This is a genomic window from Xanthomonas sp. BRIP62411, assembly GCF_003993525.1.
In the GTDB taxonomy this organism is placed as follows: domain Bacteria; phylum Pseudomonadota; class Gammaproteobacteria; order Xanthomonadales; family Xanthomonadaceae; genus Xanthomonas; species Xanthomonas euroxanthea.
This window is the reverse complement of the sequence record NZ_QEZI01000020.1, coordinates 1-43,240: the sequence shown is the minus strand read 5'-3', so window position 1 is coordinate 43,240 and position 43,240 is coordinate 1. Positions and strand designations below refer to the sequence as shown.

Here is a 43,240-nt window from a genome sequence, read left to right as displayed (position 1 = left end):
CAGGCTTTTCATCTTCGTCAACCCCTCGTGAAGAGGAAGTTGCCGCCGCTGCACCTCAATCTGCCGAAGCATCTTTCCGTGTAGCGAGCCGCCCATCATAGCCGGCTTTTTCGTTTCGTCAACACCTCAAATCAAGGCATTTTCGAACCCTTCCGCTCTGGTTCCGCATCTGCGGGGCCGTTGCGTCGGGGGAGGCGAACTATAGGCCCAACCGGGACGTTTGGGAAGGGGTTTGTGAAAAATTTTTCACGATCCCGCTGCCATCTATACCCGCGCGTCCTTCGTTGTTGCTGCAGCAAGCCGCTGATCCTGCGTCAGCCGTCCGATGCCTCTATATAAAGGTCATCCCGGCGCCGACATCGCTGCCATGCAGCAACCCTCCGCCAGCTCAGGCGCTGACCAGCGCAACGCGGGCGAAATTACGCTTCCCCACCTGGATGACACCCTCGAAGCCCGGCCCAAACTGACGTGCCGGATCTTCGACCACTTCACCATCGATCTTGACCGCACGTTCCTTGAGCTTGCGCGTGGCCTCCGAATTGCTGGGCGTCAGGCCGGCGGCGGTGAGCAGACTTGCGATCCGCAGACCTTCGGCCGGCACGGCCACCTCCTGCAGCGGCAACAGGCTGGTGTCGCCCTGCCCCGTCACCACGGCGTGCCAGCCGGCGATGGCCTGCTCTGCAGTGGCGGCATCGTGGAAGCGCGCGGTGAGTTCGCGCGCCAGACGCAACTTGACCTCGCGCGGGTGCAGGTCACCCGAGGCGACCTGTTCTTTCAGGCGCGCGGCCTCGGCAACACCGATGTCGAAGGACAGCAGATCGATCCAGCGCCAGGTCAGTTCGTCGCCGATCTTCATGGTCTTGGTGACGATGTCGATGGCCGGCTCGTTGATGCCGATGTAGTTGCCCAGCGACTTGGACATCTTGGCCACCCCGTCCAGGCCTTCCAGCAGCGGCATGGTCAGCACGACCTGCGGGGCCTGGCCGTAGTGCTCCTGCAGGCCGCGACCCATCAGCAGGTTGAACTTCTGGTCGGTCCCGCCCAGTTCGACGTCCGCCTTCAAGGCGACCGAGTCGTAGCCCTGGACCAGCGGATACAGGAACTCGTGGATGGCGATCGGTTGCTGGCCGTTGAAGCGCTTGGCGAAATCGTCGCGCTCGAGCATGCGTGCCACGGTGTGCTGCGCGGACAGCTTGATCATGTCCGCCGCGCTCATCTGGCCGAACCACTCGGAGTTGAAGCGCACCTCGGTGCGCTCACGGTCCAGGATCTTGAAGACCTGCTCCTCATAGGTGCGCGCGTTGGCCAGCACATCGTCGCGGCTCAGCGGCTTGCGGGTGACGTTCTTGCCGCTCGGGTCACCGATCATTCCGGTGAAGTCGCCGATCAGGAAGATCACCTGATGCCCGAGCTGCTGGAACTGCCGCATCTTGTTGAGCAGCACGGTGTGGCCCAGATGCAGATCCGGCGCGGTGGGATCGAACCCGGCCTTGACCCGCAACGGCACACCGGATTTCAGGCGCGCTTCGAGCTGATCGAGCTTGAGGATCTCCTCGGCGCCGCGGCCGATGAGTGCGAGGGATTCTTCGATAGTGGCCAACCAAGACTCCAGCGGCGTTTGCCGTCAAAAACGTGAACGATGTTAAACGCGGGTTAATTCCGCGCCAAATGAAAATGTTGAACAGGCTCAATGGTTTGACGCGCTGTTACAGGCTGTCTATGGTACCGGCGATTGGGCTCGCACTTCGAGCCAGCGAGGAATTTGAACGATGCAGAACTCAGAGCAGGGCCGTGCACGCAAGCGGCGCTTTCACGAACGCCTCCACGTCCTCCACGACACTGCCCTGCATCGCAAGCTCAAGGCGCATCTTCCGGCGGCATTCAACGACCAATGGACGCGCCGGCACTGGATCCACGCCAGCCTGTTCGCGACCATCGGTGCGCTGGTGGCCACGATCGTGCCGGGCTTTTCCAATGCCATCGATGCGCCGCTGTCCAGCCATTCCACGCTGGCCCTGCCGTTGCCGCCGTTGGTGCCGGCCCGCAAGCAGCTGGCACCGAGCACCGATTGGGAAATCCTGCAGGTCAAATCGGGGCAGACGCTGAGCACCTTGTTCGGCGAATTGGGAATCCCGACCGCGGTGATGTACCAGGTACTGGCGCATCCGGGCACCAAGGAGGCACTGACCAAGCTGCGTCCGGGCGCCGAGATCGCCTTCGACATGCCGACGCCGGGCGAGCTGCGCGCATTGCGCTTCGACCGCGACGACAGCCACCGCGTGGAGCTGCGCCTGATGGGCGACAGCGTGCGCGAGAACGTCACCGAGCGCGCCACGACCACGCGCACGGTGGTGGCAAGCGGCGAAATCAGCAGCTCGCTGTACGCCTCGGCCGGCAAGTCGGGGCTGTCGCCGGCGGCGGTGGCGATCATGACCGACGAGATCTTCAAGTACGACATCGACTTCGACAAGGATCTGCAGCCGGGCGATCGCTTCAGCGTGGTGATGGACGAGACCTGGCGCGAGGGCGAGCGCATCAACACCGGCGACATCCTGGCGGCGACCTTCACCACCGGCGGCAAGACCTACACCGGTTTCCGCTTCGAGCGTGCCGGCAAGCCGGCCGAGTATTTCGACATCAACGGCCGGCCATTGAAGAAGAGCTTCATCCGCATGCCGGTGGCCTATAGCCGCATCAGCTCGACCTTTGGCGCGCGCAAGCATCCGGTGCTGGGCACGATGCGCATGCACAAGGGCGTGGACTACGCGGCAGCATCGGGGACGCCGATCATGGCCGCTGGCGATGCACGGGTGGTGTTCGTCGGCACCCAGCGCGGCTACGGTAATGTGGTGATCCTGGACCACGGCAGGAACTTCAGCACGCTGTACGGGCACATGTCGCGCTTCGGCAAGATCAAGGCCGGCCAGCGCATCAACCAGGGCACGGTGATCGGCTATGTCGGCATGACCGGCCTGGCGACCGGCCCGCATCTGCATTACGAATTCCGCGTCGCCGGGCAGCAGCGCAACCCGATGTCGGTGACGATGCCGCCGCCGGAGCCGTTGCAGGGCGCCGAGCTGGCCGCCTTCCGCGCGCAGACGGCGCCGGCACTGGCGCGTATCGAAGGCATGGAGAAGTTGATCTACGCCGACGCCGGCAAGCCCGCCAAGGGCGAGCCGCGCGGTTGAGTGGGCGCGGCTGGTTTCCCAGCCGCCGCGCTGGCAACCGCCGATCGCACGACTGCGCCTCCGTTCGGGGGCTCTGGCTCACGCGACGCCGCAGCCGGCATCGGGTTGCTGCCAGCGACAAGTGGACACCATGGCGCCGACGCGACAGTCGGCACTACATTTAGAGTGATTGGCTGGCGAGCGCATCGCCCCTGCTTCCACCGCGATGCGCGCAAGGCCGGTTGACTCTCCCATCCCGGCTGCACAAGCTGCACGACCACCGTGCAACTGGCCCTGGCATGTCTGCTCCGGAACATCTTGAATCCCCGCTCTATCTGGGCCTGATGTCGGGCACCAGCGCCGACGGCATCGATGCGGCGCTGGTGCGCTTCACCGACGAGGGCCATCGCCGCTGCGAACTGGTCGCAGGCACCACGGTGGCCTGGGAGCCACAGCTGCGCGAAACGCTGGTGACGTTGGGCCAGGGCGCCGAGGTCATCGCCATCGATGCGCTTGGACACCTGGATGCGCAGGTGGGGCTGGCGTTTGCGGCCGCGGCCAATCAGCTGATCCGCGACAGCGGCATTGCGCGTGGGCGCATTCGCGCGATCGGCTCGCACGGGCAGACCATTCGACATCGCCCCAAGGCCGATCCGGCCTTCACCTGGCAGATCGGCGATGCGAGCCGGATTGCCGAGCACACCGGCATCACCACGGTGGCCGATTTCCGCCGGCGCGATGTGGCTGCCGGCGGCCAGGGCGCACCGCTGATGCCGGCCTTCCATCTGGCCATGCTGGGTGCCGCCGACGAGGACCGTGCGGTGCTGAACCTGGGCGGCATCGGTAACCTGACCTTGATCCCGCGCAGTGGCGCGGTGCTGGGCTTCGATACCGGCCCGGCCAATGCGTTGCTGGACAGCTGGTGCCAGCAGCACCGCGGCACGGCGTTCGATGCCGACGGTGCGTTTGCCGCCAGCGGGCGCGTCGATACGGCGCTGCTGCAGGCGCTGTTGGCCGACCCGTGGTTCGCACTGGCACCGCCCAAGAGTACCGGACGCGAGCAGTTCCATCTTGACTGGGCGATGCAGGCGATGCGGTCGCCGGGCAACGCGGCGCCGTCCGCGGCCGATATACAGGCGACCCTGCTCGAACTCACCGCCGCCAGCGTCGCCGACGCGTTGCTGCGGCTGCAGCCCGATACCCGCCGGGTGCTGGTGTGCGGTGGTGGGGTGCGCAATCCGGTGTTGATGGCGCGCCTGGCGGCGCGACTGCCGGGCGTGGTGGTGGAATCCAGCGCGCGGCATGGGCTGGATCCTGATTATCTGGAGGCAATGGGGTTTGCGTGGTTGGCCGCGGAGCTGCTCGCAGGCCGCGCGGCCAATCTGCCGTCGGTGACCGGGGCGGCGGGGCCGCGGCTGCTGGGGGCGATCCATCCGGCATGAGTGGCCTGGATCGGCGCGCGCTGGATGCCACTACCTCGCTTCCTGATGGTGCCCCGCCCCGAATTCTGCGACGCGACCAGCGCTCAATTGATGAGGGGTAGCGGTGACGTGTTCGGTGAAGCTAGCTTGCTGATGATGCCCGCCTCGTCTGCAACCGACTAGCACGCAATTGAGCAGAGGCTGGCGGGAACGTGCGCAGTTGAGCCGGCGAATGACAGCAATCTCGGCCCTTCTCGGCAGCATGCAAGGGCTTCTGACCGAGCCATCCGCATTCGCACGCCGTACTCGCACCGAGTGAACTTGCGCACCAGGCAGCACTGCCTGGCCTTTTGCAGCGCTAGGGAGTATTCCCCGCCGGCAGCGCCTTGAGCGCGGCGATCGCCTCGGCCAGCACATCGACTTCCGGATGCTGCAGGCCGCCGCTGACGTCGTACTCGCTGGCGAACAGGCCCTGTTCGAGCAGATGCATCACCGTCTGGTGCTGGGTCCAGCCGCGTGCGACGGAGATGCGACGGATCCTGTCCACCAGCAATGGATCGATGTCACGCAGTACCAGATCGGTCATGCCCTTCCTCGTGCGATGCAGTGCCGCGTCGGCATCATCGGCAACCCTGGCGGACGTTTCAATCCGGGCGCCCGTCGCGGGCATCCAGCCGCGGCCACAGCCAGGCCAGCAGGGCCAGCGTGGGAACCACGGTGAGGGCGCTGAGGATGAAGAAGGTGCTGTAGGAGGTGGCCTCGACCAGGAACCCGGATACACCGCCGGCGAACTTGCCCGGCAAATTGGCCAGTGACACCAGCAAGGCGTACTGGGTGGCGGTGAAGTTGCGATTGGTCAGCGATGACATGAAGGCCACCAGCACGGTACCGGCGAACCCCTGGAACAGATTGTCGGCACTGAGTGCGGCATAGAACGCCCACAATTTGCCGGGGTTCTGCGCCATCAGCAAAAATGCCAGGTTGGACAGCGCCACGCCCAGGGCGGCGACCAGCAGCATGCGCCGGAAGCCGAACGCAGCCACCGCCGCACCGCCGGCAAACGCGCCGACGATGCCCATCCACACGCCGAACAGCTTGGACACCGTGGCGATGTCGGCCTTGGTGTAGCCCGAATCCAGATAGAACGGCCCGGCCATCACGCCGATCACCTGGTCCGGGAACTTGAACAGGCCGACAAATGCCAGCAGGACGATGCCCAGCGCCAGCCCGTTGCCGGAAAAGAAACTGGAAATGGGCTGCCAGAATGCGCCGGCCACGTCGATGCGGCGCACCACCGTGAGCTGCGGCCGGTCCGGCTCGCGGCATACCAGGGTGGTGATGATCGGCAGCAGCATCAGCGCCGACATGGCCAGGTACGCCGAGGTCCAGTTGAGGTATTCGGCCAGGTACAGCGCGCCGGCGCCACCGAGGATCAGGCCGATCCGGTAGCCCAGGGTGTAGGTCGCCGCCAAGGCGGCCTGCGCCGTGTCCGGGGCGATTTCGATGCGATAGGCATCCACCACCGAATCCTGCGTGGCGCCCCAGAACGAGGCGAACAGCACCCAGGCGACCAGGCCGGTGACACTCATGTCCGGGCGCGAAAACGCCAGTGCGAACAGGCCGGCGGTGACGCCGAGTTGCGAGACCAGCAGCCAGGAACGCCGACGCCCCAACCACGCGGTGAGCGGAAACGCATAGCGGTCGAGCAGCGGCGCCCACAGGAACTTGAGCAGGTAGAAGAAGCTGGCCAGGCTGATCAGGCCGATGCTGCCCAGATCCAGCCCGACATCGCGCAGCCGGGTGGACAGGGTCTGCGAGGCGATCAGCAGGAACGGCAGGCCACTGCCAAAACCCAGCAGGGCCATGGTCGCCGCCGATGGGGTGGCGAAGGCCTGCCGGATGCCGCGCAGTCCTTTGTAGTTGGGTGCAGGCGTGGTCATGCGTATGGCCGCTGGGAATGGGGGCTGATCGATGCCGGGCGGGCAGTATCACTGGCCGTTGCGCGGAGCGACCTGCCGGAAACGCATGATTGGCTCCCGGAAGGATCCACGGCCATCTGGCTGCGGCCAGGCACGGCCTGCACGCCCTCGACGTGCATCTCCACGACGCGGCCGGAAACACAACACGGTGAGGCTTGGCCAACCGTCCCGGCGCGCGTCACCGCCGGCTGTGCACCCTTCCTCACTCCGCGTAATCCACGACATACGGCGCGTGGTCGGAAAAGCGCTGCTCGCGGTAGATGGAGCAGGCCTTGACCTTGTCGCGCAGGCCGGGAGTGACCAGTTGGTAGTCGATGCGCCAACCGACGTTGTTGCTGCGCGCCGCACCGCGGTTGCTCCACCAGGTGTAGTCCTGGCCCTGGGGATGCAGCACGCGGTAGGTATCGACCCAGCCGCGGCCGCCGGCGGCATTGGCGTCTTCCAGCGCATCGGCGCACAGGCCGTTGAGCCAGTCGCGCTCGGGCGGCAGGCAGCCGGAATTCTTCTGGTTGGACTTCCAGTTCTTGATGTCCAGCGCCGAGCGCACGATGTTCCAGTCGCCGCACAGCACGTACTGCCGGCCGCTGGCCAGCCATTCATCCAGGATCGGCCGCAGCCATTCCATCACCTGGAACTTGTAGCCCTGGCGCAACTCGCCCGAGGAGCCGGACGGAATATAGAAGGACACCACGCTGAGGTTGCCAAAGCGCGCCTCGATGTAGCGGCCCTCTTCGTCGAACTCGGGCCAGCCCAGCGCGGTGCGCACTTCATCGGGTTCGTGCCTGCTGTAGATGGCCACGCCGCTGTAGCCCTTCTTGGTGCTGGCGTCGCGGAACCAGGCCTTGTAGCCGGTGGGCAGGAATTTGGCACCGGCCAGCTGATGCTCCTGGGCCTTGGTCTCCTGCACGCACAGCACGTCGGCGTCCTGCTCGGCGAACCATTCGAAGAAACCCTTGGTGACGGCCGAGCGCAGGCCGTTGGCGTTGAAACTGATGATGCGCATAAGGGCCGGGAATGGGGAGTTGGGAATGGGGAATCGTAAAGCCTACCCCAGGCGCATGCGGAAGGCTGCCGGCGCACGATGCGTTTACCATTCTCGATTCCCTATTCCCCATTCCCGTCCAATGACCGACCACCGCACCCGTTTCCTGCAGCTGGCCCTGGGCGCCGATGCCCTGCGCTTTGGCGAGTTCACGCTCAAGTCCGGGCGGCTCAGCCCGTATTTCTTCAATGCCGGGCGCTTCGATTCGGGCGCCAAGACTGCGCAGCTGGCGCAGTGCTATGCCGATGCGATCGATGCGGCCGGGGTGGAGTTCGACCTGCTGTTCGGGCCGGCCTACAAGGGCATCCCGCTGGCGACCGCGCTGGCCTGCGCCTACGCCGGGCGCGGGCGCGACCTGCCGCTGGCGTTCAACCGCAAGGAAGCCAAGGACCATGGCGAGGGCGGCAGCCTGATCGGTGCGCCGCTTCAGGGGCGCAAGGTATTGATCGTCGACGACGTGATCACCGCCGGCACCGCGATCCGCGAGGCGCTGGGCATCATCCGTGGCGCTGGCGGCGTTCCGTCCGGGATCGTGGTGGCGCTGGACCGGCAGGAGATCGCCTCCGAGCAGGATCGCCGCTCGGCCGCGCAGGCGGTGGCGGCCGAGGCCGGCATCCCGGTGATCGCGGTGGCCAACCTGGGCGACCTGCTTGCTTTTGCGGCAGGAAACGCCGACCTTGTGGGCTTCTGGGAACCGCTGCTGGCCTATCGTGGCCGTTACGGCACCGACACCACAGGCTGACGGCAGGCGACAGGGGGCTGCGATGATGCCAAGACACACCCGTTTGGCGTTATTCGCCGCCGTTGCGGCGGCCGTGGCCGCCGCACCTGCCATCGCGCAGGACAAGCCGGCCGCGAAGACGCTGTATTGCTGGAACCAGAACGGCGCCCGGGTGTGCAGCGATACGCTGCCGCCGGAAGCGGTGAACCAGGCGCGCGACGAGTTCAACGCCAGGAGCGGCCTGCGCAGCGCCGAGGTGCAGCGCGCCATGAGCAGTGATGAGCGGGCCGCCGCCGCTGCCAGCGAGCAGCAACGCCAGGCCGATCTGGCCGCCGAGCAGATGCGCCAGCGCACCGACCAGGCGATGCTGATGTCCTACCAGAGCGAGGACGACCTGCGCCGGGTGTTCAACGAGCGCATCGCCATCGTCGACAACAACATCCACACCGCGCGCTTCAATGTGACCAGCCTGCGCGAAGGGCTGGCCAGCATGCTGCGCAGCGCCGGCGACCGCGAACTGGCTGGCCAGGCGGTGGCCGACAAGCTGGCCGCCGACATCCAGCAACGCCATCGCGAGCTGCTGGCGCAGCTGCGTCTGCAGACCAGCTTCGAGCAGCAACGGGTGGCGCTGGACGGCGAGATCGCCGACATCCTGCAGCGCTACCGGGCGATGAAGGAACCGCCGGCCGCCACTGCGCCTGCCGGCTGAACGGCCCGCCGTCATTGCCACCCGTGCGGCGCACTGCGGCAGGCGGCATTTCCCGATCCGACGCCCTGCCCGCATAATGGCCGGTCTTACTCCCTGCCCACGAGGCTCTCCCGCATGGCCCGGATCATCGCCATTGCCAACCAGAAAGGCGGCGTCGGCAAGACCACGACCGCGGTCAATCTGGCGGCCGGCCTGGCGCGCGCGCCCAAGCGTGTGTTGCTGGTGGATCTGGACTCGCAGGGCAACGCCACCATGGGCAGCGGCATCGACAAGCGCGATGTGGCCGCCTCGACGTGCGACCTGTTGCTGGGCGAAAACACCGCCGCCGAGATCCGGGTCACCGCGCCGGAAGGCTTCGACCTGCTGCCGGGCAACATCGACCTGACCGCTGCCGAGATCCAGCTGATGGATCAGGGCGAGCGCGAACAGCGGCTCAAGCGCGCACTGGCACCGATCCGCGACGAGTACGACTTCATCCTGATCGACTGCCCGCCGGCGTTGTCGCTGCTGACGCTCAATGCCTTGACCGCGGCCGACTCGATCATCGTGCCGATGCAGTGCGAGTACTACGCACTGGAAGGATTGACCGCGCTGCTGGAAACCATCGAGGCCTTGCGCGCCAACCTCAATCCGGCACTGGAAATCGAAGGCGTGCTGCGCACGATGTTCGACATCCGCAACAACCTGGCCAACGCGGTGTCGGCCGAGCTGACCGAGCATTTCGGCGACAAGGTGTTCCGCACCATCGTGCCGCGCAACGTGCGCCTGGCCGAGGCGCCCAGCCATGGCCAGAGCATCGTCGGTTACGACCGCACCTCGCGCGGTGGCGTGGCCTACCTGGGGCTGGCCAGCGAAATCCTGCGCCGCCAGAACGACCGCAACAAGGCCTACCGGCCCGTGGAGACCGTCTGATGAACAAGCCGATCCCCGCAAAGAAGCGTGGCCTGGGCCGTGGCCTGGAAGCGCTGTTGGGACCGAAGGGCGCGGCCGCCGCGGCGGCGCCGAGCGCGGCCAGCGAGGAAGCGTTACAGCCGGGCGACAGCCTGCGCCAGTTGCCGGTCAGCCAGCTGCAGCCGGGCAAGTACCAGCCGCGCAAGGAGATGGACGAGGTCAAGCTGGCCGAACTGGCGGAGTCGATCAAGGCCCAGGGGGTGATCCAGCCGATCGTGGCGCGCGAGCTGGCGCCGGGGCAGTTCGAGATCGTTGCCGGCGAACGCCGCTGGCGCGCCTCGCAGCTGGCCGGGCTGAGCGAGGTGCCGGTGGTGGTGCGCGAGCTGGACGACCGCACCGTCATCGCGATGGCGCTGATCGAGAACATCCAGCGCGAAGACCTCAACCCGCTGGAAGAAGCGCAGGCGCTGCAGCGCTTGATCGACGAATTTTCGCTGACCCACGCCGAGGCCGCCGGCGCGGTGGGCCGCTCGCGTGCGTCGGTGTCCAACCTGCTGCGGCTGCTGGAATTGCCGGTGGCCATCCGCGTGCTGCTGGAAACCCGCCGTCTGGAAATGGGCCATGCGCGTGCGCTGCTCACCCTGGCGCCGGAGCTGGCCAGCAAGCTGGCGCAGGAAGCGGCCGACCAGGGTTGGTCGGTGCGTGAGGTCGAACACCGTGCGCAGCAGTTCGCCGCCGGCAAGGTGCCCGGCGCGTTGCGCAAGGGCAAGCCGGCCGCTGCCGCGCCGCAGGCCGATATCGCCTCGCTGGAGACCGAACTGTCCGAATCGCTGGGCACCAAGGTGGTGTTCAACCACGGCCGCGGCGGCAAGGGCAAGCTGGTGATCCACTACACCGACCTGGACACGCTGGACGGCGTGCTCGAACGCCTGCGCGTGCAGCGCAGCTGAGTTCTCTGCGGACCCACCAGGAGCAGTCCCGGCAATGAATCCCGTCAAGGTCGATCGCAAGCACCTGCTGCATCTGACCGACCTGCCGAACGTGGGGCCGGCCTGCGAAAAGGATCTGCAGCGGATCGGCATCCGCGTTGCCGCGCAATTGCGCGGTCGCGATGCCTACGACATGTATGCGCAGCTGTGTCTGTGTACCGGCGTGCTGCACGACCCCTGCGTGATCGACGTGTTCCTGTCGATCACGCGCTTCATGCAGGGCGAGGCGCCGCAGCCGTGGTGGGCGTTCAGCGCCGAACGCAAGGCAACGCTGGCCAGCCAGGCACCGCTCCGGCTGGGGTGAGTGCGCGCACGCGGTCAGGCGCTGCCATCAACAGGAGCAACCCATGAGCACTGAACACGACCAGATCAGCCCGGGCGGCAGCACGATGATGCTGCACGCGCAGGAAAAGCGGTTCGCGCCCGCACACGGCGGTGACTGCATCGAGCGGATCAGCGCACATATCGAGCGGCATCTGGGACCGATCTCGGGCGTTCTGCACGAGATCATCTCCGATGCCGTGCATCTGGACGTGCATGTGGTGCCCGCCACCGAGGACGTCCCCTACCTGCGGCTGGTGACCTCGGGCATGAGCGACCTGCCGATGACGCTGCCCGAAGGGGTGGAAGCGCCGCAGTACATGGAGCTGATGCTGAGCCTGCCCGCCGATTGGCCGCTGGACCAGCGCGACTTCGAAGACCCGCGCCACTACTGGCCGATCCGCCTGCTCAAGACCCTGGCCCGGCTGCCGCACACGTTCGAGACCTGGCTGGGCTTCGGCCACACCATCCCCAATGGCCATCCGGCCGAACCCTACGCACCCGGCGTGCGCTTCGATGGCGCCATCGTGCTGCCGCCGGTGAGCACGCCCGACGAATTTGCGCGCCTGGTCATCGATGCCGACAAGACCATCGTGTTCATGACGGTGGTGCCGCTGTACCCGGAGGAGATGGCACTGAAACTGAAGGACGGCAGCGACGCGTTGCTGGATCGCTTCGATGCCAGGGGGATTGGGGACATCATTGCGCTTGATCGCGTCAACGTCGCCAAAAAGCGCTTCGGGCTGTTCTGAGCCCGCTTGCCGCTCGCCTGCCTTCGACATCTCCAGGACCATTGCAATGACCATTCTCGTCACCGGCGCCGCCGGTTTCATCGGGGCCTACACCTGCCGCGCGCTGGCTGCGCGCGGTGAGTCGGTGGTGGGCCTGGACAACTACAACAGCTATTACGACCCGCAGCTCAAGCGCGACCGGGTGGCGGCGTTGTGCCCGGGCATGGACATCCGCACGCTGGACCTGACCGACCGCGATGGCCTAGCCGCGTTGTTCGAGCAGGTCCGGCCCACGCGCGTGGTGCATCTGGCCGCGCAGGCCGGGGTGCGTTACTCGCTGGAAAACCCCTCCGCCTACGTCGACAGCAACCTGGTCGGCTTCGTCAACATGCTCGAACTGTGCCGGCACCGCGGCGTGCAGCATCTGGTGTATGCGTCGAGCAGTTCGGTCTACGGCGATTCGGCCACCCCGCCGTTTTCCGAGGACCAGCGCGTGGACCAGCCGCGCTCGCTGTATGCGGCGACCAAGGCCGCCAACGAGCTGATGGGCTATACCTATGCGCAGCTGTACGGCCTGCGCGCGACCGGGCTGCGGTTTTTCACCGTGTACGGGCCATGGGGCCGGCCGGACATGGCGCCGTTGATCTTCAGCCGCGCGGTGTTGGCGGGGCGGCCGATCGAGGTGTTCAACCACGGCAGGATGCAGCGCGATTTCACCTTCGTCGACGACATCGTGGCCGGCGTGCTGGGCGCGCTGGACACGCCCAGCAGCGAGCCGGTGCCGCACCGGGTGTTCAACCTGGGCAACCACACCCCGGTGGAACTGGAATACTTCATTGACGTGATCGCCCAGGCCGCCGGCCGGCCGGCCGAGAAGGTCTACCGGCCGATGCAGCCGGGCGACATGATCCGCACCATGGCCGATACGCAGCGCGCGCAGGCCGCCTTCGGCTTCGAGCCGGCCACCCCGGTCGAGCGCGGCTTGCCACAGGTGGTGGAGTGGTGCCGCCATTATTTCGGCGAGCGCGCCTAGCCGGCACCACCGCGGCGCAGCCGCAATATTGGTGGTAGCGGCCAGGCGATAGCACATCGCCGCGAGTCCGCCCGTAGCGAGGCGCGCATCTGCAGAACGGCGCGCCGGACGTTGAGCTTTCGCGCCCCACCCCGCACCATCCGGGCGCGGCGCGCGGCGCCTTGCCGGCCACGCAGCCGGCGCCTTGGGGCATGCATACACGCTACAGTCCGCTTTGCGCGCGCTCCACCGCACACAACGCGCGCGTGCTTCATGCCTGACTCAGACAGTCAGGGCACAATGCGCGATCTTTTCGCTCAGCCTTCATCTGGCCACCACGAATCCATGAGCCACCCTCAGCTTTCCGTTGTCGTCCCGGTGTTCAACGAGCGCGATAACGTCGCCGCGCTGGTCGGTGAGATCGTCGCCGCCTTGCGCGGGTTGGTGGCGTTCGAGATCGTCTATGTCGACGACCACTCGCGCGATGACACGCTGGCGGTGCTGCAAGGCCTGAAGACCACCACGCCGGAACTGCGCGTGCTGCATCACGTGACCCAGAGCGGCCAGAGCACGGCGGTGCGCAATGGCGTCAAGGCCGCGCGTGCGAGCTGGATCGCCACGCTCGATGGCGACGGCCAGAACGATCCGGCCGACATTCCCAAGCTGCTGACCGCGCGCGCCAGCGCCGATGCGCAGGTGAAGCTGTTCGCCGGCTGGCGGGTCAACCGCCAGGATTCGGGGTCCAAGCGCTGGGCCAGCAAGTGGGCCAACGCGATCCGCTCGCGCATGCTGCACGACAACACGCCCGATACCGGCTGCGGCATCAAGCTGTTCGAGCGCGAGGCGTTCCTGGACCTGCCCTACTTCGATCATATGCACCGCTATCTGCCGGCGTTGATGCAGCGCGCCGGCTGGCGCACGGTGAGCGTGCCGGTGCACCACCGCCATCGCACCGCCGGCGTGTCCAAGTACAACAATCTCAATCGCGCGCTGGTCGGCATCCGCGACCTGCGCGGCGTGGCCTGGCTGATCACCCGCAGCAGGCGCACCGTGGTGCAGGAGCGCTGATGGAACTGCATTGGCTGGACCAGCCACTGACCTGGCTGTACTGGACCGGGCTGCATGTCACCGGCTGGAAGCTGATCGGCTATGTGGGCGCACTGATGTTCGGCGGCCGCTGGCTGGTGCAGTTTGTCGCTTCCAAGCGCGCCGGCAAGCCGGTGATCCCGCGCATGTTCTGGTACATGAGCGTGGTCGGCAGCCTGATGACGCTGAGCTACTTCGTGTTCTCGGCCAAGCAGGATTCGGTGGGCGTGCTGCAGAACCTGTTCCCGGCGTTCACCGCGTTCTACAGCCTGTATCTGGATGTGAAGCATCGCGGGTGGAAGCGCGACCGGGCGGTGCATTGAGCGGGGAATCGGGATTGGGGAATCGCGGTTCGCGGGTGCTGTGACCGGTTGCTGGTGATTGGTGCGCCAGGTCTCCAGGCTTTTGAGGTGGTGCCGGTGGCGCAACTGAGCTGGTGCAGCAGGCTGCATCGGCTCTGCCTTGTGGTGGATAACGCCAGGCATGCGATATCCGACAGTCAATGGGTTTCTTCGTACGCCGCGATGCGCTGGTGACCGACCGGAGATGAGGCGCGCCGCCGATGCCGCGGCTGTTTGCTCATCGGCATGCTGTGCGCATGTCCAGTGCGCTTCTTCATCGTTCCTTGTCCGGGTCGGCGCCGATTGCGGCGCACTGGCATTTGCGGCTGCACACGCATCAGCAGGTGCCATTGTTTGCCGACTGGCGCTGCGCGCGGGCCGCGGCGGCGAGCCTGGCGGCGGCCGGTCACTGGCAGGGCGCGCAGTTGCTGTGCTGGGTGCTGCTGCCCGATTGCTGGTGTGCGCTGCTGCAGGCACCGGGCAAGGCTGCACTGCTGCACATGGCTGCCGTTGCGCGGCAGGTCGCCGCCGGGGCGGTCAATCGCGCACGTGGCCGCGGTGGGACGGTGTGGCAGCCGCAGATGCAGGCGTCGGCGCTTGCCCCGCATGACGACCATCGACAGTTCGCGCGCGCGCTGGTGGCGTTGCCGTTACGCGCAGGGCTGGCCGCGCAGATCGGCGGGTATCCGTACTGGGATGCGGTCTGGCTGCTGCACGACCACGCTGCGCACGGCGTCGGGACTGCAGGTCCACGCATGCCGGGTCCGGGAGACAGGTGACCGTGATCGCGCGCGTCGGTCCGGCGCGAGCCAGACAGACTGTTGCGTGTCTTCGCCGGTCAGCATTGCGGGATCTGTGCGAGCGACGTCCGCCCGATCAACGTTGACGTCGAGCGCCGTCTGTTCGGGCGACGTCTGACGTCGGTCGCCTACGTCGGTCAAGGCGGGCTGCGCGCTGCGGTGATCGCCGACATCTGCCAGCGCCGAGCACGGTGTGATCGGCCACTGCGGCGGGTTGCGGCGCCGCGACCCGCCCTGCCGGCATGCCGGCAGGGCAGGCGCCCCCGACGCACCGGTCGGTCAAAAGTCCAGTGGATGGTCCGGCAGCAGGGCCTGCAACTGGCTGCGGAACAGCCCGCGAATCCGCTCCAATGCGGCCTCGGTGTCGGCCTCGAATCGCAGCACCAGGATCGGCGTGGTGTTGGAGGCACGCACCAGGCCCCAGCCGTCGGCGAAGTCCGCGCGCAGTCCGTCGATCGTCGACAGCCGCGCCGATTCGAACGGCGATTCCTCGCCGGCCTGGGCGCCCTCGACGAAACGCGCGACCAGTGCATGCGCATCACCGTCCACCGGCACCTTGATTTCCGGCGTGGACACGCTTTCGGGCAAGGCCTCCAGCACCTCCGACGGGGTCTGCTCACGCTGGGCCAGGATTTCCAGCAGGCGTGCGGCCGCATAGATGCCGTCGTCGAAGCCGTACCAGCGCTCCTTGAAGAAGAAGTGCCCGCTCATCTCGCCGGCCAGTTCGGCATCGGTCTCGCGCATCTTGGCCTTGATCAGCGAGTGCCCGGTCTTCCACATCAGCGGGCTGCCGCCATTGCGCAGCACGTGGTCGGACAGCTTTCCGGTGCACTTGACGTCGTAGATCACCAACGCGCCGGGATTGCGCTGCAGCACGTCGGCGGCGAACAGCATCAGCAGACGGTCCGGGAACACCATGGTGCCTTGCTTGGTGACCACGCCCAGACGATCGGCATCGCCATCGAAGGCCACGCCGATATCGGCATCGAAGCGCTGCACCATCTTCACCAGATCGTCGAGGTTGTGCGGCTCGCTCGGGTCGGGGTGATGGTTGGGGAAGGTGCCGTCGATCTCGCAGTACAACGGGATGACCTCGGCACCGATGGCTTCCAGCAGGCGCGGCGCGATCTCACCGGCCACGCCGTTGCCGGCATCCACCACGACCTTGATCGGGCGGTCCAGCTGCACGTCGTCGGCGATGCGCTGTATGTAGGCGTCGCTGATGTCGCGCTGTTCCAGCTCGCCAGGCGTTGCCGCGGTGTGCAGGCGGCCTGCGTTGATGCGCTGGTGCAGGTCGGCGATCGCCGACCCGGACAGGGTCTCGCCACCGATGACGATCTTGAAGCCGTTGTAGTCGGGCGGATTGTGGCTGCCGGTGACCGCCACGCAGCTGCCGGCGCGCAGTTCATAGGCGCCGAAATACACCACCGGGGTGGGCGCCAGACCGACATCGATCACCTGGCAGCCGGCGCGACGCAGGCCGTCGATCAGGCCATTGGCGAGCTCCGGGCCCGACAGCCGCCCATCGCGGCCGACCACCACCTCGCGCAGGCCCTGCGCCTGCATCACGCTGCCGATGGCCTGGCCGATCAAGGCGGCGACGCCCGGATTGAGGTCCTTGCCGACCACACCGCGGATGTCGTAGGCGCGGAACATCTCGGTGGCGACCTGCACGGCCGGCACCAGCGCCGGCGGCGCGGGCGGCGCATCTGCGTCCAGCGCGCGCGCCTCGCTGGCGAGGCTGGCGTCGTGCTGCAGGCTCTGGCTGAAGGTGGGTTCGTCGGCGCTCGGCTCGCTGGCCACGCGGCGACGCGGCAAGGCGACGCGGCCACGGCTGGCCAGCACCAACAGCACGGCGATGGCGAGCAGCAGCACGGCCACGATCGCGCAGCCGACGGTGCCCAGACCCAGCGGGCCCTCATCGCGTTGCGGCACCGCGGCGGCCACGCGCATGCCGCTGTCACCCAATGGCCTGGCCAGGGTCTCGGCGGCATCGGCCAGCGCCACATCGCCTTGCTGGGCGACGTTATAGCTGCCCTGGCGCAAGGCCAGATAGGCGCTGCCGGGCACTGCGATCGCATCCAGCGGGCCGGTCAGACGCAACAACGGCAGGCGCGCGTACGCCACCGCCGGCTGCGTGCCCAGTGTGACCGCCGCTGCCACACCCAGACGGACCTGCTTGGCGTCGCGCACCACGTGCACCTGGGCACGTTTGGCCACCAGCGCCGACTCGAGCAGGCTCAGCCGCGCGTAACCGAAGTCCTTGGGATTGTCGTAGGCGGCGGTCAGGTCGCCAGTCAGGACCTGCACGTCCTCGGCGCCCTTGAAGCGCTCGCGGATGGTCGAGGCCGCCGCCAGCGCGTCACCGTTGGCCAACGCGGCGATGACCTGCGGCTGCTTGAGCAGGGCGTCGAGCTGGCTGGCCTGCTGCCCCATGGCCTGGCTGACGTCCTGCACGGCGCGGTCGCGCGCCTGTTCCAGGTCCTGCGCAACCGCATCCTTGCGCCATTGCGTGTAGCTGCTCCAGCCGAACCAGGCAGCCAGCAGCAACAACACTCCCCCCAACACCGGACCACGCGTACGCACGCTGGACATCGACTGCCTGCGCTCGCTCGTCTTGCTCATGTGACGTCCCCCGTCAGCGCACGCCGGTGTGGCCGAATCCACCCGCTCCCCGCGCGCTGTCGACGAAAGTATCCACCACTTGCAAGCCCACGCGCACGATCGGCAGGATCACCAGCTGTGCGATGCGGTCACCCGGCTCGATGGTGAAGGCGGCGCGACCGCGATTCCAGGTGCTGATCAGCAACGGCCCCTGGTAATCGGCATCGATCAGCCCGGTGCCGTTGCCGAGCACGATGCCGTGGCGATGGCCCAGGCCCGAGCGCGGCAGGATCACCGCACACAGCTGCGGGTCGGCCAGATGGATCGCGATGCCGCTGGGAATCAGTGCCGCATCGCCGGGCTCCAGCGTCATCGGCGCTTCCAGCGCGGCGCGCAGGTCCATGCCCGCGCTGGCGTCGGTGGCATAGGCCGGCAGTGGCCACAGGTCGCCGAAGCGCGGGTCGAGCAGCTTCACCTGCAAGGACTGGGTCGGGGTGCTCATGCCTGCAATCTCTCCGCGATCAGGGCCAACAGCTGGTCGGCCAGTTCGGTCTTGCTGCTGCTGGGGAAGGCGCGCTCGCCGCCCTGCCAGTAGGCGGTGGCGGCGTTGTTGTCGCTTTCGAAGCCGCCGCCCTCGATCCCCACCTGGTTGGCGATGATCAGGTCCAGCCGCTTGGCGGCCAGCTTGCCACGCGCGTAATGCTCCACGTCGTGCGTCTCGGCGGCAAAACCCACCACCAGCTTCAGCGCGCCGGTCTGCGCGGCGACCTCGGCCAGGATGTCCGGGGTGCGCACCAGTTCCAGGGTCAGCGTCTCGCCGGTCTTCTTGATCTTCTGCGCGACCACCCGCTTCGGGGTGTAGTCGGCCACCGCGGCGGCGCCGATGTAGATGTCGGCCGGGAACGCGCCCAGCACCGCATCGCGCATCTGCGCAGCCGAGCGCACGTCGATCCGCCGCACGCCGGCCGGGGTGGCCTGGTGCACCGGGCCGCTGACCAGCACCACCTCGGCCCCCTGGCCGGCGGCGGCGGCGGCCAGGGCATAGCCCATCTTGCCGCTGCTGCGGTTGCCCACGTAACGCACCGGATCCAGGTCCTCGAAGGTGGGGCCGGCGCTGATCACGATGCGCAGGCCCTCCAGCTGCGCGCTGCTGGGCACGAATGCCGGCGCAGCCGCACTGCTGGAGGCCACCGGCGCGGCGCTGTCGGCGCCGGCACCGCCGGCCAGGGCGGCAATGATCGCCGCCGGCTCGGCCAGCCGGCCGGGTCCGGATTCGCCTTCGGCCAGCGGGCCGTCATCGGGACCGACCACGCGCACGCCGCGTGCGGATAGGGTCGCCACATTCGCCTGCGTGGCCGCGTGCAGCCACATGCGGTGGTTCATCGCCGGGGCCACGGTCAGCGGCGCGGTGGTGGCCAGGCACAGCGTGGTGACCAGATCGTCGGCCAGGCCATGCGCCAGCCGCGCCAGCAGGTCGGCGGTGGCCGGGGCGACGATCACCTGATCGGCCCAGCGCGCCAGTTCGATATGTCCCATCGCCTGCTCGGCAGCGCTGTCCCACAACGTGGTGCGGGTGGGCTGCCCGGACAGCGCCTGGAAGCTGAGCGGAGTGACGAATTGTTGCGCGCCGCTGGTCATGGCGACCTGTACAAGTGCGCCGGCGTCGCGCAGGCGACGGACCAGTTCGAGCGATTTGTAAGCGGCAATGCCTCCGCCGACGCACAGCAGCAAGCGCTGTCCGTCCAGGGGGCGGGCCTGAGTGGAGCCGATCACGTCGGAGTCGTCCTACGGTTACAAGGACAACTAGATTAGCCGATGCCCCCGTCCGGCCTGATAGGCGTGAGCGATGAGCACCGGCAATCTCGCCATATGCACATTCACGACTGGCCCACCCACGAACGCCCGCGCGAGAAACTTCTGGCGCGCGGGGCGACTGCCCTGTCCGATGCCGAGCTGCTGGCGATCTTTGTCGGCTCCGGCCTGCGCGGCCAGGACGCCGTCCAGACCGGGCGCAACCTGCTGCTGCGCCACGGCCCGCTGCGCGTGCTGCTGGACCACACGGCGCCCGCGCTGGCGCGGCTGCCCGGCCTGGGTCCGGCTTCGGCCTGCAAACTCAGCGCGGGGCTGGAACTGGCACACCGCCACCTGCTGAGCGCGCTGGAACGCGGCGATGCGCTCAGCGACCCGCCCAGCGCCGGCCGCTACTTTTCGCAACGGCTGCGTCCGCGCCCCTATGAGGTGTTCGCGGTGCTGTACCTGGACACCCGCCATCACGCCATCGCCTTCGAGGAAGTGTTCACCGGCACCATCGACGGGGCCGACATCCATCCGCGCGAGGTGGTGCGGCGGGCGCTACTGCACAATGCCGCGGCGGTGATCGTCGGGCACAACCACCCGTCCGGCAATCCGGAACCGTCCGAGGCCGACCGCGCGGTCACCCGGCGTCTGCTGGGCGCATTGGAGCTGGTGGATATCCGCCTGCTGGACCACTTCGTGATCGGCGACGGCCGGCCCGTATCGCTGGCCGAGCGCGGCTGGCTGGGATGACAGCGCGACGCTGACCTGAACCATCGGCCCGACCCCGGGGCGCGCGGTCGGGTAAAATCGCTGGTTTCGTTCCAAGCAGATCCCACGTGAAAGCCCAACTCCGCGCACTGATCGGCCAAGGCATCGAAGCCTTGCGCGCCAACGGCACCCTGCCTGCCGACACCCTGCCGCCGGATTTTGTGGTCGAGCGACCCAAGACGCGCGAGCACGGCGACTTCGCCACCAATGCCGCGATGCTGCTGGCCAAGCCGGCGCGCAGCAACCCGCGCGCGCTGGCCCAGGCGCTGGTCGCCGCATTGCCGGCCAGCGACGACGTGGCCAAGGTCGAGATCGCCGGGCCGGGCTTCATCAATTTCCATCTCGCCCCCACCGCCTACCAGCGCGAAGTGGCGCACGTGCTCAAGCAGGGCCACGACTACGGGCGTGGGCTGGCCGGCAACGGCCGCTCGGTGGGCGTGGAATACGTCTCGGCCAACCCGACCGGCCCGCTGCATGTCGGCCATGGCCGCGCGGCGGCGATCGGCGACAGCCTGGCGCGCGTGCTCGATGCCAACGGCTGGAACGTCAAGCGCGAGTTCTACTACAACGATGCCGGCGTGCAGATCGAGAACCTGGCCTTGTCGGTGCAGGCGCGCGCGCAAGGGCTCACCCCCGACAGCGACGGCTGGCCGGAGAATGGCTACCGCGGCGACTACATCGCCGATGTGGCCAATGCCTACTTGGCCGGCGACACCGTCGACCTGGAAGGCCATCTGGTCACCGGCGGCAAGGACCCGGCCGACTTCGACGCGATCCGCCGTTTCGCCGTGGCCTACCTGCGCAACGAGCAGAACCACGACCTGGCCGCGTTCCGCGTCGATTTCGATATCTATTTCCTTGAAAGCTCGCTGTACAAGGACGGCAAGGTCGAAGAGGCCGTGCAGAAGCTGATCGCCTCCGGCCATACCTACGAGGAAGGCGGCGCGTTGTGGTTGAAGTCCACCGACTTCGGCGACGACAAGGACCGGGTGATGCGCAAGTCCGACGGCACCTACACCTACTTCGTGCCGGACGTGGCCTACCACCTGACCAAGTGGCAGCGCGGCTACGAGCGCGCGATCACCGAACTGGGCGCGGACCACCACGGCTCGCTGACGCGCGTGCGCGCCGGACTGCAGGCGCTGGAACTGGGCATCCCGCAGGGCTGGCCGGAGTACGTGCTGCACCAGATGGTCACGGTGATGCGCGGCGGCGAGGAAGTGAAACTGTCCAAGCGTGCCGGCAGCTACGTCACCCTGCGCGACCTGATCGAGGAGACCAGCGCCGATGCGGTGCGCTGGTTCCTGATCGCGCGCAAGCCCGACTCGCAGCTCACCTTCGACATCGACCTGGCCCGCCAGCAGAGCAACGACAACCCGGTGTTCTACGTGCAGTACGCGCATGCGCGCGTGTGCAGCGTGCTGCGGCAGGCGCAGGAAAAAGGCTACAAGTACGAGCAGGCGCATGGACTGGCCGAGCTGGCGCGCCTGGACGACGAGCACTCGCTCAACGTCATGGTCGAGCTGTCGCGCTATGCGGAGGTGGTGGAAATCGCCGGCCAGGCGCTGGAGCCGTACCAGATCGCGCAATACCTGCGTGAATTGGCGCACGCCTTCCACACGTGGTATCACAACACCAAACTGCTGGTGGACGATGCCGCAGAGCGCGACGCCAAACTCACCCTCGCCGTCGCCACGCAACAGGTACTCGCCAACGGCCTGGAACTGCTTGGCGTCAGCGCCCCAGAAAAGATGTAAGTCGGGCCGCATGGCCCGTAACGACGTGATTCGGAGAAGTGGTAGATGGCAGCACGACGCGGTAAGAGTCAGGCGCGACGCAACACCAGCAATGGCACCCCCGGTTGGGTGTGGTTGGTGGCAGGCGCTGCGATTGCGGCAGTGATCTTTCTGGCCGCGCCCAACCTGTTCAAGAAGGACGGCGACGGCTTCCTGCGCGTGGGCCCGCGGGCGAACCCCGACGCCCAGCCCGAGCCGGTGGCCGATGCCGACGTAGATACGCCGGCCGAGCTCCCCAAGCCCGCGCAACCGCCCAAACCGCAAGCCAAGCCGGGCGATGCGCAAACCCAGTACGACTTCTACACCTTGCTGCCCGGCAAGGAAGTGCAGATGTCCGATGCCGAACTGGCGGCCAGTGCGCGCGCCGAGGAAGCCGCACGTGCGCGTGCGGCCCTGGAAGGCAAGCCGGTCGCGCCTGCACCGGGTGCGAGCGTGGCCGCCGCCACGCCGGCCACCAGCGTGCCGGTGCCGTTGAACGAAACGGCGGCCAGCGCGCCGAAGCCATTGGCGGAGACCGCCCCGGCACGTCCGGCCGCCACGCCAGCGCCGGCCAGCACAGCCGCGCTCGCCACGCCGGCAGCGACGGCTGCGACGGCTGCGCCGAAGCCGGCAGCTGCCACCGCGGCAACCCCCGCTGCAGTGACAGACAACACCCGCTACATCCTGCAGGCCGGCTCGTTCGGCGCCTCCGGCGACGCCGAATCGACCAAGGCCAAGCTGGCGATGATGGGCCTGGCCGCACGCGTGGAATCGGCCGATATCAGCGGCAAAACCGTTTACCGCGTGCGCATGGGGCCATATGGCAGCGCCGGCGAACTGGCCGAAGCCAAGCAGAAGCTGACCGGCAGCGGCTTGCCCGCCATTGCGATCAAGGCGCAATAGCCGCAGTGCTGCAGCGCGCCGCCGGCCTGTGGTTGTGGTGGGGACTGATCGGCGCGGCGCACGCCACCGAGCAGATTCCAGACCGTATCCGGATCGACGGGCAGGACGCGGCGCTGCTGGCCGAACCCCTGTCGCCGGTGCTGGACGACCAGGCCACCTGGCAACGTTTCGTGCCGCATGCGCGGCAGGCGCTGGGCAGTTGCAGTGCGAACTGGCGCGGTTACCGGGCTGATTGGCGCGTGGAAAACGCGCAGCTGCTGCTGGATCGCGTCGTCATCGGCGCCTGTGCCACCGCTCCGCCGGCATTGCCCCTGGATGTGCTGTTTCCCGGACGAACCGCCCCGGTCGCCGCGGACTGGATCGATGGCGAGCTGGTGATTGCTTTGCCAACCGCTGCGAGCGCCGCCGACACCGCGCCAACCGCCGCAGAGGCGCCGTACCTGCTCCTGCAGGTGCAACACGGCCGTGTCCTGGCGCGCGAACCGCTCAGTGAGGCCAGCCTGCGCGCGCGGCGCGCCCAGGCCAGCGCGCCCGGCCCTGCCACTGCCCCCTGATCCCTTGCCTGATCCCCCTCGTTCGCAGGAGTTATCCCCCATGTCCAAGACTGTCCTGATCACCGGTGCCACCTCCGGATTCGGCAGCGCTGCCGTGCGCCGGTTTGCCGCCGACGGCTGGAAGATCATCGCCACCGGCCGCCGCGCCGAGCGCCTGGATGCCCTGGCGGCCGACCTGCCCGCCGGCCAGGTGCATACCGCCGCGTTCGACATGCGCGATGCGCAGGCATTGTCGGCAGCGATCGATGCAGTGCCGGCGGAGTTTGCCGACATCGATGTGCTGGTCAACAACGCCGGGCTGGCGCTGGGCACCGCGCCCGCGCAGCAGGCCGACCTGACGCAGTGGCAGCAGATGATCGACACCAATGTCACCGCGCTGGTCACCCTCACCCACCGCCTGCTGCCGGCGTTGATCGCACGCCGTGGCGCCATCATCAACATCGCCTCGGTCGCGGCGACCTACCCCTATACCGGCGGCAACGTCTACGGCGGCACCAAGGCGTTCGTGCAGCAGTTTTCGCTGGGCCTGCGCGCGGACCTGCACGGCACCGGCGTGCGCGTGACCTCGATCGAACCGGGTATGGCCGAAACCGAATTCACCCTGGTGCGCACCGGCGGCAACCAGGCCGCCTCGGACACGCTGTACCGCGGCGCCACGCCGATGACTGCCGAGGACATCGCCGAGCAGATCTTCTACGTCGCCAGCCTGCCGGCGCACCTGAACATCAATCGGCTGGAAATCATGCCGGTCACGCAGTCGTTCGCGGGTTTCCAGGTGGCGCGCGACGCGCAGTGACGATGGCCTGCAGCGCCGATGCATCTTCCGGGTCGCGATCCGATGCTGTGTCGGCCGGCGCGTGAGCACCGCGCGCCGCATCGAGGCAGCACGACAACGCCGCGCATTGCGCGGCGTTTTGCGATGCGCGGTCAGCCGCGATCAGCGACAGGGTGCTGCGGCCGCACGCCTGGCCGCAGCACCCTGTCGCGCAGCTGCAGGAACGGGCGCTCCACCACGTAGTGCAACAGCGCACCGCCCAGCACTGCCACCAGGCCATACACCGCAAACGCCAGCACGCCACGCCCCTCCAGCGCCGGGCCGAACCAGCCCTGGGTGAGATGGAACACGGCCTTGTGGGTCAGATACAGGCTGTAGGAAATGGCCGCCAGCCACGCCGCACCAGGCACGCGCACGCCGCCAAGCACACCGCGGGTGGCGGTGCCGGCGAGCACCAGCAAGGCCAGTCCCAGTGACAGCACCGGCCAACCCAGCGCATTGCCGACCAGACCGGTGCGCTCGCGAAACAGCCACATCGCCAGCGCCAGGATCGCCACGCCTGCAAGCAAAAATGCATTGCCGTGTTGCTGCAGCCGTTGCCACAGCGCAGGGCGAACGACCTTGAGCACCGCCAGCACGACACCGGCCAGTAGACCGTCCAGACGGTTCCAGGTCGGGTAATAGAGGTCTTCGATGAACCAGTTGCGCTGCAGGCCGGCGCCGGCGCTGTCCAGGGCGGTGTTGTGCCACCAGATGCCGGCACGCAACGCGATGCCTGCCACCACCACCAGCACGCAGAGCACGACGAACCGCGCGGCCGAGGGCCGCCGCATCAACAGCGTCGCCAGCAACGGAAACACCAGATAGAAATGTTCTTCCACGCAGAGCGACCAGGCGTGCGAGAACGCGGCATCACGGCCATAGTCGACCAACAGGTTCAGGGTGAAGCTGACGAACATCCACCACGGCGCCAACCCGGGCGCCTCGCGGAACTGCGGCCACGCCAAGTAGATCGCCAGCACCACCAAGAACGCCGGCAGGATGCGGAATGCGCGGCGCAGGTAGAAATCCCTGAAGTCCAGGCGCTGCCCGCGTGCCAGCGGCCTCAGCACCTGCGTGCCGATCAGGAAGCCGCTCAGCACGAAGAACAGGTCCACGCCCATCCAGCCGTAGCGCGACAACCACGCCCAATCCGGCCCCAGACCGCCGACCACGAAGGAATGGAACAGCATCACCCAGACGATAGCGATGCCACGCAGCAGATCGAGAGCGGGATAGCGCATGCGGGCGATGCAGGGCCAAGGGAGCCCGATTGTGCCGCATCCCGCCGCTGCGGCGATGCCGGCACCGGCGTTGGCCGCGCTCGCCAGCTCGCGCCGGCAACGCAGACGCGTTCTCGACGTCTGTCAGCAGTGCAGGCCTGCTGCCATCGACCAGCGAGCGGCGACAGCAACACGCCCAGCACCCCAACGGTGCAGTACCCGGACACCTTCGGTACCGCCAGCCGCATTGCCGCCGCCAAACCGCTGTCGATGCTGTGGCTTCCCCACGGCGTCATCCATCACGCGACAGCCTGCTGCTCGACGCGCGCTCCCTGCGCCAGCGTCACCGCCGGTTCCAGCAATCCCCATGCTTCCAGCTGGTCCACTGCCCGGCCGATTCCGTCCTCCTCGCGGATGCGCTGGCCCAGCGCGCGTGCCGCTGCGCGCATGCTCGGCGCGCTGGCCTGGCTGATGGCATCGGCCAGGGTCTCCGGCTGCAATCCGGCCCGTGCAAGCGCCGGCGGCGCGACGCCGCGCTGGGCCAGGCAATGCGCCCAGAACGGCTGGTCGTAGCCGAACGGCAGCACCACCGACGGAATCCCCGCAGCCAGCGCCGCACCGGTGGTGCCGGCACCGCCGTGATGCACCGCCACCGACACCCGTGGAAACAGCCAATCGTGCGGGGCCTGTTCCAGCTGGAAGAAGCGCCCGGCATCGTCGGACGCATCTTCCCCGGCCGCCAGCCCGCCCCAGCCGCTGGCCAGCAGCGCGCGCTGACCGGTCAGACGCACCGCCGCCTTGACGGTGGCGGTGAGCTGCGCCGCATCGCTGCTGATCATGCTGCCGAAACCGATGTACAGCGGCGGCGGGCCCGCCTGCAAAAATGCCTCCAGCGCGGCCGGCGGCTGCCACTGCGGCTGCGGCAACTGCCAGAAACCGCTGACCTGGGCCCGATCCGGCCAGTCCGGCGGACGTGGGCACAGATGCTCGCTGTAGCCATACACCACGCGCTGCGCACTGCGATCGGGACCGCTCCACGGATACGCCGGCAACCCCAATGCCGGGCGCACGATGCCGTTGAGCGCCGGACGCATCAGCTGCCAGCCGGCAAAGCGCACCGCATGATGCAGCGCCACACTCACCAGCCCGGGCAGACGCACGGTGGGCATCACCATCAACGGCACGTGGCGCGAGGCGGTCAGCGGCTGCAATTGCGTGAGCACCACCGGCAGCCCGTAGGCCTGGCCCAGGCTGTGCGCCAGCAGGCTCGCGCTGCCGACGCCGAGAATCAGGCCGGCATCGGCACAGGCCGCGCGGCCCTGCGCGGCCCAGTCGCGTGCCCACTCCAGCAGCTGGGCGCGCAAGGTGCCCCAGATGCCGCGCCAGCCACCGCGCATCTCGGCGACATCCGGATGGCCCTGCAACAGCTTCTGGTGGTCGCCGCTGAGCGGGAAGAACTCCAGCCCGTTGGCACGGATCAGCGATTCAAAGTTGGCGCTGGTCAGCACCCGCACCGGGTAACCGCGCTCCTGCAAGCCACGCCCCAGCGCGATGATCGGGCGCACATCGCCATGCGTGCCCAGGGTGGCGATCAGCACCGGGCGGCGTCCCGCGTTGAAGGAAGACTCAGGCATATTCGGCCACCCCGTCGCTGGCGGTGGCGATGCGGCCATCGCGTTGTACGGGTTTCGCAGTGGCCGCGTGCAGCAATGCACTGAGCGTGGCCGAATGCGTGGGCGACAGCATCGAATGGTGGTCGCTGTCGAGCGCATGCAGGTGCAGGTTGCGTACGTACGGGCGCCAGGCCTGCGGCCGGTAATCCACCCACACCGTATCGTCGCCGCCGGAGCTCATGCGCACGCTGGCTTCGACGAACACCACATCCTGGTCCAGCGGCTTGGGGCGATGGCGCCGCGCCAGCTGCAGGTGGTGCTGGGTCATGCCGCCCATGTCGTCCAGCAATGTGGGACGTTGTTCGAGCAGCTGGCGCACCGCGGGCAGGTCGTTCAACCCGTAGTGATCGCACAGCAGGCTGGCCAGTTCGGCCACCGTGGTCGGCATCGGCTGGCCATGGGCCAGATGCAGGCCCAGCGCATGCACCGATGCACGCACGTTTTCCGATTCCGGCAGCGACGCGGCCTGCTCCAGGTGCGGGTAGCTGTCGAGCATCGCCAGCAGTTCGACTTCTTCGCCCAGCGCATGCAGTTCGGCGGTGATGGCATGGGCGATCAAGCCGCCCAGCGACCAGCCAATCAACCGGTACGGCCCCTGCGGCTGCACCGTGCGCAGCCGCGCCAGATAGTCGCGTGCAATCGCCTCGATGCTTTCCGGGCGATGCTGCGGGTCGCTCAAGCCCGGCGACTGCAGGGCATATACCGGCCACTGCGGATCGAGCTGGCCGAGCAAGGTGAGATACGACCAGCCCAGACCGACCACCGGATGGATGCAGAACAGCGGCGTCGTGCCCGGGGTGCCGGCACGCAGCGGCAACAGCACGCCGAGCGGGTCGTTCGGGGTCTGTACGTTGCGCTTGATCACCTCGGCCAGGCCGGCGATGGTCGGTGCATGGAACAGGCTGCCCAACGGCAGTTCGACACCGAACGCCTGCGGGAAGCGTGCGGCCATTTCCGCCGCGCGCAGCGAGTCGCCGCCGAGCTCGAAGAAGTTGTCTTCCACACCCACCGCCTCGATCCCCAGCACGTCCTGCAGCATCGCCGCCAGCTGGCGTTCGAGCGCGTCGCGCGGCGCCACATGCGCGCGCTGCGGCAGCGCACCCGGCGACGGCAAGGCGCGGCGATCCAGCTTGCCATTGGATGTCAGCGGCAATGCCTGCAACGGCATCCACAAGGTGGGAATCATCGACGCCGGCAGGCGCTGCTGCAGATGCGCACGCAGCAGCTCGGGCGATGGCGTTGCGCCCTGCTTGCCCACCACATACGCCAGCAACTGCAGCGCATCGTGGTCGCCATCGCGATGACCGACCACCACCGCCTGCGCCACCTGCGAATGCAGCAGCAAGGCGTTTTCGATCTCGGCCGGCTCCACGCGATGGCCGCGGATCTTCAGTTGCGCGTCTGCGCGGCCGATGAATTCCAGCATGCCGTCGCGGCGCTGACGCACGCGGTCGCCGGTGCGGTACATGTTGCTGCCGTCGTTGGCGAACGGGTCACGCACGAACCGCTCGCTGGTCAGCTGGCGCTTGCCGCGATAGCCCTTGGCCACGCCCGCACCGCCGATGTACAACTCGCCGATCGCACCGGTCGGCAGCGGTTGCCGCTGCGCATCGAGCACATAGACACGCGTATTGAGCAGCGGCCGGCCGATCGGCGGAGCGGCGGCGTCGGTCAGCTGCAACGGCATGATGGTCGACCAGATCGTGGTTTCGGTCGGCCCGTACAACTGGGTCAGGCGCCCGACCCGGCTCAGCAGCTGGGTCGCCAGTTCCGGCACCAGGGCTTCACCACCGACCAGGGCGTGGATACGGTCCAGCGCCAGATCCTGGTTGGCCAGCAGGATGCGCCACAGCGATGGGGTCGCCTGCACCACGCTGATCTGCGCGTGCGCGATCAGCCGCGACAGGCTGCGTGGATCGTGGGTGATGCCGGCCGGTGCGATGACCACGCGCGCGCCCACCAGCAACGGCAGATACAGCTCCAGCCCGGCGATATCGAAGGTGATGGTGGTGACTGCCAGCACGCGGTCGCGTGGGCGCAATGCCAGCTCATGCTCCATCGCATGCAGGAAATTGAACAGATTGCGATGGCTGATTTCCACGCCCTTGGGCGCGCCGGTCGAGCCGGAGGTGTACAGCAGGTAGGCAGTCCCGTCCGGCGTGGCCAGCGGCGCGATCGCCGCCGGCAACACGGCCGGGCGCGGATCCAGCCAGACCATGCCACCGAGCAGATAGCGCTCGCACAACGCCGGCTCGCAGACCAGCGCGATGGCGCCGGAATCGTTGAGCATCTGCCGGTTGCGCGCGGCCGGGCTTTCCGGGTCCAGCGGCAGATACGCCGCCCCGCTCCACATCACCGCCAGCAGGGCCACCAGCAAGTGCTCGCTGCGCGGCAACGCGATGGCGACCACATCGCCGGGGCGGACGCCATCGGCCACCCATTGCGCGGCGATGCGCGAGGCCAGTTCGCACAGCGTGGCGTAATCCAGGGTGCGGTTGTCGTATTGCACCACCACCGCTGCCGGCATCAGCTCGGCGCGCTGCAGCATGCCGTGCAGCAACGTGGCCGGTTCCGGCAACGCCGCGGCGGTGGCGTTCCAGGTGTGCAACAGGCGGTGGCGTTCCGCATCGCCCAGCACATCGATCTGGCCCAGCGCGCACTCCGGGTCGGCCAATACCGCATCGGCCAGATGGGTCAGGCGGCGGCAATGGTCGGCCAGTTCGTCGCTGTCGTACAACGCCGGATTGGCATCCAGATCGAAGCGCAACGCGGCACCGTCGCCGCGCTCGTAGCAGAAGATGGTCAGATCATCGGCCGGGCCGTTGGAGAGGTTATGCGGCATCGCATGGGCCTGGCCAAAGCGCAGTGCGTAGTCGAAGGCTTCGATGTTCACCGCCAGGCGTGCGAACTTCTGGTCGATCCCGAACATGCCCAGATCGCGGCGCACATCCTCGAAGCGGTATTGCTGGTGGCGCAGCGCATGCCTGACCACCGAGGACACCTGCGCGAACAGGGCATGCACCGGCTGCTGCGGATCCATTTTCAGGCGCAGCGAAATCACGTTCGCCACCAGGCCTGCGGTCTGCCGGTAACGCGCATTGATGCGGCCGGTCACCGGCATGGCCAGCACCAGATCCTCGGTGCCGGTGCAGCGGTAGTAATACGCGGCGATCAGCGAAATCAGCATCTGCGGCAGGCTGGCGCCATGGTCCTTGCCCAGCGCACGCAGCCGCGCCACCTGCTGCGGCGAGAACTGCCCGGTGCCACGCAACAGCCCGGTCGACAGCTGGCTGCCCGGACGTGCCAGGGTTGCCGGCGGTGGCAGATCGGCCAGCTGCTGCATCCAGTAGCTGCGGTCGCGCTGAAAGCGATCGGAGTCGCGATACTGCTGCTCGAGTTCGATCAGCGACAGCGCGCTGCCGTATTGCGCAGGCGCCGGCTCGATGTTTTCTGCGTAGGCGTTATACAGCACCGCCATGCGCTGCATCATGATCGAGGCGCAATAGCCATCCATCACCAGATGACTGACGCATTGCACCCACATGTGGTGATCCTCGCCCAGGCGGAATACTGCGCAATGCCATAACGGCCCGTTCTGCAGGTCTTCCGGCTTGCGGATTTCTTCATCAACCCAGTGCTCGGCCGCAGTGCGCGGGGACGGATCTTCGCTGACGTCGAAGTACGGAATCGCGGCGGTGTAGTCGGGCAGGACCACCTGGTGCGGCACGCCGTCGTGCTCGACGATGCAGAGCCGCAGCGTGTCGAATTCGCGCGTCAGCTGCATGCTGGCGCGGATCAGCAGCTGCGGATCGAGCGGGCCGACCATTTCCAGGGCTTCGGACAACATCAAGGTGTTGTCGGTGTGCAACTTGTTGGCGACCCACAGGCCGCGTTGCGCTTTGGTCAGGGGAAACACGGGAGAGGCGTCAGCGTGCATGGCGTGCATCCTTCTTGTATGGCGCGCAGTCGCCCGGTGCGCCATGCCCGCAACGCGGTCACTGGGACGCCGGATCAGCACATGGCCTTGAAAACGTGAGGTAAGAGACACCGACGACCGCCGGCGCAGGCCGGCGATACACGATGGAAACGCACAATGGGAACGCACCACGAAGCGACGTGCAGCGTCGAGACAACGACGTGCACCGGCTTTCTTTAAAGCACTTGTTTCCCGACAAGTTAAACAAACACTAACAATTAGCCAACGCGATAAACCGTGCAAAAATCACGAAATCCGCGTCGCCTGCAAAAATCATGTGCTGAAGTGTGATTTCAATTAGTGTTCCAGATGCGTACGTCCACAGATGGCGTTTACCACGCGCCGCGCGCTGCGGACCAGACTGCCATGCATCACCCGGCAACGTGGCCAAGGCGTTCTTTGCCGGGAATTTGGTCCTGTTTCGCAACATGCCCGGAACCGCGCGCACCAAGACCACTGCATGCAACGGCATTGACATCAGTGCACTGCGGGCACAACCACTGCGCAGGGCACCGCACTTTTTTGAATGCCGATTGCAACCGCAGCGTCACGCGAGGGTTATCTGACTGTCATTGCCACGCCGCGTCGGCCACGCATGCACAGCCGTGGGATGCGTGGCCAGCTCCTGGCTAGAGCAGAGGGCGTGGGGTCTCGCAGGCAGTCAATGGGCGGTACGTCGCCGGCATCGCCAAGGCGCGCAGAAACCACGGCGTCCGGCGATAGCGCCGGTTCAACACCTGAGGCACGTCACATGCCGGCCGCATCGCTGTGCTGCGGCCCACCTCTCCCATGCGTTGCGCGCGGAGTGACAACAAAACGGCGCGCCACGGCATCGGCCGCAGCGCGCAGTGCATCAGCCCAACGGTTCGTCGGACAGATAGGTGTAACCGGTCAACCCTGCTTCCAGTGCATCGCTCAGTTCCTGCGCGCGCTCGGGCGATAGCTGCGCGGCGGCAATGCGCTCGGCATAGGTCGCACGCAGCGTGTCCAGCTGATACCCCACGTAGTCCAGCATCACATCGGTGGTATCGCCACGACGCTGCTGCGCGATGCGATAGCCGTCGCCGTCCACGGCCACTTCCACCGCATCGGTATCGCCGAACAGGTTATGGATGTCGCCGAGGATTTCCTGGTAGGCGCCAACCAGGAAAAAGCCGATGCGATAGCTCTCGCCTGCATTCAACGTGTGCAGCGGCATCGAGCTGTCCAGGCTTTCGTTCTCGACGTAGGTCTTGACCATGCCGTCGGAATCGCAGGTCATGTCGGCAATGATGCCGCGCCGCTGCGGCGCTTCGTTCAGGCGCTCGATCGGCACGATCGGAAACACCTGATCGATCGCCCACACATCCGGGATCGACTCGAACACGCTGAAGTTGACGAAGTACTTGTCCACCAGCCGCTCGTTGAGTTCGTCCAGCACCGGGCGATGGCTCTTTTCGTCGAAGCTCAGGCGTGCACGCACGCCGTGCGCGATCGCATAGAACAAGTCGTCGATACGCGCGCGGTGGGTCAGGTCGATCTGGCCCAGTGCATACGCACTCAAGCCTTCGGCATGGAAATGCTGTGCCTCCTGGAACAGTTCCACCGCCGGGCGCACATCGAGCTCGTCGTGGATCTCGCGCAGGTGGCGGATCGCCGCCGGTTCGTCGTCGTGGGCGTCGGGCACGCGGCCTTCCGGAGCCTGCTCCACTTCGGACACGTTGGCGATCAGCACCGCGTGGTGGGCGGTCATGGCGCGGCCGCATTCGGTGACGATGCGCGGCGGGGCCAGGCCGTGCTCTTCGCAGGCGCTGGCCAACGGCTGCACGATGTTGCTGGCGTAGGAATGCAGGCCGTAGTTGATCGAGCAATAGCTGCGCGAGCGCGTGCCTTCGTAGTCGATACCCAGGCCGCCGCCGACGTCCACGTGGCTGATCCTGGCGCCCAGCCGCGACAACTCCACGAAGTAGCGCGTGGCCTCGCGCATGCCGTTGGCGATGTCGCGCACGTTGGAGATCTGCGAGCCCATGTGGAAATGCAGCAGGTTCAGGCTGTCGGCGTACTCGGTGTCGCGCAGCGTCTTCCACAGGTCCAGCACCTGACGCGGCGACAGCCCGAACTTGGCCTTGTCGCCGCCGCTGTTCTGCCACTTGCCCGCGCCCAGCGAGGCCAGGCGCATGCGCACGCCCAGGCCCGGCTTGACGTCCAGCGCGCGCGCCTCTTCCAGCACCAGCTTCAGCTCGGAGGGCTTTTCGATGACGATGAAGGTCTGCAGGCCGAGCTTGCGGCCGATCAGCGCCAGGCGGATGTATTCGCGGTCCTTGTAGCCGTTGCAGACGATCAGCCCGCCCGGACGCGACAGCGCCAGCACCGCCATCAGCTCCGGCTTGCTGCCCGCTTCCAGGCCGAAGCCGTCACCGTGGTGGCTGGCCAGGGTGCCGGCCACGCCGCGATGCTGGTTGACCTTGATCGGGTACACCGCGGTGTAGCCGCCGGCGTAATCCCATTCGGACTGCGCCTGCGCGAACGCCGCCTGCAGCTTGCCCAGGCGCTGGCCCAGGATGTCGGGGAAACGCACCAGCAGCGGCAGCTTGGCGCCGGCCGCGCGCGCGGCGTCCACCACCTCGGGCAACGACACCGACGGACCGTCGCTGGTCGGCGTGACCACTACATGTCCGGCATCGTTCACGTCGAAATACCCGTCGGCCCAATGCGGGATCGAATAGGTCTTGCGGGCTTGGTCGAGGGACCAATCGCTCATTTCGCTGACTCGGCTGGGGCAAAAAGGGCGTGAAGTGTAACGCCTGGCACGCGCAGGGTCCGTTACAATCCGCGCCGACTTCACGCCCTGCTCCTGGTCGGAGCGGGGTTGGCAGGGGGTCGGGACGGCCGCCAGCAGCTTGCTTGCACGCGGCGGCGCCCGACCCTCATCCGGCGCTTCGCGCCATCTTCTCCCGGCGGGAGAAGCAACAGCCCCCATCTTTAGGACTTTGCATGAGCGCCAACGACAACTGGTACATCGAACACTTCCAGCCGACCGGCTCGGCCATCGGCTTCCGCATCAGCGGCAAGCTGGACGAGGTGCAGTCCCCGTTCCAGAAGATCGAGATCTACCAGACCACCGACTGGGGCAAGCTGATGCTGATCGACGGCGCGGTGATGCTGACCAGCCGCGACAATTTCTTCTACCACGAGATGATCAGCCACCCGGCGCTGTTCACCCACGCCGCGCCCAAGCGCGTGGTGATCATCGGCGGCGGCGACTGCGGCACGCTGCGCGAGGTGCTCAAGCACCCGGGCGTGGAAAGCGCCACCCAGTGCGATATCGACGAGCAGGTCACCCGCATGTCGGAGAAGTATTTCCCCGAGCTGTGCGACTCCAACCACGACGCGCGCGCCGAGCTGTTGTTCGACGACGGCGTGGCCTACATGGCCAACTGCCCGGCCGGCAGCGTGGACATCGTGATCGTCGACTCCACCGATCCGGTCGGCCCGGCCGAAGGCCTGTTCAACAAGGCCTTCTACGAGAGCTGCTTCAAGGCACTGAAGGACGACGGCATCCTGGTGCAGCAGTCCGAATCGCCGCTGGCGCTGCTGGAGCTGATCAAGGAAATGCGCACCGAAATGGGCAAGGCCGGCTTCCAGTCGTTCAAGACGCTGCCGTTCCCGCAGCCGTGCTACCCCACCGGCTGGTGGAGCGTGACCATGGCCAGCAAGCAGGCCAACGCCGATTTCGCCTTCCGCCAGGACGCCGCGCAGGCCAAGGGCTTCGAGACGCTGTACTACACCGCGCACCTGCACACCGGCGTGCTGGTCGCACCGCCGTTCGTGGCCAAGGCGCTGGGCGAGTAAGCGTAACTGTCAGCCCGTCGCGCTGCCGGCAGGTGCGGGTGGCGCAGCAGGAACCACGGTAGGCGTGGTTCCTGCCGGTTCCGGGCAACGGCCGCGCCCGCCTGGCGATCGACGCAGGCGTTTTATGGGTCCTGGCCGTGGCCACGGCCAGGTACCGTGCCGAGCGCCTACAACCGCGCCAGCACCTCGGTTTTCTTGGCGTCGAATTCCTCCTGGGTAACCAGCCCCGCATCCAGCAATTGCCTGAGCTTGCTCAGCACCTGTATCGGATCGTCCGCGGCGGCTGCCGTACTCGGCGGTGCAGACGGCATGCCGCCCTGCGCGCCGGGTGCATGCACCACCACGCCACCGGCCGAGGCGCGCAACTTGTCGAACTCCAGCTGCTGGCGCTTTTCGTAGGCCGATTCTTCCACCTGCTGCGCATAGGCGTAGACCCGCCGGGCCTGTTTCTTGGGCAGGCTGTCGATGGACAGGTAGCCGCCCTGCGTGGTGCGGCACATGATCGTCGCTCCCAGCATCTGCTCGCTCATGTGCACGTCGAGCACCTCGCGCCAGGGGACATCGCGAAACGTCATCCCGAACAGCGTGGGGTGCACCACGATGAATCTGCGAGTGGTCAGCACCACCGCGGCCGGCGACAGGTTCACCACCATTTTTTTCTGCACCGCGATGTACTCGACCTGCTCGTCCCGCGTCAGCAACTCGTTTACCTTGGGCAGGATCTTGCCCACGGCCACCGGGTCCTGCTCGTCGGCCAGGAATTGCGTAAAGACCTCCATACCTTCCTCGTCATGATCGCCTGCGCCGCAGCGTGTCCTGTATGACACCACATCCGTGCCTTCGTGGTGCCGATCAGAAATACGGCCAGCAATGCACGGCGCCGGATCGCTGAGTGCTTCAGGCAGCCCCAACCGCAACAAGGCGGATGTCGCCATTGCCTTGCTGTGGGCACCACGCTGGTTTTATCGCCGGCGCGAAAACGGACTCCGGCGCCGAAGCTCAACACCTCGGTACGATTGATCGTGATGTCTTCGTCGTCGTACTCGTCGGCATGCAGGTCGTTCGTGTGGGGCGCGCTCACACTGACATGCTGGCCGATAGCCACACCGCAGCCCGTACCCTGAGCGGCCACCGACATCGAAGCCCGCCACGCCGATGGGCACGGCACGCCCCGCGTCCAAGTCGCCGGCTGCATGCAGTGCGCCGCCCGGATACAGCGACAGGATGAGTCTTAGATGACGCGGCAAGCTGTTGATTCTTCAGACCGTTCCACTCCCGGAACATTTCATTTGTTAAACAAATGTAATTACCATACTTCCAAGTTCTAAAATTCACCGGACCGATCCCTTGCGATCATCGTGAACCTGCCAGACGCGTGATTCCTCCGCGCCGACAAGGTCCGGAGACTTGCCATGCACTACCAGCCGCTGGACACCTCCAGCCTGCAAATCGTCACGCCGGTGTTGCTCAAGCAGGGCACCCGGCTGCTCGAGCCCAACGTCTATCGCACGCATCTGGATGGACAGCTGGCGGTGGTCAAGGACTACAGCCGCTACCGCCGCACGCTGCTGGCGCCGGTCGCGCGGCTGATGGTGCGCCACGAGGCGAAGATGCTGGCCCGCCTGCACGGTTGGCGGCATGCGCCGGCCCTGCTCGGCACGTTGGGTGGCCTGGCGCTGGGCATGGAGTTCATCCCCGGCGACACCCTCAGTGCCAGTGCGGTGGTCGGCCAGGAAGTCTTTCAACAATTGCAGCAGGCACTGCGTCGCCTGCATGCGTTCGGCATCACCCATAACGATCTGCACGGCACCAACGTGGTGGTCAGTGCCGGGGTGCCGGTGTTGATCGATTTCACCTCGGCCTGGCGCTTCCCGCGCTGGTTGCGGCGCGGCACGCTGGCACGCCAGCTGCAGCGCAGCGACGTGGCCAATTTCCAGAAGATGCGCCAGCGCCTGGCCGGGATCGCACCGACCGCCGACGAGGCCGCACGCAGCGCCGAACCGCGCTGGGTGGGCACCCTTCGCGGCGGCTGGAAGCGGCTCTATCGCCGCCTCAAGCGCGGCGCGTAAACAGCTCGGAGCCGCCTGACGAGCATCCGTCAGAGAGGTGCGGACCGCGCGGGGAACCGGCGTGTAGGAGTGGTCCACGCCGCACCTGGCAGCGGCTGCACCGCCTGCCGGTGAGCACAGTCGCTGTGTCAGCGGCTCTCAGCCGCCAACAGCACCGTCAGTGCTCCACCGCCGCCGACCCGGCGGGTGCCTTGTAGGCGATCAGGCGCGGCGCGTCGGCGACGAAGCGGTCCAGCACGCCATCGGCAATCTTGACCGGGCCCCCGAAGCGCGTGGCGCCGGGAATCGAGACGATTGCTGCGGCTTCGGCCGCGATCCGCTTGGCATCGGCAAACGCAACGGACGCCTGCGCGTCACCACGATTGGCGGCATCCAGCCCGGCCGCGGTCTGCTGCAGCGCGCGGCCCCAGCCGTCCATCGCCTCCAGCCAGGGACGCGACTGTTCCGCAAAGCCCCTGTCGGCCACGCCCGTACGGATGATCTGCGGAGCAGCCGCGAACGCATCCGCCGTACGCGCCAGTTCGGCGATGGCCTGGCGGCGCGCCGCCGCATCGCCGAGCGCAATCGTCTCGCGTACATGGTCGAGCACGGCCTTCAGGCGCGGCGCCTGTTCCTGCCACGGCTGGCTGCCGAAGGTCGGCGCCAGATGCTGGGTATCGAAGAAGGTCAGCAGCGCGGAGGTCACCTGCGCGTCGCCACCGGCCAGGTCGCGCGCGACCGCGTGCCAGGTGCGCTGGGCATCGTAGCCGGTGTCGTTCCATGCGAACGCGGTCAGCCCCATCACCGCGACCCGGCTGGGCACTTCCTGATTCATCGGGTTGGAGACGATGCCGGACAACTCCGCCGACAGGCCGGCTTCGCGCCGCGCATACGGCGCCATCAGCAGGCGCCCGGCCGAGGTTTCGAAATCGTTGACCGGGTAGTTGTCCCACAGCAGCGTCTTGCGGGCGAATGCCTTGGTGGCCGCGCGTGCATCGGGAATGGAAATGGCCGGCGGCACCACGTCGGTGCCGGTCCACTGCACCACGATCTTCGGGTCCAGGTGCTTGCGCAGCGCTTCCTTGTACGGGCTTTCCTTGGCGTCGTAATACTCGGTCGGCACCATGATCAGTTCCGAAGACGCATCGTGGCGGGCCACCAGGTCGGCCTGCACCAGATTGAGCAGATAGGACTGCGCGATGCCGGCCGCCTGCGCGCCGGACGCGCCGAAGGTGGTCTTGTCGCGCTCGCAGTTCCACTTGGTGTATTCGATATCGTCCAGCGCCACGTAGAAGCTACGCACGCCCAGCGCGCGGAAGGCATCGAACTTGCGCAGCAGTGCCTTGGCATCGGCCGGATCGGAGAAGCACACCGTCGGCCCCGGCGAGATCGCATAGACGAAGTCGACGTGATTGCGCCTGGCGGTGGCCGCCAGCTTGCCGAGCGCCTTCAGCGTCGCGGCCGGATACGCCTCGCGCCAGCGGTCGCGCGCATACGGGTCGTCCTTGGGGCTGTAGATGAAGGTATTGGCCTTGCTGCGGGCGAGAAATTCGATGTGCTTGCTGCGGTCGGCCATCGACCATGGCGCGCCGTAGAAGCCTTCGATGGTGCCGCGGATCGGCATCGCCGGGTGATCCTGGATCGCCAGAGCCGCAATGGCCGGGCGCTCGACCAGCTGGCGCAGCGTCTGCGCCGCATGGAACAGGCCATCGTTGTCGTGGCCGGCCAGCGTGATCAGGCTGCCGGTGCCGAGCGTGACACTGGCCAGCGTGTAGCCCTCCGTGTGGGTGTCCTGCACCGCCTTGCTGCGCGTCAGCGCATCGCGCACCACTGCCGCCTCGCCGGTGCCGAGCACGATATGCGGGCGGTCGAGCGTGGCCGGCAGACGCGCCGCGGTGGCGATCTTGGTGACGCCGGCCGTGCCGAGGATGCGGCGCACCAACGCGACCGCCTCCGGATCTGCGCCCGGTGCCACCACCAGCACCACCGACCGACCCAGCGTGACCGTGCCGCCGTCCAGCGTGATCGCGACCGGCGTGGGGAAGATCGCCGGCTGGGTGACCGGCTGCGCCAGTGCGGGGACTGCCGCCGCTGCCAGGCCTGCTGCCAGCCACAGCGAGAGCGGGCGCAAGCCCGACGTTCCAGCGCGTCGCTTCATCCCCGAACTCCGGTATTGAAATGGTATTAGGCCCTAGAGTAGGCAAGTCCTCGCGTGGCGACAAGCAGGCGCGGCTTTTTGGCGTCCTGGCTCGATTCGGAAGCGGCAAGCAGGGTGAAGCGCCTCAGGCGGATGCCGAGGCTGGCCTGGGGTGCCGGATCCGGTCTTCGGTATTGAAATGGTATGAGAACGCTGGCTGGCAGCTTATAGCAGCCTAGCTTGAGGAGCGCCCACGCGACTGCGTCGAGGGCGACCCCGGCTCAGCATTGCGTGCCCACCTCAGCCGTCGACGGCCGCGTGCCACCTTGGAGGACGCAGTGACCGGCGATGCACTGCGCACGCCATGGCACTGCGGCGCGGCACTCAGCCGATCGTCGGTCGCCGACTGGCGCGGTGTGGTGTTCCGGCAAGCGGGCGGTTGCCCAGGCTCCAGGCGCACCGTCGCCGACGTCGCTGCCCGCCGGCGCGCTTACAGCGCGTCGCTATCCAGCTCACCGGTGCGGATCCGCACCACGCTGCCCAGGTCGTAGACGAACACCTTGCCGTCGCCGATCTTGCCGGTCCCGGCCGCGGTCACGATGGCCTCAACCACGCGCTCGGCCTGGTCGTCGGTCACCGCCACTTCGATCTTCACCTTGGGCAGGAAATCGACCACGTACTCGGCGCCGCGATACAGCTCGGTGTGCCCCTTCTGGCGCCCGAACCCCTTGACCTCGGTCACCGTGATGCCCGCCACCCCGCAGCCGGCGAGCGCTTCGCGCACATCGTCGAGCTTGAACGGTTTGACGATGGCCATGATCATTTTCATCGGTGCAGTACCAAGGGCATGACGGGGCGCGCAGCATACCGTGGACGGCCATAACACTCACCCCATGGCGTACCGCCGTCACCGCGGCCGACAGCCGAATGGGACTATCCTTACCGCCTGCCGACTGCCTTGCCGATGTTCCGCGTGTCCCGGCCTGCACTAGGCTTCCTACGGACCTGCGGAGAACACCCATGATCGATTTCAACCAGCTCGACGAGCTCGCCCGCCGCCTCAGCGACCTGGTGCCGCCGGGCCTGCGCCAATCGCGCGAAGAACTGCAAGGCACCTTCAAGGGCGCACTGCAGGCCGGCCTGGGCAAGCTGGACCTGGTCACCCGCGAAGAGTTCGACGTGCAGCGCGCGGTGCTGCTGCGCACGCGCGAGAAACTCGACGCGCTGGAACAGGCCGTGGCCGCGCTGGAAGCCCGCGCGCCCGCAACGCCACCCAGCGCTCCCTGACCAGGGCCTTCCACCATGAGTCTGGCGCTGGTGCACAGCCGCGCCCGCGTGGGGGTGCATGCACCTGAGGTTCGGGTGGAAGTGCATCTGTCCGGCGGGCTTCCCTCCACCCAGATCGTGGGCCTGCCCGAGGCTGCGGTACGCGAATCGCGCGAACGCGTGCGTGCGGCGCTGCTGTGTGCGCAGTTCGAATTTCCCGCCCGGCGCATCACCATCAACCTGGCCCCGGCCGACTTGCCGAAGGAAGGCGGCCGCTTCGACCTGCCGATCGCCCTCGGCATCCTGGCCGCCAGCGGCCAGATCGATCGCCAAACCCTGGCCGATTACGAGTTTCTCGGCGAGCTCGCGCTGACCGGCGAATTACGTGGCGTCGATGGCGTACTGCCGGCCGCCCTGGCTGCCGCGCAGGCCGGCAGACGGCTGATCGTGCCGCTGGCCAACGGCGCCGAAGCGGCCATCGCCGGGCACGTCGAAGCCTTCACCGCGCGCACGCTGCTGGAAGTCTGCGCCGCGCTCAACGGCAGCCAACGGGCGCCGGCCGCCGAGGTGGCGGTGCCGGCGCTCGGCGCGCGTGCCCTGCCCGACATGGCCGATGTGCGCGGCCAGCCGCATGCGCGTCGCGCGCTGGAGATCGCCGCCGCCGGCGGCCATCATCTGCTGCTGGTCGGCAGCCCCGGCTGCGGCAAAACCCTGCTCGCCTCGCGCCTGCCCAGCCTGTTGCCCGAATCCAGCGAAGCCGAGGCACTGGAAACCGCTGCCATTACCTCGGTCAGCGGCCGCGGGCTGGATCTTGCGCGCTGGCGGCAGCGGCCTTACCGGGCCCCTCACCACACCGCCAGCGCGGTCGCGTTGGTCGGTGGTGGCACCCATCCGCGTCCCGGCGAGATCTCGCTGGCCCATCACGGCGTGCTGTTTCTAGACGAGCTCCCGGAGTGGCAGCGGCAGACGCTGGAAGTGTTGCGCGAGCCCCTGGAATCGGGGCTGGTGACGATTTCGCGCGCAGCGCGCAGCGTGGATTTCCCGGCGCGGTTCCAGCTGGTTGCTGCCATGAACCCGTGTCCGTGCGGATGGGCCGGCGACGGCAGCGGGCGGTGCCGCTGCAGCAGCGACAGCATCCGCCGCTACCGCAGCCGCATCTCCGGTCCGTTGCTGGACCGGATCGATCTGCATGTCGACGTGCCGCGACTGCCACCGCACGCCTTGCGCAGCGGCAATCCCGGCGAAGACAGCGCCAGCGTGCGTACACGCGTGGTCGCCGCACGCGAACGGCAACTCGCGCGCGCCGGCGCACCCAACGCACAACTGGATCAGGCACAGACCGATCATCACTGCCGCCTGCAGGGCGACGATCAGGTGCTGCTGGAACGCGCCATCGAACACCTGCAGCTCTCCGCGCGCTCGATGCATCGCATCCTGCGCGTGGCTCGCACCATCGCCGATCTCGACGACAGTGCAACCATTGCCACCCGGCATCTGACCGAGGCCATCGGCTACCGCAAACTGGATCGTGCGGTGGAGACGGCGAGCGCGGCGTAGTGCGCCGACCCGGGTGCGTCGAGGCGACCGCACGCCCGCGCACCCCCCATTCCACGCCGTTGGTTAGGACGCTAAGCACTCCAGCAGCGCAGGACGGTCGACCGCTTCATCGCACCGTCGCTTGCTGCCTGTGCGCCTGCAATGAGCGTGCGCGCGCCCTTCTCTGGTGGCACGGCATTGGCCCCATACGTCCACCCGCTCTCTCCGGCGTCGCAACATCCATTTCATGGCAATGCACGTACAACGTCCGCCACACCACTGCGCAGAGGCCGCCATGAGCCGACATCCCGACCTAGTCACCATCCCATCCCTGGATCTGAATCGCTATCTGGGCACCTGGTACGAGATCGCACGGCTACCGATTCGCTTCGAGGATGCCGATTGCACCGATGTATCGGCGCACTACTCGCTGCAGGACGATGGCACGGTGCGGGTGCAGAACCGCTGCCTGACCGCCGAAGGCGAGCTGGAAGAGGCCGTCGGCGAGGCGCGCGCCATCGACGACAACAACGCGCGGCTGGAAGTCACCTTCCTGCCCGAAGGCCTGCGCTGGATTCCGTTCACCAAAGGCGATTACTGGGTGATGCGCATCGATGCGGACTACACCGCCGCGCTGGTCGGCGGTCCCGACCGCAAGTACCTGTGGCTGCTGGCAAGGCTGCCGCAGCTGGACGAAAACATCACCCAGGCCTATCTGGCGCATGCGCGCGAGCAGGGCTTCGACCTGGCTCCGTTGATCCACACCCCGCATACCGGGCGACTGACCGAGCAGCCACTTCCCTGAGTGCTGCGCACAGCTGACATCGCAGTCTGCCCGGTGCGCGTCCTCGGCCAGCGATTGCTGGTCCGCCGGGGATAGGCGCACGGATAGACCGACTGCAGAGCTGGATCAGGAGCGGCTGATCTGCGGCCTGGTTGCAGGGCCCTTGCCTACCCACCCTCGCGCCTGCCCACCCTCGCGGGACACGCCGAGACTCCGTTCCCGGAGGCTCTTCTGCGGCGTCCATGCCGCACAAGGCCCCGCGGCGGTAGGCGAACAAGGACCAATCAGGATGATCGCTGTGCATGGTGCAAGCAGGGCGGGGCTTGGGGGTGTCCGGGGTG

37 protein-coding genes are annotated in these 43,240 nt (G+C 67.4%); 22 read left to right on the top strand and 15 right to left on the bottom strand.

Translation table 11 applies throughout. The features are described 5' to 3' along the window. Positions 1-388 precede the first annotated feature (388 nt). Positions 389-1,600, bottom strand: a complete 1,212-nt coding sequence (gene tyrS, locus EO139_RS16675) for a tyrosine--tRNA ligase (RefSeq protein WP_119129762.1) — start codon at positions 1,598-1,600, stop codon at positions 389-391. A gap of 169 nt (positions 1,601-1,769) precedes the next feature. On the opposite strand from tyrS, the gene EO139_RS16670 reads away from it, so the two are divergent. Continuing rightward, on the top strand, positions 1,770-3,188 hold the full coding sequence (locus tag EO139_RS16670) for a M23 family metallopeptidase (protein ID WP_126971540.1): 1,419 nt from the start codon (positions 1,770-1,772) through the stop codon (positions 3,186-3,188). Between the two features lie 278 nt (positions 3,189-3,466). Further along, entirely contained in the window at positions 3,467-4,609 is a 1,143-nt protein-coding gene (locus EO139_RS16665) for an anhydro-N-acetylmuramic acid kinase (protein ID WP_126971538.1), read from the top strand. 337 nt (positions 4,610-4,946) lie between these two features. On the opposite strand, the gene EO139_RS16660 is transcribed toward EO139_RS16665, so the two are convergent. The 3 genes from EO139_RS16660 to EO139_RS16650 all read right to left on the bottom strand — a co-directional run bounded on the left by EO139_RS16660 (position 4,947) and on the right by EO139_RS16650 (position 7,570). Next, positions 4,947-5,174 carry a hypothetical protein gene (locus tag EO139_RS16660; RefSeq protein ID WP_104584944.1) on the bottom strand — a complete coding sequence of 76 codons (228 nt, stop codon included), beginning with the start codon at positions 5,172-5,174 and terminating at the stop codon, positions 4,947-4,949. 58 nt (positions 5,175-5,232) lie between these two features. Beyond that, positions 5,233-6,528 (bottom strand): MFS transporter, encoded by a 1,296-nt coding sequence (locus tag EO139_RS16655; protein WP_164739889.1) that lies wholly within the window; start codon positions 6,526-6,528, stop codon positions 5,233-5,235. A 241-nt stretch (positions 6,529-6,769) separates the two neighbouring features. Continuing rightward, positions 6,770-7,570, bottom strand: coding sequence for an exodeoxyribonuclease III (locus EO139_RS16650; RefSeq protein WP_119131662.1), 801 nt, complete (start codon positions 7,568-7,570; stop codon positions 6,770-6,772). A 121-nt stretch (positions 7,571-7,691) separates the two neighbouring features. Between EO139_RS16650 and pyrE the strand changes: the two genes are divergently transcribed. The 10 genes from pyrE (at position 7,692) to EO139_RS16600 (ending at position 15,189) form a co-directional block, all read left to right on the top strand. Then, positions 7,692-8,351 (top strand): orotate phosphoribosyltransferase, encoded by a 660-nt coding sequence (gene pyrE / locus EO139_RS16645; RefSeq protein WP_126971536.1) that lies wholly within the window; start codon positions 7,692-7,694, stop codon positions 8,349-8,351. A 43-nt stretch (positions 8,352-8,394) separates the two neighbouring features. Next, on the top strand, positions 8,395-9,039 hold the full coding sequence (locus EO139_RS16640; RefSeq protein ID WP_164739216.1) for a hypothetical protein: 645 nt from the start codon (positions 8,395-8,397) through the stop codon (positions 9,037-9,039). Positions 9,040-9,153: 114 nt separating this feature from the next. Further along, positions 9,154-9,951, top strand: a complete 798-nt coding sequence (locus EO139_RS16635) for an AAA family ATPase (RefSeq protein WP_104584936.1) — start codon at positions 9,154-9,156, stop codon at positions 9,949-9,951. Then, positions 9,951-10,880: a ParB/RepB/Spo0J family partition protein gene (locus tag EO139_RS16630; protein WP_104649987.1), complete on the top strand. Its 930-nt coding sequence runs from the start codon at positions 9,951-9,953 to the stop codon at positions 10,878-10,880. Before EO139_RS16635 ends, EO139_RS16630 begins: the two co-directional genes overlap by 1 nt. Before the next feature lie 34 nt (positions 10,881-10,914). Then, entirely contained in the window at positions 10,915-11,223 is a 309-nt protein-coding gene (locus EO139_RS16625) for a helix-hairpin-helix domain-containing protein (protein ID WP_104584932.1), read from the top strand. Between the two features lie 43 nt (positions 11,224-11,266). Further along, entirely contained in the window at positions 11,267-11,992 is a 726-nt protein-coding gene (locus tag EO139_RS16620; RefSeq protein WP_126971534.1) for a suppressor of fused domain protein, read from the top strand. A gap of 46 nt (positions 11,993-12,038) precedes the next feature. Continuing rightward, positions 12,039-13,004 carry an SDR family NAD(P)-dependent oxidoreductase gene (locus tag EO139_RS16615; protein ID WP_104584928.1) on the top strand — a complete coding sequence of 322 codons (966 nt, stop codon included), beginning with the start codon at positions 12,039-12,041 and terminating at the stop codon, positions 13,002-13,004. Between the two features lie 324 nt (positions 13,005-13,328). Then, positions 13,329-14,051: a glycosyltransferase family 2 protein gene (locus EO139_RS16610; protein WP_104649984.1), complete on the top strand. Its 723-nt coding sequence runs from the start codon at positions 13,329-13,331 to the stop codon at positions 14,049-14,051. Continuing rightward, a complete protein-coding gene (locus tag EO139_RS16605; protein ID WP_039816706.1) occupies positions 14,051-14,392 on the top strand; it encodes a lipid-A-disaccharide synthase N-terminal domain-containing protein in 342 nt (113 codons plus the stop codon). The genes EO139_RS16610 and EO139_RS16605 overlap by 1 nt, the downstream gene beginning before the upstream one ends. A 239-nt stretch (positions 14,393-14,631) precedes the next feature. Further along, the gene (locus EO139_RS16600; RefSeq protein ID WP_126971532.1) at positions 14,632-15,189 is read left to right on the top strand and encodes a hypothetical protein; all 558 of its coding nucleotides are present in this window, start codon (positions 14,632-14,634) and stop codon (positions 15,187-15,189) included. Between the two features lie 300 nt (positions 15,190-15,489). Here EO139_RS16600 and EO139_RS21460 read toward each other — a convergent pair whose 3' ends face one another. Genes EO139_RS21460 through coaBC form a run of 3 tightly spaced genes read right to left on the bottom strand, consistent with a single transcriptional unit; the run spans position 15,490 to position 19,587 of the window. Then, positions 15,490-17,835, bottom strand: a complete 2,346-nt coding sequence (locus EO139_RS21460; protein WP_164739888.1) for a phosphomannomutase/phosphoglucomutase — start codon at positions 17,833-17,835, stop codon at positions 15,490-15,492. Between the two features lie 13 nt (positions 17,836-17,848). Further along, positions 17,849-18,316 (bottom strand): dUTP diphosphatase, encoded by a 468-nt coding sequence (dut, locus tag EO139_RS16590; RefSeq protein WP_104535010.1) that lies wholly within the window; start codon positions 18,314-18,316, stop codon positions 17,849-17,851. After that, positions 18,313-19,587 carry a bifunctional phosphopantothenoylcysteine decarboxylase/phosphopantothenate--cysteine ligase CoaBC gene (coaBC, locus tag EO139_RS16585; RefSeq protein ID WP_126971530.1) on the bottom strand — a complete coding sequence of 425 codons (1,275 nt, stop codon included), beginning with the start codon at positions 19,585-19,587 and terminating at the stop codon, positions 18,313-18,315. Before coaBC ends, dut begins: the two co-directional genes overlap by 4 nt. 96 nt (positions 19,588-19,683) lie before the next feature. On the opposite strand from coaBC, the gene radC reads away from it, so the two are divergent. The 5 genes from radC to EO139_RS16560 all read left to right on the top strand — a co-directional run bounded on the left by radC (position 19,684) and on the right by EO139_RS16560 (position 24,407). Continuing rightward, the gene (radC, locus tag EO139_RS16580) at positions 19,684-20,361 is read left to right on the top strand and encodes a DNA repair protein RadC (protein ID WP_104584918.1); all 678 of its coding nucleotides are present in this window, start codon (positions 19,684-19,686) and stop codon (positions 20,359-20,361) included. 86 nt (positions 20,362-20,447) lie between these two features. Next, a complete protein-coding gene (gene argS / locus EO139_RS16575) occupies positions 20,448-22,136 on the top strand; it encodes an arginine--tRNA ligase (protein WP_104584916.1) in 1,689 nt (562 codons plus the stop codon). A 45-nt stretch (positions 22,137-22,181) separates the two neighbouring features. Beyond that, a complete protein-coding gene (locus EO139_RS16570) occupies positions 22,182-23,057 on the top strand; it encodes an SPOR domain-containing protein (protein WP_126971528.1) in 876 nt (291 codons plus the stop codon). Between the two features lie 5 nt (positions 23,058-23,062). After that, positions 23,063-23,611, top strand: coding sequence for a hypothetical protein (locus EO139_RS16565; protein ID WP_126971526.1), 549 nt, complete (start codon positions 23,063-23,065; stop codon positions 23,609-23,611). 40 nt (positions 23,612-23,651) lie between these two features. Next, on the top strand, positions 23,652-24,407 hold the full coding sequence (locus EO139_RS16560; RefSeq protein WP_104584909.1) for an SDR family NAD(P)-dependent oxidoreductase: 756 nt from the start codon (positions 23,652-23,654) through the stop codon (positions 24,405-24,407). A 131-nt stretch (positions 24,408-24,538) separates the two neighbouring features. Here EO139_RS16560 and EO139_RS16555 read toward each other — a convergent pair whose 3' ends face one another. The 5 genes from EO139_RS16555 to speA form a co-directional block, all read right to left on the bottom strand. Next, positions 24,539-25,669 carry an acyltransferase gene (locus tag EO139_RS16555; RefSeq protein ID WP_126971524.1) on the bottom strand — a complete coding sequence of 377 codons (1,131 nt, stop codon included), beginning with the start codon at positions 25,667-25,669 and terminating at the stop codon, positions 24,539-24,541. Between the two features lie 278 nt (positions 25,670-25,947). Then, the gene (locus tag EO139_RS16550; RefSeq protein ID WP_126971522.1) at positions 25,948-27,282 is read right to left on the bottom strand and encodes a glycosyltransferase; all 1,335 of its coding nucleotides are present in this window, start codon (positions 27,280-27,282) and stop codon (positions 25,948-25,950) included. After that, positions 27,275-31,258, bottom strand: a complete 3,984-nt coding sequence (locus EO139_RS16545; RefSeq protein WP_126971520.1) for a non-ribosomal peptide synthetase — start codon at positions 31,256-31,258, stop codon at positions 27,275-27,277. Before EO139_RS16545 ends, EO139_RS16550 begins: the two co-directional genes overlap by 8 nt. 250 nt (positions 31,259-31,508) lie before the next feature. Continuing rightward, a complete protein-coding gene (locus tag EO139_RS16540; RefSeq protein ID WP_126971518.1) occupies positions 31,509-31,775 on the bottom strand; it encodes a hypothetical protein in 267 nt (88 codons plus the stop codon). Between the two features lie 375 nt (positions 31,776-32,150). Beyond that, a complete protein-coding gene (gene speA, locus EO139_RS16535; RefSeq protein ID WP_104649974.1) occupies positions 32,151-34,037 on the bottom strand; it encodes an arginine decarboxylase in 1,887 nt (628 codons plus the stop codon). A gap of 233 nt (positions 34,038-34,270) precedes the next feature. On the opposite strand from speA, the gene speE reads away from it, so the two are divergent. Next, the gene (gene speE / locus EO139_RS16530; protein WP_024939717.1) at positions 34,271-35,128 is read left to right on the top strand and encodes a polyamine aminopropyltransferase; all 858 of its coding nucleotides are present in this window, start codon (positions 34,271-34,273) and stop codon (positions 35,126-35,128) included. 167 nt (positions 35,129-35,295) lie between these two features. On the opposite strand, the gene EO139_RS16525 is transcribed toward speE, so the two are convergent. Further along, positions 35,296-35,907, bottom strand: coding sequence for a PH domain-containing protein (locus EO139_RS16525; RefSeq protein WP_126971516.1), 612 nt, complete (start codon positions 35,905-35,907; stop codon positions 35,296-35,298). A gap of 633 nt (positions 35,908-36,540) precedes the next feature. Between EO139_RS16525 and EO139_RS16515 the strand changes: the two genes are divergently transcribed. Beyond that, positions 36,541-37,197, top strand: coding sequence for an RIO1 family regulatory kinase/ATPase (locus EO139_RS16515; RefSeq protein WP_164739214.1), 657 nt, complete (start codon positions 36,541-36,543; stop codon positions 37,195-37,197). A gap of 157 nt (positions 37,198-37,354) precedes the next feature. On the opposite strand, the gene EO139_RS16510 is transcribed toward EO139_RS16515, so the two are convergent. Together EO139_RS16510 and EO139_RS16505 are read right to left on the bottom strand one after the other, a co-directional pair. Next, a complete protein-coding gene (locus EO139_RS16510; protein WP_126971512.1) occupies positions 37,355-39,334 on the bottom strand; it encodes a beta-N-acetylglucosaminidase domain-containing protein in 1,980 nt (659 codons plus the stop codon). Between the two features lie 469 nt (positions 39,335-39,803). Beyond that, a complete protein-coding gene (locus tag EO139_RS16505; protein ID WP_016904463.1) occupies positions 39,804-40,142 on the bottom strand; it encodes a P-II family nitrogen regulator in 339 nt (112 codons plus the stop codon). A 191-nt stretch (positions 40,143-40,333) separates the two neighbouring features. Here EO139_RS16505 and EO139_RS16500 point away from each other — a divergent pair, with 191 nt between their 5' ends. The 3 genes from EO139_RS16500 (at position 40,334) to EO139_RS16490 (ending at position 42,920) form a co-directional block, all read left to right on the top strand. Further along, entirely contained in the window at positions 40,334-40,600 is a 267-nt protein-coding gene (locus EO139_RS16500) for an accessory factor UbiK family protein (RefSeq protein WP_126942351.1), read from the top strand. 15 nt (positions 40,601-40,615) lie between these two features. Then, a complete protein-coding gene (locus EO139_RS16495; RefSeq protein WP_126971510.1) occupies positions 40,616-42,136 on the top strand; it encodes a YifB family Mg chelatase-like AAA ATPase in 1,521 nt (506 codons plus the stop codon). Positions 42,137-42,410: 274 nt separating this feature from the next. Further along, positions 42,411-42,920, top strand: a complete 510-nt coding sequence (locus EO139_RS16490; RefSeq protein WP_164739887.1) for a lipocalin family protein — start codon at positions 42,411-42,413, stop codon at positions 42,918-42,920. Positions 42,921-43,240: the final 320 nt, after the last annotated feature.

Bases quoted from the DNA above. Each gene is read 5' to 3' on its own strand.
- EO139_RS16670 (WP_126971540.1), top strand. From the start codon at position 1,770: ATGCAGAACTCAGAGCAGGGCCGTGCACGCAAGCGGCGCTTTCACGAA.
- EO139_RS16665 (WP_126971538.1), top strand. From the start codon at position 3,467: ATGTCTGCTCCGGAACATCTTGAATCCCCGCTCTATCTGGGCCTGATG.
- EO139_RS16660 (WP_104584944.1), bottom strand. From the start codon at position 5,174: ATGACCGATCTGGTACTGCGTGACATCGATCCATTGCTGGTGGACAGG.
- EO139_RS16655 (WP_164739889.1), bottom strand. From the start codon at position 6,528: ATGACCACGCCTGCACCCAACTACAAAGGACTGCGCGGCATCCGGCAG.
- EO139_RS16650 (WP_119131662.1), bottom strand. From the start codon at position 7,570: ATGCGCATCATCAGTTTCAACGCCAACGGCCTGCGCTCGGCCGTCACC.
- pyrE (WP_126971536.1), top strand. From the start codon at position 7,692: ATGACCGACCACCGCACCCGTTTCCTGCAGCTGGCCCTGGGCGCCGAT.
- EO139_RS16635 (WP_104584936.1), top strand. From the start codon at position 9,154: ATGGCCCGGATCATCGCCATTGCCAACCAGAAAGGCGGCGTCGGCAAG.
- EO139_RS16630 (WP_104649987.1), top strand. From the start codon at position 9,951: ATGAACAAGCCGATCCCCGCAAAGAAGCGTGGCCTGGGCCGTGGCCTG.
- EO139_RS16625 (WP_104584932.1), top strand. From the start codon at position 10,915: ATGAATCCCGTCAAGGTCGATCGCAAGCACCTGCTGCATCTGACCGAC.
- EO139_RS16620 (WP_126971534.1), top strand. From the start codon at position 11,267: ATGAGCACTGAACACGACCAGATCAGCCCGGGCGGCAGCACGATGATG.
- EO139_RS16615 (WP_104584928.1), top strand. From the start codon at position 12,039: ATGACCATTCTCGTCACCGGCGCCGCCGGTTTCATCGGGGCCTACACC.
- EO139_RS16610 (WP_104649984.1), top strand. From the start codon at position 13,329: ATGAGCCACCCTCAGCTTTCCGTTGTCGTCCCGGTGTTCAACGAGCGC.
- EO139_RS16605 (WP_039816706.1), top strand. From the start codon at position 14,051: ATGGAACTGCATTGGCTGGACCAGCCACTGACCTGGCTGTACTGGACC.
- EO139_RS16600 (WP_126971532.1), top strand. From the start codon at position 14,632: ATGCCGCGGCTGTTTGCTCATCGGCATGCTGTGCGCATGTCCAGTGCG.
- EO139_RS21460 (WP_164739888.1), bottom strand. From the start codon at position 17,835: ATGAGCAAGACGAGCGAGCGCAGGCAGTCGATGTCCAGCGTGCGTACG.
- dut (WP_104535010.1), bottom strand. From the start codon at position 18,316: ATGAGCACCCCGACCCAGTCCTTGCAGGTGAAGCTGCTCGACCCGCGC.
- radC (WP_104584918.1), top strand. From the start codon at position 19,684: ATGCACATTCACGACTGGCCCACCCACGAACGCCCGCGCGAGAAACTT.
- EO139_RS16570 (WP_126971528.1), top strand. From the start codon at position 22,182: ATGGCAGCACGACGCGGTAAGAGTCAGGCGCGACGCAACACCAGCAAT.
- EO139_RS16560 (WP_104584909.1), top strand. From the start codon at position 23,652: ATGTCCAAGACTGTCCTGATCACCGGTGCCACCTCCGGATTCGGCAGC.
- EO139_RS16555 (WP_126971524.1), bottom strand. From the start codon at position 25,669: ATGCGCTATCCCGCTCTCGATCTGCTGCGTGGCATCGCTATCGTCTGG.
- EO139_RS16550 (WP_126971522.1), bottom strand. From the start codon at position 27,282: ATGCCTGAGTCTTCCTTCAACGCGGGACGCCGCCCGGTGCTGATCGCC.
- EO139_RS16545 (WP_126971520.1), bottom strand. From the start codon at position 31,258: ATGCACGCTGACGCCTCTCCCGTGTTTCCCCTGACCAAAGCGCAACGC.
- EO139_RS16540 (WP_126971518.1), bottom strand. From the start codon at position 31,775: ATGTCAATGCCGTTGCATGCAGTGGTCTTGGTGCGCGCGGTTCCGGGC.
- speA (WP_104649974.1), bottom strand. From the start codon at position 34,037: ATGAGCGATTGGTCCCTCGACCAAGCCCGCAAGACCTATTCGATCCCG.
- speE (WP_024939717.1), top strand. From the start codon at position 34,271: ATGAGCGCCAACGACAACTGGTACATCGAACACTTCCAGCCGACCGGC.
- EO139_RS16525 (WP_126971516.1), bottom strand. From the start codon at position 35,907: ATGGAGGTCTTTACGCAATTCCTGGCCGACGAGCAGGACCCGGTGGCC.
- EO139_RS16515 (WP_164739214.1), top strand. From the start codon at position 36,541: ATGCACTACCAGCCGCTGGACACCTCCAGCCTGCAAATCGTCACGCCG.
- EO139_RS16510 (WP_126971512.1), bottom strand. From the start codon at position 39,334: ATGAAGCGACGCGCTGGAACGTCGGGCTTGCGCCCGCTCTCGCTGTGG.
- EO139_RS16505 (WP_016904463.1), bottom strand. From the start codon at position 40,142: ATGAAAATGATCATGGCCATCGTCAAACCGTTCAAGCTCGACGATGTG.
- EO139_RS16500 (WP_126942351.1), top strand. From the start codon at position 40,334: ATGATCGATTTCAACCAGCTCGACGAGCTCGCCCGCCGCCTCAGCGAC.
- EO139_RS16495 (WP_126971510.1), top strand. From the start codon at position 40,616: ATGAGTCTGGCGCTGGTGCACAGCCGCGCCCGCGTGGGGGTGCATGCA.
- EO139_RS16490 (WP_164739887.1), top strand. From the start codon at position 42,411: ATGAGCCGACATCCCGACCTAGTCACCATCCCATCCCTGGATCTGAAT.